Origin of the sequence: Candidatus Hinthialibacter antarcticus (genome assembly GCA_030765645.1) — a bacterium.
Classification (GTDB): domain Bacteria; phylum Hinthialibacterota; class Hinthialibacteria; order Hinthialibacterales; family Hinthialibacteraceae; genus Hinthialibacter; species Hinthialibacter antarcticus.
Map to the genome: position 1 here is coordinate 57,672 of JAVCCE010000039.1, position 55,503 is coordinate 113,174.

43 protein-coding genes (1 of these 43 cut by a window edge) are annotated in these 55,503 nt (G+C 49.7%); 14 read left to right on the plus strand and 29 right to left on the minus strand.

All coding sequences use genetic code 11. The annotated features are described in order from the left end of the window. Positions 1-918, plus strand: the 3' end of a protein-coding gene (locus P9L94_09570) for a sulfatase-like hydrolase/transferase (GenBank protein ID MDP8244316.1). Its footprint begins 993 nt before the window's first position; the window shows 918 of its 1,911 coding nt (coding positions 994-1,911); its start codon lies beyond the left edge, outside the window; its stop codon occupies positions 916-918. A gap of 49 nt (positions 919-967) precedes the next feature. Here the strand turns inward: P9L94_09570 and P9L94_09575 are convergent, their stop codons facing one another. Next, positions 968-1,345 (minus strand): nitrous oxide-stimulated promoter family protein, encoded by a 378-nt coding sequence (locus P9L94_09575; GenBank protein MDP8244317.1) that lies wholly within the window; start codon positions 1,343-1,345, stop codon positions 968-970. Between the two features lie 34 nt (positions 1,346-1,379). Continuing rightward, positions 1,380-2,501: a sugar phosphate nucleotidyltransferase gene (locus P9L94_09580; GenBank protein MDP8244318.1), complete on the minus strand. Its 1,122-nt coding sequence runs from the start codon at positions 2,499-2,501 to the stop codon at positions 1,380-1,382. Between the two features lie 91 nt (positions 2,502-2,592). Here P9L94_09580 and P9L94_09585 point away from each other — a divergent pair, with 91 nt between their 5' ends. Genes P9L94_09585 through P9L94_09600 form a run of 4 tightly spaced genes read left to right on the plus strand, consistent with a single transcriptional unit; the run spans position 2,593 to position 6,357 of the window. Beyond that, complete coding sequence (locus P9L94_09585) at positions 2,593-3,759, plus strand: Gfo/Idh/MocA family oxidoreductase (protein MDP8244319.1); 1,167 nt, start codon at positions 2,593-2,595, stop codon at positions 3,757-3,759. A gap of 49 nt (positions 3,760-3,808) precedes the next feature. Further along, complete coding sequence (locus P9L94_09590) at positions 3,809-4,387, plus strand: DUF2062 domain-containing protein (protein MDP8244320.1); 579 nt, start codon at positions 3,809-3,811, stop codon at positions 4,385-4,387. Between the two features lie 9 nt (positions 4,388-4,396). Continuing rightward, complete coding sequence (locus tag P9L94_09595; protein ID MDP8244321.1) at positions 4,397-5,578, plus strand: pyridoxal phosphate-dependent aminotransferase; 1,182 nt, start codon at positions 4,397-4,399, stop codon at positions 5,576-5,578. Then, positions 5,575-6,357, plus strand: a complete 783-nt coding sequence (locus P9L94_09600; GenBank protein ID MDP8244322.1) for a carbon-nitrogen family hydrolase — start codon at positions 5,575-5,577, stop codon at positions 6,355-6,357. Before P9L94_09595 ends, P9L94_09600 begins: the two co-directional genes overlap by 4 nt. A gap of 170 nt (positions 6,358-6,527) precedes the next feature. On the opposite strand, the gene P9L94_09605 is transcribed toward P9L94_09600, so the two are convergent. Continuing rightward, positions 6,528-7,709 (minus strand): cellulase family glycosylhydrolase, encoded by a 1,182-nt coding sequence (locus P9L94_09605; protein ID MDP8244323.1) that lies wholly within the window; start codon positions 7,707-7,709, stop codon positions 6,528-6,530. Positions 7,710-7,962: 253 nt separating this feature from the next. Between P9L94_09605 and P9L94_09610 the strand changes: the two genes are divergently transcribed. From P9L94_09610 to P9L94_09620, 3 genes are all read left to right on the plus strand, one after another. Beyond that, a complete protein-coding gene (locus P9L94_09610; GenBank protein ID MDP8244324.1) occupies positions 7,963-8,175 on the plus strand; it encodes a cold shock domain-containing protein in 213 nt (70 codons plus the stop codon). A 186-nt stretch (positions 8,176-8,361) separates the two neighbouring features. Beyond that, a complete protein-coding gene (locus P9L94_09615) occupies positions 8,362-9,681 on the plus strand; it encodes a DUF5690 family protein (GenBank protein MDP8244325.1) in 1,320 nt (439 codons plus the stop codon). Between the two features lie 140 nt (positions 9,682-9,821). After that, complete coding sequence (locus P9L94_09620; protein MDP8244326.1) at positions 9,822-10,277, plus strand: hypothetical protein; 456 nt, start codon at positions 9,822-9,824, stop codon at positions 10,275-10,277. 175 nt (positions 10,278-10,452) lie between these two features. Here P9L94_09620 and P9L94_09625 read toward each other — a convergent pair whose 3' ends face one another. From P9L94_09625 to P9L94_09680, 12 genes are all read right to left on the minus strand, one after another. Then, entirely contained in the window at positions 10,453-10,776 is a 324-nt protein-coding gene (locus P9L94_09625; protein ID MDP8244327.1) for a hypothetical protein, read from the minus strand. Between the two features lie 32 nt (positions 10,777-10,808). Beyond that, complete coding sequence (locus P9L94_09630) at positions 10,809-12,080, minus strand: metal ABC transporter permease (protein MDP8244328.1); 1,272 nt, start codon at positions 12,078-12,080, stop codon at positions 10,809-10,811. Positions 12,081-12,095: 15 nt separating this feature from the next. Further along, positions 12,096-13,379 carry an iron chelate uptake ABC transporter family permease subunit gene (locus P9L94_09635; protein ID MDP8244329.1) on the minus strand — a complete coding sequence of 428 codons (1,284 nt, stop codon included), beginning with the start codon at positions 13,377-13,379 and terminating at the stop codon, positions 12,096-12,098. Then, the gene (locus P9L94_09640) at positions 13,376-14,212 is read right to left on the minus strand and encodes a metal ABC transporter ATP-binding protein (protein MDP8244330.1); all 837 of its coding nucleotides are present in this window, start codon (positions 14,210-14,212) and stop codon (positions 13,376-13,378) included. Before P9L94_09640 ends, P9L94_09635 begins: the two co-directional genes overlap by 4 nt. Positions 14,213-14,229: 17 nt before the next feature. After that, positions 14,230-15,138, minus strand: coding sequence for a zinc ABC transporter substrate-binding protein (locus P9L94_09645; protein ID MDP8244331.1), 909 nt, complete (start codon positions 15,136-15,138; stop codon positions 14,230-14,232). Then, positions 15,135-15,812, minus strand: a complete 678-nt coding sequence (locus P9L94_09650) for a metal-dependent transcriptional regulator (GenBank protein MDP8244332.1) — start codon at positions 15,810-15,812, stop codon at positions 15,135-15,137. Before P9L94_09650 ends, P9L94_09645 begins: the two co-directional genes overlap by 4 nt. 1,239 nt (positions 15,813-17,051) lie before the next feature. Next, positions 17,052-18,473 carry a hypothetical protein gene (locus tag P9L94_09655; GenBank protein ID MDP8244333.1) on the minus strand — a complete coding sequence of 474 codons (1,422 nt, stop codon included), beginning with the start codon at positions 18,471-18,473 and terminating at the stop codon, positions 17,052-17,054. Positions 18,474-18,578: 105 nt separating this feature from the next. After that, a complete protein-coding gene (locus P9L94_09660; protein ID MDP8244334.1) occupies positions 18,579-19,091 on the minus strand; it encodes a ferritin in 513 nt (170 codons plus the stop codon). Positions 19,092-19,224: 133 nt separating this feature from the next. After that, positions 19,225-22,197: a malectin domain-containing carbohydrate-binding protein gene (locus P9L94_09665; GenBank protein ID MDP8244335.1), complete on the minus strand. Its 2,973-nt coding sequence runs from the start codon at positions 22,195-22,197 to the stop codon at positions 19,225-19,227. A gap of 22 nt (positions 22,198-22,219) precedes the next feature. Continuing rightward, entirely contained in the window at positions 22,220-23,752 is a 1,533-nt protein-coding gene (locus P9L94_09670; GenBank protein MDP8244336.1) for a glycoside hydrolase family 32 protein, read from the minus strand. A gap of 41 nt (positions 23,753-23,793) precedes the next feature. Beyond that, on the minus strand, positions 23,794-25,746 hold the full coding sequence (locus tag P9L94_09675) for a CotH kinase family protein (GenBank protein ID MDP8244337.1): 1,953 nt from the start codon (positions 25,744-25,746) through the stop codon (positions 23,794-23,796). A 1,324-nt stretch (positions 25,747-27,070) separates the two neighbouring features. Beyond that, positions 27,071-28,648, minus strand: coding sequence for a RuBisCO large subunit C-terminal-like domain-containing protein (locus P9L94_09680; protein MDP8244338.1), 1,578 nt, complete (start codon positions 28,646-28,648; stop codon positions 27,071-27,073). A 366-nt stretch (positions 28,649-29,014) separates the two neighbouring features. Here P9L94_09680 and P9L94_09685 point away from each other — a divergent pair, with 366 nt between their 5' ends. Then, on the plus strand, positions 29,015-30,169 hold the full coding sequence (locus P9L94_09685; protein ID MDP8244339.1) for a hypothetical protein: 1,155 nt from the start codon (positions 29,015-29,017) through the stop codon (positions 30,167-30,169). Between the two features lie 15 nt (positions 30,170-30,184). Here the strand turns inward: P9L94_09685 and P9L94_09690 are convergent, their stop codons facing one another. Next, positions 30,185-30,958, minus strand: a complete 774-nt coding sequence (locus P9L94_09690) for a DUF4198 domain-containing protein (GenBank protein ID MDP8244340.1) — start codon at positions 30,956-30,958, stop codon at positions 30,185-30,187. A 198-nt stretch (positions 30,959-31,156) separates the two neighbouring features. Here P9L94_09690 and P9L94_09695 point away from each other — a divergent pair, with 198 nt between their 5' ends. Continuing rightward, complete coding sequence (locus P9L94_09695) at positions 31,157-32,002, plus strand: formylglycine-generating enzyme family protein (GenBank protein MDP8244341.1); 846 nt, start codon at positions 31,157-31,159, stop codon at positions 32,000-32,002. Here P9L94_09695 and P9L94_09700 read toward each other — a convergent pair. The 3 genes from P9L94_09700 to P9L94_09710 are packed head-to-tail and all read right to left on the minus strand — an operon-like array spanning position 31,982 to position 34,021. Further along, on the minus strand, positions 31,982-32,725 hold the full coding sequence (locus P9L94_09700; protein ID MDP8244342.1) for an ATP-binding cassette domain-containing protein: 744 nt from the start codon (positions 32,723-32,725) through the stop codon (positions 31,982-31,984). The genes P9L94_09695 and P9L94_09700 overlap by 21 nt on opposite strands. After that, positions 32,722-33,486, minus strand: coding sequence for a cobalt ECF transporter T component CbiQ (gene cbiQ / locus P9L94_09705; protein MDP8244343.1), 765 nt, complete (start codon positions 33,484-33,486; stop codon positions 32,722-32,724). The genes P9L94_09700 and cbiQ overlap by 4 nt, the downstream gene beginning before the upstream one ends. Next, on the minus strand, positions 33,476-34,021 hold the full coding sequence (locus P9L94_09710; GenBank protein MDP8244344.1) for a hypothetical protein: 546 nt from the start codon (positions 34,019-34,021) through the stop codon (positions 33,476-33,478). The genes cbiQ and P9L94_09710 overlap by 11 nt, the downstream gene beginning before the upstream one ends. 722 nt (positions 34,022-34,743) lie before the next feature. Between P9L94_09710 and P9L94_09715 the strand changes: the two genes are divergently transcribed. From P9L94_09715 to rhaI, 4 genes are all read left to right on the plus strand, one after another. Then, positions 34,744-36,180: a nitronate monooxygenase gene (locus P9L94_09715; GenBank protein MDP8244345.1), complete on the plus strand. Its 1,437-nt coding sequence runs from the start codon at positions 34,744-34,746 to the stop codon at positions 36,178-36,180. A 141-nt stretch (positions 36,181-36,321) separates the two neighbouring features. Next, the gene (locus tag P9L94_09720; protein MDP8244346.1) at positions 36,322-37,737 is read left to right on the plus strand and encodes a hypothetical protein; all 1,416 of its coding nucleotides are present in this window, start codon (positions 36,322-36,324) and stop codon (positions 37,735-37,737) included. Beyond that, a complete protein-coding gene (locus tag P9L94_09725; GenBank protein MDP8244347.1) occupies positions 37,734-37,952 on the plus strand; it encodes a hypothetical protein in 219 nt (72 codons plus the stop codon). The genes P9L94_09720 and P9L94_09725 overlap by 4 nt, the downstream gene beginning before the upstream one ends. 5 nt (positions 37,953-37,957) lie before the next feature. Continuing rightward, complete coding sequence (rhaI, locus tag P9L94_09730; GenBank protein MDP8244348.1) at positions 37,958-39,172, plus strand: L-rhamnose isomerase; 1,215 nt, start codon at positions 37,958-37,960, stop codon at positions 39,170-39,172. Positions 39,173-39,226: 54 nt separating this feature from the next. Here the strand turns inward: rhaI and P9L94_09735 are convergent, their stop codons facing one another. The 10 genes from P9L94_09735 to P9L94_09780 form a co-directional block, all read right to left on the minus strand. Further along, on the minus strand, positions 39,227-42,625 hold the full coding sequence (locus P9L94_09735) for a PAS domain S-box protein (GenBank protein MDP8244349.1): 3,399 nt from the start codon (positions 42,623-42,625) through the stop codon (positions 39,227-39,229). Positions 42,626-42,841: 216 nt separating this feature from the next. Next, complete coding sequence (locus P9L94_09740) at positions 42,842-44,467, minus strand: hypothetical protein (protein ID MDP8244350.1); 1,626 nt, start codon at positions 44,465-44,467, stop codon at positions 42,842-42,844. 237 nt (positions 44,468-44,704) lie between these two features. Further along, positions 44,705-46,063, minus strand: coding sequence for a Gfo/Idh/MocA family oxidoreductase (locus P9L94_09745; protein ID MDP8244351.1), 1,359 nt, complete (start codon positions 46,061-46,063; stop codon positions 44,705-44,707). A gap of 36 nt (positions 46,064-46,099) precedes the next feature. After that, the gene (locus P9L94_09750) at positions 46,100-47,284 is read right to left on the minus strand and encodes a SpoIIE family protein phosphatase (GenBank protein MDP8244352.1); all 1,185 of its coding nucleotides are present in this window, start codon (positions 47,282-47,284) and stop codon (positions 46,100-46,102) included. A 9-nt stretch (positions 47,285-47,293) separates the two neighbouring features. Then, positions 47,294-48,319, minus strand: coding sequence for a chemotaxis response regulator protein-glutamate methylesterase (locus P9L94_09755; protein ID MDP8244353.1), 1,026 nt, complete (start codon positions 48,317-48,319; stop codon positions 47,294-47,296). After that, positions 48,319-50,562, minus strand: a complete 2,244-nt coding sequence (locus P9L94_09760) for a hybrid sensor histidine kinase/response regulator (protein ID MDP8244354.1) — start codon at positions 50,560-50,562, stop codon at positions 48,319-48,321. The genes P9L94_09755 and P9L94_09760 overlap by 1 nt, the downstream gene beginning before the upstream one ends. Further along, the gene (locus P9L94_09765) at positions 50,559-51,236 is read right to left on the minus strand and encodes a chemotaxis protein CheW (GenBank protein ID MDP8244355.1); all 678 of its coding nucleotides are present in this window, start codon (positions 51,234-51,236) and stop codon (positions 50,559-50,561) included. The genes P9L94_09760 and P9L94_09765 overlap by 4 nt, the downstream gene beginning before the upstream one ends. Then, entirely contained in the window at positions 51,233-52,474 is a 1,242-nt protein-coding gene (locus tag P9L94_09770) for a CheR family methyltransferase (protein ID MDP8244356.1), read from the minus strand. Before P9L94_09770 ends, P9L94_09765 begins: the two co-directional genes overlap by 4 nt. After that, the gene (locus P9L94_09775; GenBank protein ID MDP8244357.1) at positions 52,471-52,938 is read right to left on the minus strand and encodes a chemotaxis protein CheW; all 468 of its coding nucleotides are present in this window, start codon (positions 52,936-52,938) and stop codon (positions 52,471-52,473) included. The genes P9L94_09770 and P9L94_09775 overlap by 4 nt, the downstream gene beginning before the upstream one ends. Positions 52,939-52,942: 4 nt before the next feature. After that, entirely contained in the window at positions 52,943-55,273 is a 2,331-nt protein-coding gene (locus P9L94_09780) for a methyl-accepting chemotaxis protein (GenBank protein ID MDP8244358.1), read from the minus strand. Between the last annotated feature and the right edge of the window lie 230 nt (positions 55,274-55,503).

The window sequence follows — 55,503 nt, forward strand, 5'->3', positions numbered from 1 at the left end:
TTTCGTGGACGCATGGACGAACGCTATGACATGGTGCGTTGCGTTCGCGACCATCGCTACCTGTACATTCGCAACTACATGCCGCATAAAGTCTATGGACAGTATCTTGCGTATATGTTCCAGACGCCGACCACGCGAGTTTGGAAAAAAATGTACGACGATGGCAAACTTGAACCGCCTCAAACTTATTTTTGGGAAACCAAACCGTCTGAGGAACTCTATGATTTAGAAAATGATCCTGACGAAATTCACAATCTTGCCAATTCGCCCGCGCATCAGGAAATTAAAGAAAAACTACGCCAAGCCAACCGCGAGCACTTATTGAAAATACGCGATGTAGGCTTCTTGCCTGAAGGCGAAATCCACGAACGCAAAGGCTCTACGCCTTATGAAATGGCGCGGGATTCGTCCAAGTATCCAATCGAAAAAATTATGAAGGCCGCCGAACTCGCATCTTCAATTGAAAAGAATGAAGCGAAGAATGAAAGCCTTGCGAACCCAGAAGAATTTAAAGCAATCTTAAATAATCTTTCTGATACAGACAGCGCAGTACGCTACTGGGGCGCAATGGGCGTATTAATGAGAGGAAAAGCCGCCGTCGATCAAGCTAAAGCGAATTTGCAAAATGCGCTGCAAGATGAATCTCCCTATGTTTCGTCAATCGCTGCGGAAGCCCTCGGACGATACGGCAGCAACGACGATGTAAGCAAAGCGTTACCGGTGCTCGAAAAATGGGCGAACATCAAATCCCACAACGCCTTTGCCGCGATGATTGCATTGAACGCGATCATCGCGATCGGCGAAAAAGCCGACTCGCTTAAACCCGCATTAGCGAAAATGGAGCGGGTTGACCCATCCGTCCCCAAACGTACGCAGAGTTATGTTGGTCGGTTAATGCTGATGTTAGTCGGCGAATAATTATTGAAATATTTCTTCACGCGCCCTCAACTTCTTGGGGGCGTTTTTTTTAGATGGACGGAGAGAAAAAGTAAAAAATCAGCCAGTCGATGCGACCGCGTTTAATGAAGTACATCCCCGAAAAACGCATCACCTCTTTGATTTTTGCGCGGTATTCCGGCTTGTAACAATGAGTAGGACATTGCTTGCATTTTGGTTTGGGATCATAGGGGCAATGCTTCACGCGCGCACAGGCGTATTCAAATAAATCACGGCATTCATCGCAGAGTTCGCCTTTGCGAGGCGCATGTTTTTTATTGCAATAGACTTGGATAAATGCTTCTAGAACTTTGCGGTTTTTTTCATAGACTTTTTCATCAACAGGCCCTGTTCGTCGGCCCAGCGAGGCGGAGTCCAGCGGCTTTGAGAATATTCGATTTAAGATCATTTGATAGAAACGCTTATTACGAGAGAGCAAACAATTACAATTGAGTTGCGTTTTGTTCTTTCAATTTTGCAACCGCTTTTTTCACATCTTGCGCGCGGTCGTTTGGGCACACCAATACGGCGTCATGCGTCGTAACGACAATCGCGTCTTTCATGCCAACAACGCATACCGCCATTTTTTCTCCACCGGGTTCGTTAAAAGCAGTCACATTGTCGCAGTCAATTAAAATAGGATTTCCAACAGCGGTGTTGCGCCGTTCGTCGCGTCGCCGAATCCGGGACAATGCGTCCCATGAGCCGAGGTCGTCCCATCGAAAATCACCCAAAGTAACAAAGACGTTTTCTGCTTTTTCCATCAAGCCGTAGTCAATTGAAATATTCGGCAAGGCCTCAAATACGGCATTGAGTTTTTCGCTCGCGTCGCCGCTTCCCTCTTCTAAAATCAACGCCATCGACTCAATGCTAGTTGATAGTTCCGGCATATGAATTTGCAAACTATTCGTAAAAGTCGACAGGCGCCAGAAAAACATGCCGCTGTTCCAATAATAAAACCGCGAAGCCTGATAATGTTCTGCGTCTTCCAGGTTGGGTTTTTCGAGAAAGCGCGAGACGCGATAGATGGGGATGCCGTCTTCGTCGGTAATCGGTTTATTCAGTTCCGATATTTCAATATAGCCATATCCGGTTTCAGGCCGGGTGGGGTGCGTGCCAATGGTCAGCAATGCGTCTTCTTGTTCGGCGAAACGCAGCGCCGCTTTAATGGTATCGCAAAAGCGCTCTTCATCGCCGATCAAGTGGTCGGCGGTGGTCACCGACATCAACAGGTCGCCGTCTTCATTGGCGAACCGCGCTTTGGCATGGGCGGCGGCGAATGCCAGACAGCCAGACGTATTTCGACGCAACGGCTCGCCGATGATGTTTTCGGGCGGATGGTTCGGCAGCGCTTCACGGATCGGCCCGAGCAAATCCTGACTGGTCGCAATCAATACACGCTCCGGCGGCAACACTGGCGCCAGACGGTCGACCGCTTCTTGCAGCATAATTTTTTCATCGCTGGTTAAATGCAGCAATTGCTTGGGACGCATCTGACGGCTCACCGGCCAAAAACGCTCGCCCGAACCGCCTGCCATAATCACGCCAACTGTTTGAAGCGCCATACAAACAATCTCCTATAAATTCAACTTGATGATATCCTACATTCAACTGGCCTAGTTTCTATAGTGAGAACACTGATTTGGGGAGAGAACCATGCAAACTCGACGCAGATTTTTATCGACAGGCGTTTCAATGACAGCCGTTTCCACATTTTCGGTTCGATCTTCATCCGCTGCCAAAGATTACAAGGCGGCGGTCATAGGGCGCACCGGCGGCGGCGACTACGGGCATGGCTATGACAGAATTTTTAATGGACTTGATAACATCAGCGTCGTTGCGGTCGCAGACCATGACGAAAATGGCCGCATGAAAGCGGCTGAGCGCTCCGGCGCCAAACGGCAATACGCCGAATATCGAGAAATGTTAGAAAAAGAAAAACCGGACTTGGTCAGCATCGCCCCGCGCCAGCCCGATTGTCATAAAGATATGGCGATCACAGCGATTGAAAGTGGCGCCCATGTATTTATGGAGAAACCGATCACTGAAACCCTAGAAGACAGCGACGCCATCATTCGCGCCGCTGAAAAACATGGCGCAAAAATTTTCATCGCCCATAACCGACGTTACACCAAATTGTTTCGTCAAATTCAACAATTGATTAAAGACGGTTCAATTGGAACAGTGCTTGAAATGCGCGTGTATGGAAAACAAGACGCAAGAGCGGGCGGCGAAGACCTGATTGTTTTAGGCGTACATGATTTCGACTTAATGCGGCTCTATTTCGGCGACCCGCTCTGGTGTAACGCAACCGTTCAACAAGATGGGCGCGACATTACGATCAACGACGCCCGTTTGGGCCGCGAACCCTATTTAGTCGCAGGCGACACAATGTGCGCAACGTTTGCGTTTCCAAACAACATCTTTTGCCATTGGACTTCAGTCAAAACGGACGACCATTGGAACACCAATTTCTCGAAGCGTGAAAAATGGCGTTTTGACGTCAATGGAACCAAAGCCATCATCGCTTATCAATCAGGACTCGAGGCCGCCATTTGGAATTCACCCTTCCCCGCTCACACTGACGGCAGCGTTCAATGGAAAGACCTACCCGAACCAGAAAATTGGAGCCTGCCTGAACATGAGCAACACCCTATCAAAAATTTGATTCACGCGGTCGAAAACGACGTGCAACCGATTTGCAGCATGTATGACGGTCGCTGGGCAATCGAAATGGTTTCATCGGTTTATGAATCTCATTTTAAACAAGGCCGGGTCGCGTATCCACTCAAAAAACGAGGCCACCCATTACGTCAATCTTAACAAAAACTAAATATCGACATCCATTGGCATAATAACCGCTGAGGCTATTATGCTTGGACGCAGATGTTTAATTCGCACGGTCCTGCTTTTGATTGATTTGATAATGGTTTCGTTTATTCAGCGCCCGACGCGCTATTTTTATCTGAAGATCATTCGCCAGGAAGGCTCGCCCGACCAAATTTCCGCAGGCATGGCGCTTGGCGTTTTTATTGGTTTAATCACCCCGCCCGGCCCGCAAATGGTCCTTGCCGTCATCATCGCGACATTTGCTGGAGCGAACCGCATCTCCTCCGCGATTGGCGTCTGGATCACAAACCCGCTTACGATTCCATTCATCTATCCCGTCCAGGTTTGGCTCGGAAGTTTGGTTTCCGGCATCCCCCTGAATTTTACTGCGCCGACAACGATCCCCGAACTCTGGGAGTTGTTCACAGATAGCCAAAACCAATGGAACTTAATTGTCACTTTGATGATTGGCGCGTTTGTATCTGCGATTGTTACGTCGTTTGTTTCATACTTCGCAACGAAATTTGTTGTAAATTCTTATCGTCAAAAAAAACTCGCCCGGCAAGAGCGCATTCGCAAACGCCAAGAAGCCGCGCAAACGCAAAAATCCGCCGCTCAATAAGAGGCCAACGTGTTTCATCTTTCTCAGCGTATGGAGTCGGTTCAAGACCCAGTGATTCCCATCATTGGACGTTTGGTTCGTGAAACGCCCGGAACCATTAACTTCGGGCAAGGCGTTGCCCATTACCCGCCGCCGCCGCAAGCGCTAAGCGCTTATCAAACCTTCCTTGCAGACCCAGCGAACCATAAATATCACCCAGTCGACGGCGTCCCCATCTTGAAACAAAAACTCGTCGAAAAACTCCAACGGGAAAATGGAATCACGCTCAATCGTTCATCGGCTGAGGCGCGCTTATGCGTCACCGCAGGCGGGAACATGGCGTTTTTGAATGCAGTACTCGCGATCACAGACCCCGGCGACGAGATCATTATTTTGGCGCCGTTTTATTTCAATCACGAAATGGCGGTGCGAATCGCGGATTGCAAACCGGTCTTTGTTCCAACCGATGAAAACTATCAGCCTAATTTAAACGCGCTTCTCGACGCCGTCACCGAACGGACCAAAGCCGTCTTGACCGTCTCGCCAAACAACCCGACTGGCGCGGTCTATCCAGAAGCAACTCTGCGTACGATCAACAAAGTGTGTTTAGACCGAAGCCTGTATCACATCCATGATGAGGCGTACGAATACTTCACTTACAATGACGCAACCCATTTTTCACCGGGTTCGATCGACAACGCCAATCATCACACCGTTTCGTTATTTTCATTTTCAAAGAGTTATGGGTTCGCAGGCTGGCGCATCGGCTATATGACGTTTCCCGTCCGGCTTGAAACGGCCATCCATAAAATACAAGACACGAATCTAATCTGCCCGCCCATCGTATCGCAATACTCCGCAGCGGGCGCACTGGAAGCCGGCGGCGCATATTGCAAGCAGTTTCTCTCATCGTATAGCGAAGTACGTCATAAGGTTCTGGATGAATTGAATGAGATTGGCGACCTCTGCACAATTCCTCCTGCCGACGGCGCGTTTTATTTCTTCCTAAAGATCAACTCAAACTGTTCGCCGATGGAACTTGCGCGGCGTCTCATCCTCGAACATCAAGTTGCGTTGATGCCGGGCCATGCGTTTGGTATGGATCAAGGTTGTTATTTGCGGCTATCCTATGGTGCGCTTTCGTCCGAGCAAGCAATAGAAGGAACCGCTCGACTCAAACAAGGGCTTCGGGCAATCATCGGGAGCCAATGACCATGCAAGCCTTCGGCGTTCAACTCGATATGGAATGGGAAAATAAACCCGCCAACTTTGAACGAGTGCGCTCCCTTTTGGATGCGCAAGACGTTCCATCCAACAGCCTGATTGTCTTGCCGGAAATGTTCGCGACCGGCTTCAGCATGAACCTAACTGACATCCATGAGCCGGAAACGGGCCAGACGGCGGCGTTTTTACGCGAGATTGCTCAAGAAAAAAACTCGTACTGCGTAGGCGGGTGCGTCGGCATGGGCAACGACGCCAAAGGCCGCAATCAAGCGCTGTGCTTTGATCCGAGCGGCGCCGAGGTCGCGCGATATACGAAAATGCACCCATTCACCTTCGGCGGCGAGACCAAACATTACACGCCAGGGGATGAGATCAATTTATTTAAATGGGGTGAATTCACCGTCGCGCCGTTTATTTGTTATGACTTGCGTTTTCCTGAAATTTTTCGTCACGCAACGCGGATGGGCGCCAATGTTTTTCTTGTGATCGCTTGTTGGCCGCAAGCGCGTGAAGCGCATTGGATGTTGCTCTTACGCGCCCGCGCCATTGAAAACCAAGCATACATCATCGGCGTAAACCGCTTCGGCAGCGACCCGAAGTTGCAATACTCAGGCCGCAGCCAGATCATTGATCCAATGGGGAACATCCTCACGGACGGCAAGAACCATGAGACCATTATCAACGCAAAACTTGACTTTGAACAATTGACTCAATACCGAAACGATTTCCCTGTCCTACAAGATATGAGGATTGAGTACAAAAGATAAGCACTAACAAACGAAGCCGTGGGGGACGGCGCTGCAAGCGCCAGGGGGATCAGTTTTGTAAGGCGGGATGAATAAAATGAATCCCACCATCGGATTTCAAAAAGTTTTTATTGGTGGGTTTCGCTGCGCTCAACGCCACCCTACTTGAAACGCATTCTTGATTCGGCAAATCACTTCCCAGCCGCCGCGTTCAGTTGCATCGCTTTTGTTAATTCTTCATCCAAAATCAAGCGACCGTCTTCTTTATTGAAGAACCCAAACCCGCCGTCGAGTTCCCACTTGCACCAGCCGACTCCATGCTTTTCAAACGCATCAATCAAATCACGGTGCCAAGCCAATAAACTTTGGCGCGGCGCAAAATTACGATATGCGCCAAATTCATTACATGTGACGACAGCGTTATATTTCTTCGCCCATTGCGCGGCTATAGAAATTTCCTCATTGATCTTCTCTGCGTTCCATCGCTGTTTTCCATAATCAATCAGAGTGTCTTTTGATTTTTGATTGTCAACTAATTTCACTGCCTTTTCTAACAATTGAGGAGACGACGGATACGGAACTTCGCGCATCGGTCTGACATGCTCACTCGTCCAACTGGCGCCCTGGTGAGTCAATGGAAACGGCTCATAAAAATGAAAGTTGTACACAATGTTTGGGTCATCAAGCGGTTTGAGTTTAACAAACGTGTGCAGGTTCGACCAATGAGCGCAGGTCGCAAGAATTGTGTGTTGAGGAGCGTTCTTTCGAATCGCTGATACTAGGCGGTTTTGAATGGGAACCCAGTCTTCAGTATGACCAACAAACGTTGGCTCATTCATCGGCTCAATGAATACATAATCAGGATCAAACTGACTGAGGTGTTTTGCGAACGACGACCAAAAGTCGATAAAGGTTTTCACAAATTCAGGATCATGCTCAATCGGCCCTGAATAATTGCTGCTCTCGCCTTCGAGTTTAATGTGATGCAGATCAATGATGACGCCTAACTTGCGCTTGATGAAAACCTCAATTCCTTGATCCAGGAGTTTCAATGAACGCTGGTTGAGTTTGTCTGGCTCTTGGGCGTCATAAATTGTTTTCCATTGAATCGGGATGCGCACATGCTTAAAGCCGACAGCTTGGATTAAGTCGAGGTCTTGATGGCTTACGCGTTCTGTTAACGCGGGCGCAGGTTCCGGCCCCAGCCATAACCATCGAGGGATGTTGATTCCCTTTGATAGACGCTCCACCCGTTCCGGCGCGACTCCCTCGGCACTTTCAGCAGAGTAAGCGCTCATCAAATACAGAGCGAAGATTGTTGTAAGTATGAGTAAAAACGCAAAAAATTTCTGGACGGCGCTTAATTCATTCATGGTGCAATTCCCCCCGGAGGCGCGGATGAATGTCGTTAATCAACGGTTGTTCATTTCTACACTATCAAAAGGGTAGTCAATTTGCAATGAGAAATAAAAATGCTAGATATTACAAAGCATTCCCTTTATAATATCAGCGTTTTTCGCGAACTTCCTACCAAATTGTAGGATACATGGGGTTGGAATCCAATCGTCTGACCCGGGAAGTTTTGCGAGGGGGAAATTGATTTCAGCAACACAAGGAGATGGAGTAATGACGGCAACTGGTAGAGTCAAATGGTTTAATGAGCAAAAAGGCTATGGTTTCATTGAGCAAGAAGGGGGGCAAGATATCTTTGTCCACTACACGGGCATCAATGGAGATGGGTTCAAAAACCTCTACGAAGGCCAAATGGTTCAGTTTGAGGTTACCGAGGGCGAAAAAGGCCCCAAAGCGATTAATGTCGCCGGCGCGAACGGCGAATAGTTTAACAAGCAATCACCCTGAAACGCCCGCTCAATTCGCGGGCGTTTTTTATATCCATTTTTTTATTCTCCTCATAAAAAACATGCTTTAATACGTCTCTAACATTCCGTTCTTAAAGTGCGCTCTAACTGAATTTGCATCCGAACGATTTGTCTAAACATTCAATTATTTTAAGGTGACTTTTATATGAGCAAGCCCAAAGGGGCTGTAACGGCCTGGTTGGAACGGTCTCCGAATTTTGTCTTTGTCCTTTACGCCATCATTGCTTCATTCAGCGTTTATTTTTGCATGTACGCCTTACGCAAGCCCTGGTCAGCCGCAACCTTTGACAGCGCGGGTTGGGAAGCCTTCAAGTATTGGGCGGGCGTCAGCCAAATTCTTGGTTACGCGCTTTCAAAATTCGTCGGCATTAAAATTTGTTCTGAAATCAGCCACGCAAAACGGGCCATCTCCATCATTGGCTTTATCTTTATGGCCGAACTGGCTCTATTTCTATTTGCCGTTGTTCCTGGAAATTTTAAAATCGTCGCCATCTTTCTAAACGGCATCCCCTTGGGCATGATCTGGGGTCTGGTGGTCAGTTTTCTCGAAGGCCGCCGTACCTCCGAACTTTTGCTGGCCGGTTTAAGCTGCTCCTTTATCGTATCCAGCGGCATGGTAAAAGACTTTGGACGTTGGCTCATGATGACTTGGAGCGTCTCCGATTATTGGATGCCCTTCGTAACGGGCCTATTTTTTCTGGGGCCGCTGGTATTTTTTGTTTGGATGCTCAGCCAGCTGCCGGACCCAAACCCCATTGATGAAGATGAACGCACCCGTCGCGCTCCAATGAACGCGCAACAGCGAATTGAGTTTTTCAAATCATTTCTGCCTGGAATGGCGATGCTCTTAATCGCCTATTTCTTCTTGACCGCTTACCGCGACTACCGCGACACATTCGGCATCGAAGTCTTCATCACAATGGGATACGAAGATCAGTCCGGCTTGTTCACCCGGGCCGACCTGCCTGTCGCGTTCGGCGTCTTAGCGGCTTTAGGAGCGCTCAATTTCATCAAGAACAACAAATGGGGATTGATCGGCGCCTACTTCATCATGGCTGGCGGAACCGCGCTGCTCGGTGTTGGCACTCTATTATATGATATGAAAATTATTTCAGGCTTGACCTGGATGACCCTGACCGGGCTAGGGTCATACCTCGCGTACGTCCCCTACGGTTCGGTGTTATTCGACCGCACAATTGCCCACACCAAAATTGTCGGAACGTCCGTCTTTGCGATCTATGTTGCAGACGCCTGCGGATATACGGGCTCCATTGCGACTATGATCGCTGATTACTATGTTTTCCAAGAGATGAAACACTTCGAGTTCTTTCACGCCTTCACCTATTTTATGTGCATTTTAGGCACGGTTCTCTTACTCTGTAGTTGCGCCTATTTCATTCGACGCAGCGAAACCATCCGAAAAAGTGATCTAGTCATTCAAGACGCTTCCCTACCGAAAGCGTAATGTTATATTACGCTTGGTGAAATCTCTGCAAACTTTCACCTACTTTTTTGCTTAAATCATTTAACCTTCCGGGCCTTCTATCCGATAACTATGTTGTAGTTATTTTATTTTAGAGGGCGACGAAACAGGGAGGTTTCACCATGATGAATCCATTGGATGGACGATGGACAGTTGCAGACGTTTATGAACACACAGGCCTTAACTGCCACATGCTGGGCGATTTAGAAGACGCAAAAGTTATGCTCACTTCCGCAGTCGAACACGGCGAACAAGATAACGATGACGCCGAATTTTTGGTAAGTAAGTATCACAATCTTGCTGTCATCTACTTTGAACTCAATGACTTCAAGACGTCTGATGAGTATTTTCACAATGCGCTTCAATGCTTTGTGGACAACCCAAATATGGACCCGGAAAAACTGGCATTGCTGCTGAATAACTACTCACTTTTGATGGACCGACGCAAAGATTCGGTTCTTTCAGAAGCATTCAGCATCTGTGCGGAGTTCGTCAGTTCGACTTGGTTCGCTTCACAAGAAAACGAATCCTTCATCACCAGCAAGCCAGTCACTGTATCACTGATGAACGTAGCATAAATCAGAAACGAATCGTCTTTAAGCAAAGAGGGCGCACAGAATTACGGTGCGCCCTCTTTCTATAATTTCGGGGTTTATTGTGGTTCATCCGGTAAGTGAATATTTATATTGATGGATGGCCATGATTTTGATTACGAAAACGTATTTCGGCATTTCAAAAATTGCCAACCCAAACTTACTGTATGGAGGGTGGCTGCGGGATGTTCACGACGCGCTCCGGCGCAAAACTTTTTTCCTCAGCCAGCGGGTCAAACAACAAACAAGAACAGCGCGTCCCAATTAAATTAGGGAGGAATTCTTTAGAGAACACTTCGACGATATCATATTGGGCCCGCATAAAGGTCTGCTCTAACCACGAATACGCTCGGGCTTTGCTTGACCAGACAGGCACAGCGATATCACCGCCCGGTAAATCAAAATAAAGCGGGCTGACCTGAGCGGACTGATCGTCATGCTGACCGATAATAAAAAATGCTGACGGTAACTGGTCAATATTCATTGTTGAATATTGAGATTCTACCATGAAATTGCTTAACGCGGGATCGCTTTCCCATGCGGATCGACATTTGGATGTTCCATTTCACGGTCCAGTTTTTCCGTCATATCCGGTGTAATGTGGTGCTCAACCCGGTCGGCGGGATCATGGGTGTGGTCTGCGGCGTACCCAATGCCTTCCAGGAACGATTCATACAAGCGGTGCCGTTTGATGAGTTCTAACGCTTCATGATTGCCGTTTTTTGTAAGAGAAAATTTCAAATTCATTTCTTCCAATAAGCCTTTACGCACCAAACGGCGCGCAGTTTTTTCGGCATCCGGCAACAGCCACTGCTGTGCTTCGCTAATATCCATTACTGAAAACGGCGTAACCAATCCGGTTTCGACCTGCCGCCCCACCCAAAGCAATACGTCTTCTTCCGCCACGCGGTTTGATAATCGTCGTCTCGATAGCCATCGGGTAAAGACTCCGTGGGTTGGCGAGAAAAACAAAGCCAGCGCAAATAATAATCCCGCCACGGAGCCCATGGCCCCGGCGATTGAACTATCGAGCCAAACGGCAGTAAAGTAGCCAAGAAATGACGTCAAGGCTCCAGCGATAATCGAATAGAGAAGCATAATAGACAAGCGGTCAGTCAATAAATACGCCGTCGCTGCAGGCGCGATCAACATGGCGACCACCAGGATCACGCCAACGCTTTCAAATGCGCCAACCGTCGTCACAGCTACCAGCGTCATCAGAACATAGTGCATCAATGTTATGGGGATTCCGACGGCGGCCGCCATCGCAGGGTCGAACGCGCACAGTTTAAACTCTTTATAAAACAAGCCAATGACAATTAGATTGAGCAACAACAAGCCGCCGTTGACCCACACCGCGCGCGGCCCCAAATAAACGCTGCCCCACATCAATACGTCCAAAGGCGTCAGCGCGATTTCACCCTCTAATACGCAATCCGTGTCTAAGTGGACGCCCTCGCCAAACGACGAGACGCCAATGACGCCCAATGCAAACAGCGCAGTAAACGTAACGCCCAACGCGGCGTCGTGTTGTACGCCCCCGTTGTTAAGCGTTTGAATGATGAATGTGGTCAAAATGCCTATCAGCGCAGCGCCAAGAAACATCCAAACAATCGACATCGAATTGCTCAGAAGAAACGCTAGCACAATTCCTGGAAGAATCGCGTGGCTGATGGCGTCGCCTAGCATCGCCATGCGGCGCAGGATTAAAAAGCAGCCCAGCATTCCGCAGGCGGCGGCGGCAAAGGCGCCAGTCAGTATGATCCAAAAACCACTATAGATATCCATTGTCCTAATCCTTCGTTACGCCGTCGCAATCGGGTGCGCGGTAGGCGGCTGCTTCAAATTTAATTTGTGTGAATCCAGCAAGCGCTCGAGTTCTTTTACCGTTTCAGGCGTCAAGAAGTGCTCAATAAAATCAGCGTCCCGGTCGACGTGGTCTGCGTCAAATTCTTCTTCGTACATCAAGTACATTTCCCACAAGCGGTGGTTGCGCGTCACTTGGTAGGCCTGTTCCTGACCATCTTTGGTCAAACGAAAAGCGCCGCTTTGCTCTTCGACAAACTGATTGCTTTTTAATCCACGCAAATTCCGTAGCGCTTGCGCATGAGACTGCGAACGCATAGATGCGATATCTTCTAGCGGCGCCCAATCATCCCAGCCATTTTTTCGCTCCGACCATTCATATAACGAGCGTAGCGCGTTCTCTCGCGCAACCCGGCTGCGTAGGCTCCAGGTCCGTAGTCCTTTAGCAAGCAGCCCGCGCGCTGGAGCAAACAGCAGTGAAAGAATAAACATCAGCGTCGCCGACAATACGATCCAGGGGCCGGTCGGCATACGCGGCGCCAGAGCGCTGAGATACACACCTAGTGCGCCTGAAAGCCCGCCAAACAGCGCCGAAAGCAGCGTCATGCGGTTGAGGCGGTCCGTCCAATAGCGGGCGGCGGCGGCGGGGGTAATCAACATCGCCACCATTAACACAACACCCACGGCCTGCAAGCCAATCACAACTACCAAGACGATCAGGATGTTTAACAAGGCATCCAGCCAGGTAGACGAATATCCCAAACTATCAGCGAAGCCCACATCGAAGCACAACAGTTTCATTTCTTTGTAGAGCAGCAATGAAAAAACAATGACGACAATGGCGCAAGACGCCATGATGTAAACATCGCGCCCGATCATTGATGCGGCTTGTCCAAATATAAATGTTTTTAACCCGGCTTTGTTACCGCCGCTGGAATTTAAAATATAGGTCAATAGCACAATGCCGACGGCGAAAAACACCGACAGGACCAAGCCCAACGCAGCGTCTTCTTTGATGCGTGAATGCCTCGTAATAAACTGGATGCAAAAAGCGCCGAGCATCCCCGCCGCCAACGCGCCTAGCATAAACGCAGGGATCGAGCGCTCTCCCACAATCAAGTATGCAACGCACACGCCCGGCAGCGCGGAGTGCGCCAACGCATCACCGAGCAGACTGCGTTTGCGCAGCATGGCGAAACTGCTCAAGATGCCGCTGCAAATTCCTAACAATACGCAGCCCGCCAACACCCATTGCGCATTTATATCTGTGAGGAAATTCATTTCGGTTCCACCCCATGAGGTTGATTGATTGAGACGGCGTCGGCCAGTTCAGAAATAATGTTTAAGCGCCCGCCGTACGTCTTACGTAAATTGTCTTCGGTGAAGACGTCTTCGGTCGGCCCAATGGTAATCAGCCGCATGTTAATCATCAGCACCCAGTCGAAATAATCGTTCACCGTCTGCAAATCATGGTGGACAACAAACACGGTTTTGCCTTGCGACTTCAACGCTTTCAGCAAGGTAATGATCGCCTTCTCGGTCGCGACGTCGACGCCGGCAAACGGTTCATCCATAAAATAAACGGTCGAGTTTTGCGCCAGTGCGCGCGCCAAAAACACGCGCTGCTGTTGTCCGCCCGAGAGCTGGCTAATCTGCCGGTTGGCGAAATCCGCCATGCCGACTTGCTTCAAACAACCCATCGCATATTCGCGATCTCGCTTGGCCGGACGACGAAACCAACCCAAACGCCCGTAGACGCCCATCAAGACCACGTCCAACACATCGGTGGGGAAATCCCAATCGACCGACTCGCGTTGCGGAACATAGCCAATCTTTTGCCGCTGCTTGCTGATCGGTTCGCCGTAGCATTTCACCCAGCCTGACGCGGGCGGGACCAACCCCATCGCGGATTTCAACAGCGTTGACTTGCCTGCCCCATTCGGGCCGACGATGCCAATCAAAACGCCCTCAGGCACAACAAAGTCGATGTCCCACAACACCGGCTTGCGGTGATAGGCGACCGTGAGATCGTGCACCTCTAATGGAGGCGGGTTTGGAATATTGTATGAAAATTCAGAAGCGCTTTTCTGCGTCGTATCTAAAGCCGTATTCATTCGTTTCTCTCCAAAAATTACTTTAACGAGTTGGCCATTGTGTTGACGTTGTGCCGAATCATGCCAACGTAAGTTCCTTCGTCCGTCCCGGCGGCTCCCATTGCGTCTGAGAACAACTCCCCGCCGATAACGACCTCGTGCCCTTTGCCTCTGCACCCCGCAACCAAGGCTTCGATGGATTTCGCCGGGACGCTTGATTCAACGAATACCGCCTTCACGTTGCGCTCGACAATTATATCAATAAGCCGTTGCAAATCTTGCAGTCCAAATTCGCTGACGGTGCTGATGCCTTGCAGCCCCATCACTTCGATATCATACGCGTCGCCAAAATATCCAAACGCATCGTGAGCGGTAATCAACACCCGCTGCTCTCTTGGAATGGTTGCGATCTGCGCTTTGACCCAAGCGTGAAGATCAGCCAATTTCTTTTGATAAACGTCGCCGTTGGCGCGATAGATCGCTTCGCCTTCGGGATCGACCTTCACAAGCGCGTCAACAATCGTCGGCACGGCGTCAGCCCACATATTCACGCTCATCCAAATGTGCGGATCGTGGTGGCCTTCAAATTCTTTCGGCGAACGCAGCAATCCGGGGTCCATCGAATCGCCGAACGCGATCACGGGTTTTGGGCCGTCCTGCATTTTCTCGAATATCTCCGTCATGCGGCCTTCGAGCATGAGTCCGTTGTAAAACACAACACTGGCGCGCGAGAGCAACCCCAAGTCAGCGGGCGAGGCTTTATAAAGGTGAGGGTCAACGCCTTCGCCCATCATGTTGACCACTTCAATGCGGTCGCCCGCCACATTACGAACAACATCGGCAACCTGAGCGATGGTGCAGACGGCTTTGATCCGGCCGTCATCCACTGGCCCGCCGCAGGAACAAACTGAAATAATGGTTACTAAAATCAATAAACGCTGAATCACGATTGACTGCTCCTTTGTTTCTTTTTCGACGCGACAAACACATTGGACGCCAACTCACGCCCGATAGCGCACTCATCGCCGTTAATTTTTAAATGGATGGACCCGCCGTAAGGCTCTTCTCGAAGCATTTTCACCTTCGCGCCCGGAACCAGCCCCACTTCGTCCATATACTGCAACATCTCCGCATCGGAATCCGTCACCCGCTCGACTTGGCTGACGTCGCCAGGCTGCATGGCCTTGATCGGCAAAGTAGGATGATCGGGCAAACTGCCATCTTTGCCCGGGATCGGGTCGCCGTGCGGGTCATGCGTCGGGTGGCCTAGATACTCGTCGATTTTTTCCTCGAACACCTCAGAGATGACGTGCTCCAGACGCTCGGCTTCTTCATGCACCTGGTCCCAGCGGTACCCCAAGGCTTTCAATAAATACAATTCAATCAAGCGGTGATGACGAAGAATTTCCAAGGCGATTTTGCGGCCTTCGCTCGTTAAACTCAGCCCATTGGGCCGTGAATAATTCACCAGTTTCAATGAACGAAGACGTTTCACCATCTTAGTTACGGCAGCAGGCGAAACCGAAAAATGTTCCGCGAGCATGGATGGCGTCACAGGCGACCCATCCAAACCTAACGCGTAAACCGTCTTTAAATAATCTTCACCGTTGGTTCCAAGCATAAGAGCCACCAAGTTAACTAAAGTATAATTTTATATTAACCTAGGTTAAATACGATGTCAAGTTTTATTTTGTGAATTGCACATGAATAACCCCGCCGCAAGCAGCGGGGTATCAAATAAAGTATTTTGAAGCCCTCTCAAAAACAATTGAGTCCGAAAAAGGATTTCGGCCGTTCAAAAATTGACAAACCAATTCTGGCATGGGTGCAACTCTGGGGGCGCCTGTGCAAAAGGGCATGAAAGCCCGCACCGAAGTAAGCAGAGATGTACCCATGCCTTTCGCAACGAAAGTGCAAACTGTTTTGAGTATGAAATGGGATTTCGGCAGTTCAAAGATCGACAAACCAATTCTGGCATGGGTGCAACTCTGGGAGCGCCTGTGCATAAGGGCCTGAAAGCCCGCACCGAAGCAAGCAGAGATGTACCCATGCCTTTCACAACGAAAGTGAAAATTATTTTGAGATGGCTTCAAGTATTTCTTGCGCCTCAACGGGCGGGGAATGAAACCCGAATTAGATTAAACTGCTTAATAGGGGATTGGAATAATTAAACAAGCAAGAACAAAGGAAGCAGCACAATAAAATTTCATTACATTAAATCCACAATAAAACAAAAATCTTTAACTTCTACATAAAACTTTCACTTGTTTTCTCCCTGAAAAATTCTGAATCTGTACGTTTTTGGGATTCCAAATCTCTAAAACCGGACGGAATATATTACCCTAGATGGAACCTTCGATAATAAAAACTCATTAATATACTCATTACATGGAACTTACGAAAGATCGTCTTAATTGGCACAAATAATGCTTATTACAGGGGCAAGATAAAATCAAACGAAAGGAGGTCAATATGGTACGCAATGATCGTCTCAAACCGAAACCCGTCCCAAATGGTTCGAGATCGAAGCAACATTTGGGACAAAGCGAGCAAAATCAACGTTTAGAACAATTTAAGCGTTATTTGGAAAATCGTGGATGCCCTGTTCGTCTCGCTCCAAAAGACGAAAACGAAGTTCGCTGGATTGGATAATGGAAGGACAAGCATGATGACAAATAAACTTGCCCAACACACTCCCCCCTTCGCTTCGCCGCAACCATTCGGCGTTAACGCTGTCACCGAAATACGTTCGATTACCCTCACGACTTAATCGATTAACTCCAAGCAGTAAAAAATCCGCTCTACATTGAGACTAAAACTCAGTAGAGCGGATTCATTATATATACCCATATTTTAATGATTAGCGATTGATGTTATCACGCATGCGTTGTTTGTAGCCTTCAACACCGGTTTGAATATAGGTCTCTTCGTCTTTTACGCGGCGCTCTCCTGAAATGGGATCAAGATGAAGAGACTGCAATCGCCCTTTCACTGCGGTCATGTCCATCAAGACGCGCATTAAGGCAAATGCGTCGTAGGTTTCCCGTTTGGGAAATTCGAGAATCACCGACGGGACGCCCTTATCGACAAAGTCTTCATAAGTGCCGCGCATAGAAGCAATCTGCGCTTGTTGCAGCGTCTTGCCGCGAAATACGCTGAGGCTGCCTTGCAGCGGCGCCGTTTCAGGAATCGCGAGGTCTTCGCCAAATAACTTGGGCATCAAAAATAAAACGACTTTATCGTGCGGCCCGTTGATAACGCCGTTGAGTAACGAGTGGTTCCCGGTTGGGCCGGTGGTCGCAATGACGTTCAAGCCTTCGCCGCGCTCCTGGACGGATTCTTCATACAATTGTACAAACCAGTCGCCTAATTTGGCGTTATCAAAATAGGGGTAAAACACCATGCTGGTCTTCTTACATCCCCATTCAGCGAGATGCAAAAATTCCGCCAGACGAAAGGCCGGGTTCTTTTCAATCGGCGCCGTTAAAAAAGTCTGGTGAGCGGCGCCGTAGCCTTTCATCGCTTGGTTGAGGCGCTCAAGCGGGTCGCCATTCGCGCTAACCGCGAGGAACAACAATCCAACCGGCGAAGCAAACGAGAAACGCCCGCCCACGCCGTCAGGCACAGGCAGCAGCGCCATAAACTTGCCCTTGCCGCTTGATTGCATTTGGAACAGCAAACTCTTGTCATTCAATCCGGTGGTTGCGACGGTTCGGCTCATCCAGTCATCGCCCAGCGCATCAGCGAGCATCATGCCCGCCAGCGCGGTTTCCGCCGTCGTGCCGCTCTTGCTAACGATGTTAACGACCGTCTTATCGAGCAACCCGCGCTCTTTCAATACGTCTAATAAGCCCTTCAAGCGAAGCGGATCAAAAGTATCACCCGTAAAGTACACTTCCGGGGCGCCCTGAATTTTTCCGGCATTTACCATGTCATTATGATACGGGTGGTTCAAAAAATCATGCAACGTACGCGAGCCTAAGTCAGAACCGCCGATGCCGACCGTGATAAAGACTTTGGCTTTGCTTCGCACCTGGTTCGCAATGTCAGCGATGGTCTCCATCGAAGCATAGTCTGCATGGCCGGACGGCGTCTTATGACACCAAGTCCAGGCGCGCAAACGCTGAATCAATGATTCATAGCCTTCTTCATCTTCTTGTTGGAAGCCCTGCTGAATTGCAGTTAGATTTTGATTGAGTCCTTCGCACCAGGCGGCGGGAACCGATTGGTTCAGCAAACCGGCGCCGGACGCATCGACGGGAAACATATCGCGGATTGGCATGATGTCTTCACCTTTTCGTGGAAAATGAACGAGCCATAGAATAGCAAGCGGCGTCTTCTCTGTTGAGAGACGCCGCTTGGGGATTTATTAGATAAAAACGCACTCTTACGCTGGCGGCGTAATAGACGTCGCTTGACGGGAAGCCAGTTCACGGTCGAGATGATACAACCCGACTTTGTCGCTTTCAACAAATTCTAACTGGTCAACAATGCCTTTTGAGGTGGCTTCTTCTTCAATCTGTTCATTCACAAACCACTGCAAGAAATTATTGGTGGGGTGGTCGCTTTCTTTCATCGCCAGATCGACCAACTTACCAATGCAACTGGTAATATATTTTTCATGTTCATAGGCAGACTTAAATGCGTCCAGCGGAGATTTCCATTTTGCCTGCGGCTCTTTAATGGCGCCTAAAACAACGCGACCGTCGCGATCATTTACGTATTTATAAAAACGCATGACGTGCGCCAGTTCTTCCTGGAATTGCGCTTCCATCCAGTTAGCAAACCCCGGTAAATTGACGGATTCAAAATAGGAAGCCATCGACAGATAAATGTAGGAAGAATACATTTCTTCGTTAATCTGATTATTGAGCGCGTCGAACATTTTCTTACTTGTCATCGGGTGCGTCTCCTTTGCTCTCGTTGTACATTAGAAAAATTCATTTCGATGTTTGCATTGTACCATGCCGGGCCGTAAGTCGGAACGCTCTTATTCATCAGAAAATGATTTCCCGACTGTTTTCTACAAAAAACTACATTTTTGTAACCACTGCGGTCCAACCCCGTTTTGGAGCGCTTGCCGGCGACGCAACGCTCCCGCCGGACGCATGGACGGCTTCAACATAATATTCAAATCCACCTTCCGGCAAATCCGTGAATGGAACATCAATATGAAATACCCGATTCGAAAGAGACCGGGCCTTGCGCTCTAACCATTCACTATCGCCAATGGCTCGCATTTTTAATTGGATAATCTCAGGTTGTTCCTCGCCAAGATGAATCACTCTCAGCTGAAGCGGCTCTCCCTGGCGGTATAGCGAACGAGGCGTCAAGACGATCAGGCGCTCCGGGCCAGGGTAATCTTTTCTCAGCAGGGCGGCGGCAGGTAATTCTTCACCGAGCATAGAGGATAGTTCTCTTGCCGGGGCGTCTAACAACGCTGGAAAATTTTGCTGTTCCCAATTGGCAATCATCCCCATCCCGCCCGTGGTGCAAACCGTGTTTACCAAAAATTGGTAGGCGGATTCTATCTGCCTGATAATTTCCATCCGAAGCGGCAATACATGCGCCTTGGCGTATTCAGCCTGTTTGGAAACGGATTCCCGGTTCGCTTCCTGCATCTTTAAATTGTACTGATGCCATAGGCATTGGATATGAGCAATGGTTTTTTGAAAATGAAATTGGTTTGACCAATACTCAAACCGCTCCAGCGATAGAGGCCCCTGAACATCGCCGCGCAAATTTTCAAATGCCTGAACATAGGCATATTCCGTTTGGCGAACATCCCAGGGCGTCGAATCCGGTTTCAGGCTGCCCGGCCCCCGCACCCAAGTTGTGGTAATGGGCAATTCACCATCGAGCGAAGAAAACAGATCCGCCGCTTTCTCTCCCGCTTGTGCGCCAAATTGAGAATACGCCCAATCCTGATAAAAATCACCGACGGGCTGGTCGCGGTAGACGGACAGTTCGAGCGGCAGGTCAGCAGTGAAATCCAAATAGTCTCCACCGCCGCAATTCACGCGGCGGCCCATGCCCCGCCCTTCAATTTCTAACGCGGCGATCCGCGGCGCACCTTTGACAGGACTGAAATGAATCGAGAGGGTTTCATTGGCGACTCGTGCGCTAAACGATTCAACATGCGCCGTATACCGTCCAGCCCGCTTAAATGGATCAAAACCTTTCAGCACTGTTGCGCCTTGCACCACGACATCGAACACGCGTTGATTGGCCCGGGTCGCTTCCGTCTCGCAAAAATGCAACGTAACAGTATAAACGCCATTCGGCGCACTCATCTGATATTGCAAAGGCCCTTCAATTTGTGAGGTATACAGATCAGGAGTGTTGGTCTTGTTAATAGGACGCTTGGGAATCTGAACATAGTTTGCGCCCTTCAGGCTCTCGTTGCGGTTTCGGGTAATTTGCTCCTGTTTCCAGTCCTGGTTCCAGGCCGCTTTCGCCAGCGCCTGTACATTGGGATCCAGAACCCGGGTGCGCCAATGAATGCCGAGAATTCCATCGCATCCATAGTCGCGCGCATCAACCGCATCCGCCCGCATACGCCCCGCCCATAATTGAGGCATTAACAGGTTCGGGTCATCCTCTAACCAGGGAATCGCCCAAAGCGAGCGGTCTTCTATTCGCTTGAAGGCCGGGTCAACTGGTTCTTTGCCCACCTGACGGTTAATGCAACTCATGGAAAACGATTTGGGCAGAAAGCGGTCAAACAATGCGCGATCTTGCACCGGACCCAACACCCACCCGCAAGTGGCGAATTGAAACGGCGCTTCTACTGCTTCGGCGGCCCGCATGGCGGCGGTCAGGTCGTCTTTTGTATGTTGAATCTGTTCTGGTGAATTTCCCTGCCAGGTCCAACGCTCCGGCGTCCAGAACCAGTAATAGTCAATTGGCGCGGTCAGCATTAAGCGTTTGAACATGCCTTCATATAATGCTTGCGCCGTCTGGATGCTATCGAAGTCGCGACCTTGCCGCCGGAGTCTTTCTTTTAAACGCACAGGTAGCGTCAATGGCGTTTCGGCGCCAATGCAGGTTTGGATTCCAAGGCTGCGCGCAAATGAAAACGCATCGCCCAGCAACGCCCCCGCATCGTTAAACAGCGCATTAGAGTCTTCAAGGCTGGCGGGCTGGGGCGAGCGTCCCTCCATCACATCTCCGCCGAAATCATCCCGTTCAAACATGGTGGATGCGCCAAATGAATAGGCGCTGGTTTTTTTGGGTTGATATCCCCAATTGCCGCGCGCGGTGTTGTACCACGATGATGGATAACTGAACGCAACGGTTCCGTCTTCATTCAAATCGTCCTTGAGGCCAATCCAGACGGACGGTTCTGCGTTGGGATATGCCTTGGGATCAATGGGAAATTCTTCAGGGTAGCAATGCAGCGCAAAAAAATTCATGCCTAACTTCGGCAATTGGGCGAGGATGGATTTATACTCCCCGGCGTTCCACCAATCAGGCCCCTCAGGAAAATCATGAAACGGCTGGACGCCGCGAATGCGGAATAACGGAGACGCCTGAACATGTATTTCAGGCAGTTCAGCCTTCATGGTTTCATCGGGAATGATGTCGCCGTGAAGACCAAAGCGGATACCCAAACTTTCAGCGAAACGATAGGCGCCATACAAAACGCCGCTATCCCCTCCGCCTACAATGCACACCGATTTTGTCCCATCCCGAAGAAACGTCTGGATGTGATAGCCGCTATCTTGCAGGTTCGCAATCTGCTGCTGGAAGTCTGCTTCCGGGTATTGGTTCCACTGGTTTGATTTTTTAGCCGCGACCGCGACGACTTGCGTTTCGCTGCCCGCATCGAGTCGAATATCAAACCGTATGCCTGTACGAACGTACAAATACCGCTGAATCTCTTTCGCCGCTAATTGCTCAATCGAAGACGCGTCAGGCGGCGTTACGATTACAATTTGTGAATAGCTCGACCCCAAAATGATCAATATAAAACAGAAAATCAAACCTAGATGCTTAGTCATCATGTTGTCCCCTATTGTTTTTAAGCTACATACCCGATTGCATCTCCCAAACCGATAACAAATTCACTTTTGCCGAACCGCCCTGAACGCTGATTGACATGCCTTGCGCATCGTATTTAGTCGGATAGACCCGCGTAGCAAGATAAGTATTCTGGTTTGCAAATAATTCGACGACGGAGCGGTCGAGAAAGAGGTTCAATAAAAGATGTTCATTATCGCCTAAATCAATCTTCGTCTCATGCAGATGTTTTCCAACCCCGTCTTGCAGACTCGATTGTGAGCGGTCAAAGCCCAGCGTCTTCGTTTTTACGTCATAAACAAGATGGGTTTGCTCTGCCCCGTCAGGTGTTTGATAAAAACTCAATGTGATTTTTTCCGCATCGCCCGGCTCAATATCCAACCAGATTTCCAGCGCATTGCCCGAAACATCAGCCAGCAGGTTTCCACTATTGGGCGTCAGCGTTTTCATCGCCCAGTTTTTCTGGTTACGGCGCAACGCTTTTACTTCACCAACAGGAGCGATGTTCAATTTGCCATTTGCGTTCAGCGTTAGTTCTTGAGGAAGCGACATCGCCCCCGCCCAACCAGCGGCGTCATGCAACTCGCCCCTGCGGTCTTCGCGAATCCAACCAAACAACAAACGGCGCCCTTGTTCATCCACAAACGTCTGCGGCGCATAACTGCTGCCATAATCAAACACTTGAAATGAATCGGGCGTAAACTTTCGCCCGTCAAAGTCGCCGACGAAATAACTCACTTTATGTCCAGGAATTGGCGAGACCATTAAAATGTGCTTATCGCCTAATGGGAAAAACGACGGGCATTCCCAGATTCGGCCTGATTCTTCGGGATCGCCGGTGAGGATGGGGTTGAGATATTCCCACTCGACCAGATCGCGCGAGCGGTACAACAGCGCTTTGCCTGCGCCGCCAATTTCGCCGGAACCGATGACGTTGTACCACCAATCGCCGTCTTTCCACACGCAGGGATCGCGAAAATCTTTGGTTTCAAAATCAGACGGAGGAAGCGGGATCAACGGGTTATCAGGGTGTTTCTTAAAGGTTTCTAGTCCATCATGGCTAACCGCAATCCCCTGCGACTGGGGCCGGTAGTTATTCACGCTGTCATGTTCGAGTACGCCCGTATAAACAAACGTCGGCAGGCCGTCGTCATTGACCACCGCACAACCCGAAAAGCAACCGCCTTCATCGAATGTACCCGGCGTCGGCGGCAGCGCAATGGGTCGATCCGCCCAGTGGACTAAGTCAAGGCTAGTTGCGTGTCCCCAGTGCATGTTGCCCCAGACGGCGTCCCACGGATTATGTTGATAAAAGAGGTGATAAACGCCTTTGTATTGGATCAGCCCGTTGGGGTCGTTCATCCAGTTTTGCGGTGGCGTAAAATGAAAACGAGGCCGATGCGCGTCATTCGAATCAAGACGTGCACGGGCCTCGGTTAATTCTTGTAAAGACGGTAGGTCAGGCTTTTCAGCCGCCTGAATCGTACAGGCAAATACGGCGACAATAATTCCTAAAACGAAACTCGATTTCTTGACCATAGCGCATAGCCTCCAGGCACAACATGAGATGCGCTATCAAGTTAATCCATCAACGCCCAATCATCAACAGAGACAGGCAATACGCCATCAAGAAAATCAAGACGGCGTTCGGTAAATTCCATGATGGTGTCATACGATTCTACGATCTGAGAGCGGCGAAGATTGTCTTTCGAACCGGTGTATTGCTCTTCAAGCGCAAGGTCCGTCAACAGCAGTTGCTCATATTGATCGCAGAGTTCCTGAACGCGCTCCGTTGAAAAGCGCCGTGTCATCTCGCGCCGCACGCGGCGTTTGTATTCTTCATGAAAAGGCTCATGGCGATGGAACGGCCCTGAAATATAGCCTTCCGGTCGTCCATTCCGGGGAGAGAATCCATTCAAGGGAAAATCAACCGGCATCTCGACGAACATCGGAACGCCAGGTTCGGTATAGCCAAACGTCTTATCGCAATCCCAGGGGATGCACTCCCATTTGTTAGCGGGCGCAGGCGCATGATACAAGAACATGTTGTTGAAGAAGCCGTCCCAATTGCTCATTAAGCAGCCTGCGACGGAATAATTCATCACGTTTTCAACATCAAGAAACTTACGTAAGCCTTCTTCTCTCTGCACAGCGCCGGAAACGCGAATGGCTTGATTGAGTTCGTTCAGGTCGGATTGGTCTTCATCAAGGTTGGTTTGTTTTTGAATTCCATTGGGGACATTGTAAGCGACCTTATAGATGTTGGCGTCGCGGTTGCGGTCATTGAGTTCAAGAAAATTTTCATTCGGCTGCTGAATGAGCAAGATTTGTTCATGGCGTTCAAATTGAATGGCCCGATACCACTCCGCCCCGGGAACCATCAAACCGAAACTCTCAAAAATTTTGTAACTGACTTGCTCCACGTGCGGGGTTTGCGGCCCCGAGGTCGTCCCGGCGGGAGGGCTTTCGGGCAGGATATTCAATGTCCGGTTGCCTTCAAATTCCTGCCCTTTTAGAAATTTGATCTTTTTGCCATTGCGCGAATCATAAACGCTTGCGCCGTCATACACCTGCGGCGGACCGTCTAAAGGCTTGAATACGCCGCCGCCAAATTGATCGCCTTGCGACTCCGGCAAATCCATCAGGATGCTGTAATAAACCCAAAACAGCGGGAGCAAGGTTTCGATTTCATTGTCATACACAAAATAGGATTCATACGGACGCGCAGCAGAGCGGTGCGGCCAATAGACCGTGCCGCCCGTGTTGGTCTTCATTTCAAATTTATACCGAACCAGTCGCTGCGAATCTTGAGGAGGAACCCTTACAGAATAGGTCGCAACATCGCCGTTGACCGATTGCCTCTCCATCGCGTAGGTGGAAGCAGCGCTGCCGCCGGAACGACGCGTATTAAAGGTTTGCAGATAGAGTTTCACGCTTGAAATGATTGATGCGCCGTCGAATTCCGAGGTAATCGTCACAAAATCATTCGAGGTTGGATGCTGCGGCGAATGGCTTGTTTGGTTGAGGTATAAATCCGGCGACTCGCCGAAGACCGAATTCTGCGCGCCCGGCGTTCCACTCGAGCTGAGAGACGTACGCCAATTTTTATAATCGTCTGACGGCAATTCGGGCGAAATTTTCTCTAGTGAGGAACCATAGCCGTCCGGGCCAATCGGCCACGGCGCGGCGTCGCTATATTTGAATTCATCGACGATTTCTCCGTTCGCATCTCTTAATAGAATGCGTTCGCCGCTATCAGCGAGTTTACCGATATACGGCCCCGCCAATGCGCTCACGTTGCGAAACGCTGAATGGTTGGGGTCTCGCGCTAGAACAAAATAGTTATTTGCAGGAATAATAGCCCGACGCGGAAATTCATACAAAATGCCTTCCGTAAAAACATAACCGTCTAACCGGATGCTTCTACTTGTTGGGTTATAGAGTTCGATAAACTCTTGCAGCCCGTCTTCTGGCGGGTTGTAGTGAATTTCGTTAATGTAAATCTGCGCCTGGGTAACGATGGCGGTAATCATGAAAAAAGAACAGCTCAATAAAAAATGGCAAAATCGCATTCTGAATTAATCCCTTACACTTAATTATGATCAATAAAATAGAACGATATCAACAACTACACAATATCACAAAGCCGACCAAGCCTCAGGTTGATTGTCAAGAATTCTTCAATTCATTGATATTCACCAGACTAGCCAGTCGTCCTTATGATGATTTATCATTATAGAAGAAACAACTGCTTGAGGGGAGATATCCATGAACGCCAGAGACGCCGCCACCATCGCCTGCCGGGTTTTGGCTGCTTATATCGTTGTTGAATCACTCAATGTACATACACGCGTTTTTTTTATATACAACGCAAATTCAAACCTACAACCTCAATATTACCAGCTATTGCTGATTCCCGTTTTTCTGTTGATCGCTATTTATCTGTGGCGGGAAGGCGGAAATCGAATTTCGAGATCACTTGCGAAGCCTGATGACGAGATCAACTCTGTATTGAACGCTCAGCAATGGGTTTGTTTATTTTTGAGTTTAATTGGTATCTATTTTCTAATCAGCTCAATCTCACGAATATCATACATCGTTTTTCTGATCGCATCTCAATTCGGGACTTCATCCCAATTTATGAGTTCAAACCAATGGCAGATAGGAGAACTTTTATCGTTTTCTGGTGGGCTATTTCAACCGTTTTATGGTCTGATTCTTCTCATTTGCGCTTGGCCCTTGTCCAAGGGATTAATTTACATGCAGTCATTCAAATTTCCCAACCAAAAGAGCTCTGCTGCACTCACAACCCAGTCGCTTGCATTGAGCCTATTGGGGATTTGGCTTCTGGGAAAATTGCTGCCTCAAATTTCCCAATATAGTTCTTTTATTTTCATGTCGCCTCAACCCAACCAATCTGCTTTTACAATATTGTCATTGGGCGCTTGGGTTCAACTGTGTTTCGCCATCGCATTGATCGTTGGTGCGCGGGGGATCGTTGGAATGCTCTATGCACTGCGCGTTTGGGGCAACCCGTTCGCGAAAGAGCGCGAGAATTAGCAACGAGCGTACTATCTGATACGACCGAAGCGTGGGGAGGGCGAGTCTCCCGACGAGCCGCGAAGAATCAAAGCGCTTTCTTTTAACCTCGGCTCATCAGGTCTTAAAGCAAGTTCTACGGTTGGAGGGTGGCAAGGGCAAGGCCGAATGAAATGAGGGCAGCCCTTGATTGCCAACGTATTGATTTATTGATAACGATTTAATGTTCCATAGATTGCTTCAAGGGCTGACGTCGCCAGCCAGCCTTCGTCTGGCTCCGCTCCGCCTTGCCCTTGCCACCCCGCCACCAGGTTTTATCTACGGTTGCACGGGCCTGTCGCGCTCGTGGTCGACGATACAGAAGAAACCAAACGGCTCATCCGCTGTGTTGCATAACTGATGCACCTGCATCGGCTCAATGTAGGCGACGTCCATATTGTTGAGAACCATTTCTTTGTCTTGTAATTTCAAGACGCCGCTGCCGCGCACGCAGATGACTGTATGTGTGTGATTGTGCTTCTCCATACTGCTGAATCCACCGGGCGCGATTTCAAAATAGCGCAGGTCGAACGCCGTCTTCTCGCCGCTCTTACCAATCAACTCACAGCGCGACACATTCTTGAAAGGCAATTCCGACGAGGAATCTTTATACGCTTCCGACTCCCTGCCCTGCCACTGAAATCCTTCTGCAAATTTTAACAACGTCTTGACATTCGCCTTCGACGCCGAGGGTAATTCACAAGCCGAAGCAAAACCTGCGTCGGGTTCTTCCAGGCGCTCATCGAAGTTCTTGCGCACTTCATCCATAAAGGCCTTGGTGCTCTGGGTCAAATCGTCGGAATGGCTAATCAAGGCGCCGCCGATGAGGAACAAGGTCTCTTCGCCGTATTCATGCCCCATCGTAGCGATGTTATCGAATTTCATGCCGCCAGCAGGCGATGGAAACGCGCTTTTGATAGGCCCCATCGGTTCGCGCAGACGGTCGCAGATATCGTGGCAATCCTGTTGAGAGAACGAAAAGCGCCCGCCGTAATTGGGAAAAATCGAAACGTCCGCGCCCAGTAAACGAAACAGCGTTCCAAGAAAGACGCCGTGCGCGATGCCGTGGCGGTCGTCGAAGAAATGCGTCCCCGTAAAACTGGGATGCGCCAGATAACAAAGCGGATAGTTCTCGACCAGATAGCGAAACGTATCAAGCCCAATCGTGAAGGGGCAAATCAAAATTGAAAAAATGCCTTCTTGACTGAGGAAGGTCATCATGCCGTCGAGTTCTTCGACGGGCGCCATTACGTTTGGGCAATACAGCGTCGGGCGACCGGTTTGTTTTTCCGCATCCAAGGTGGCCTGGTGGCAAAGGCTGACGCGGCGCTTAAAGTCTTCAAGCGAACTCTCATGCAAATTGTGGTCGTCTTTAATCATGTCGCCGCCGCCCAGCGCGAAGGCGCGGGTCATGTCTGCGAAAGTTTCCGGCGACGAGCCATAAGGCTTCAACGCTGTCGATAACAAGGGGCGTCCATACACGCCCAAGCGCTTGCGGATACCTTCGATGCCGTGGTTCGGGCCTTTGACCCGGTCTAAAAATGCTTGTGGAAATTCGATATGGTTAATGCGAATATTTTTTTTGAGTGAGATGTTTCCATAAATCAGGTTCAAAAACTGCGGCCACTGATAGCCCGTATGGTCAATGGGATATTCAATGATGGAATCAAACGCGCCATCACAACCTTCGGCAGGTTTAGTAGAACGAACCTTCCCAACCACCTGTTCACGCAATTCTTCTGGAACCAGCTGCTCTGGAACCTCGACCGTTTGTTCATAGGCAATGTCTTTACTGATTTGATCGACTTCAGCCGCATCACAAGTTAAACGGTAGTGTACTTTCAGGCCATCAGACATTCTTTTTATCCCCTTGTTGACAATTGACTGGAGAGCATAGCACCAGCAAATCCGGCTCAATAGTGATATTGCTCATTGAATTTCCAAGCATTCGTTTCTTGACTGGTTTTGTGCAATTTTACGTTACAGCGAAATCCTATATTTTGCGGATATCTCATTTTTTTTGTTACAATCCACAAAAGCATTACACAAAAGCGGGATGCCATGCTATAATCAACATATCTAGTCAAGTAAATTGTTTACTGTAATACCATAATACTACCGGGAAATTGCTATATCATTGGACAGACTGCGTTTTATTTAGATTGGAAGCCTAAGAAAACGCCCCAAAATGAGTAGCCTCCTGGAACATGAATTTAGGAAGCTATGCCTGAGATTCAAGCCCATGAATCGTTGTACGATCACGCCGTCTGCAAATTATTAGACCGCGTCAGCGTAACGCGCACGTCGTTTGAAGAAATGACGGGCACGACCCATCCATGGGAAATAATGAATGGTTCGCTAAATCATGTCCAGAACCAATTTCTCCAAATCGAAAATGATCTAAGCGCCAACCACAAAGACGGTTCGCTCACCTGCGTTAAAACGGCGGAGGGCGCGTTTTGGTTAAACAAGTCCGGCGTTGATACGCTGATGGATGAACTCAACCACACCATCGTCAATGTGACCCAAAAAGGCCCCTCGCCTTTATGGAGCTATACGTCAATTGAACTCTTCACACAAAACCTCGAAAACCTCAAACGCTTAATCATCGCCACCAGCCACGACCGGGTCGAGATCAAGCGCCTCCAGACTCTTTTAAATGGAAACGGCGACAATATTCTGGCGGAGTTAAATAAAGCCAATGCCGCGATGGACGAGTTGCTAACCAAAGTGAAAAACCATGCGCCGCATGTTTCAATCGCGAGCCTTCCTGACGTCGTTTTATTTGAGCGGGCGAAAATTACCTTTGACTTGCTTCAAAAACACGTCAAAACAGAGCAACAACTTGGCTATGACCGCGTGACGCTCAAGCGGGTGTATGATATGTTGGAAGCGCGCTGTGGTTCACGCGTCAAAAATTTCCGCCAACGCATTCAGTCCTTCATGCTGATGTTTCGTGAAGAATTGCGCCAAAGCGAAATACTTCAGCTAATGCTATCTGGGCGCTGGGGCATTTGTCTGGCGACGCTGGATTCTTCGCCGGATTCATTGAATGGACTCACTCGCGTGGTCCGCAAAGAGATCGACTGGTTTACAACCTTTGTATCATCGCGTGAACAAGAGCAAGGCCCAACACCGACCGGAGTCAATGCAGTCGCGATGGCTGAAAAAGCCACAGATTACTTCGAGAACGGTCAGCCGAGCGAAGAAGATTTGGCAGGCCAAGCGCTAACCGATGAAGAAATTCAGAACCTTCTCGCCAGCGATCAGCCAAAAGACAAAAAAGAGATTGAACTGGCCGAGTCAAAAAACACCGAAAAAAAACCAAAAAAAAACAGCCACCGCATGGCGTTTACCTCACGTGGCGGCCGCCGTTAGACACTTTCGGTTCCGTTACTTCATGCTTTCATCCACATAGATGTACATCGCCGCCAACCCGTTTAATGGATAGGATTTTCCGTCTAGAACATGGCGGCCGATTCCATCAACCGCACAGGCAACCACCCACCAGCCCGATTCTGGCAGCGTAATATGAAAGACGCCATTCGGGTCGGTCACCACCACGCGAGTAATGAATGGGTCAGGCGGCAATGCGTCTAGATCAGGCTCTTCGGTCAGATAATGCTCGACCTCAATTTCCGCATCAGCAATTGGCTTATCGCTCATCATTACCCGTCCGGTAAACACGCTTCCCGCCTCTAAACCATAAGGCCGTGTTAATGGAACAATTTCTAACGGTTGTCCGGTGCGTTGGCGCCAACCATCTTGCCGTTCGGTATGCAACGTAATTTTTACGAAGTCCTGGTAGGCGGCGTTATTGCGAGAGACATACGGCTCTGAATCAATGGCGATCAAATAATCGCCAGGTTCGGTGGGTTTGAATTGCCAGACGAGACGCTTAATCTTTTCACCGCGAATTTCTACTGATTCAATCTCCAATGTTTTTGTAATATCAACTTTCGCGTTAGTCGGCGTAATCGCCAAAATTCGCGAAACCGCTTCCGTATCAACCCACTCGCGCTCGTATGGATGCCCATACACATAAAAGAAGTTGACTGTTTGGTTGGCTCTCGCCCAGGGGGTATCGTGTAGCAAAATCGGGAAATGCGCCCAGCCCGAAACCGACACCGCGCCCATAAGAATGATGGAAATCAATATACGCTGCATGTTGCGTCTCCTTTTGTCGATGCTGTATATTCATACTTTTATCAAATTCGTATTACGATTCAAGGGCAAGAAGGCGCAGCAAGAAATATTTCTGTCCCGTTGAACTGAAACCGGGTTTGCGACTACACTTAGTTTCAGAAATCACCTGTAATATAATGCGTGATTAGCAGCAGTTACCTTTTGACAAAGGACGCAAATATGAATTCCATTTACCGCGCCATTTGGGTTTTGGGGGCGCTTTTAATCTTGACTTCGGCGCCGCTTGCGCAACAAACAATTACGGTCGAAATTCCCGGCCTGGCCGATGGCGCCATCCAACTGGAATTGGTGCGCATCCCCGCAGGGACGTTCATCATGGGAACGTCATTAGACGCCAAAGAACGCTGGCCGGAAGAATTTCCGCCCCACCAGGTCACAATTTCAAAAGATTTTTATCTCGGCAAATACGAAGTGACGCAGGCGCAATGGCGCGCCGTGCATGGCGGGACGCCCTCTCGCTATGACTACCCTCTTGATGAGAACCACCCCGTCGAATCAATTTCGATCCGTAACATTGAAGAATTCTTTGAAGACCTCGTTGACGACGGCATCGGACAATTTCGTCTGCCGACCGAAGCCGAGTGGGAATACGCCTGCCGCGCTGGAACGACCACACCGTATTTCTGGGGGGACACCAGCAAGCCCATCAGCTCGTACGCCTGGTATTATTCCAACGCGGGCGGACGCCATCATCCCGTCGGACAAAAATTGCCCAACCCTTGGGGACTGTATGATATGACGGGCAACGCATTCGAGTTTTGCGCGGACTACTGGCGCGAGGGCTTTGAACGCGAGCCTCAAGTCGACCCGTTCGTTGAGCGCGATACCCGCTACCGCGTCATCAAAGGCGGCGGTTACAAAAACAACGCCCACCGTACGCGCCCTGCATGGCGCTATTTAACAGAAGAGACCCGGCGTAATTTTAATTTTGGATTTCGCGTTGCGATGGATATTGAAAATGTTCCTGTGACGCAAACGCGCGTATCAGACTGGTCGATTCACTAAGAAGCCGGGCGTTTCAAGCCCGTGTTTTTCCATCAAGGTTCGGTCCATTAAAATCTCTTCCGTCGGGCCGGAGGCTTGTACGGTTCCTTCGTCAAGCAGAACCACGCGCTCACACGTTTCACAAATCAAGTCGAGATTGTGGCTGGAGATGATCCGGGTCACGGGCAGCGCGTTGAGAATTTTAACCAACTCGCGGCGCCCGCGCGGATCGAGATCGCTTGATGGCTCGTCAAGCAATAAGACCTCAGGCTGCATGGCGAGGATGCCCGCTATCGCGACGCGCCGTTTTTCTCCACCCGATAAATGAAATGGAAGCCTCGGCTTAAACGACTCATCCAACCCGACCTGTTTCATGGCGCCATCAACGCGCGCTTGGGTCTCCTCGATGGATAAGCCCAAATTCAGTGGCCCGAACGCAATGTCATCTTCAACGCTAGCGTGAAACACCTGGTCGTCGGTCTGTTGAAATACGATGCCTAATTTCCTATGCACCTGCTTGCGCCCCTCCGGCGTATTCAAATTGCACCTCGCCACGGAAACGCTTCCATCAAAACGGTCGATCACACCTGCAAGAACATGAAAGAGAGTCGTCTTCCCGGCTCCATTGGGGCCGATCAATCCGACCCGCTGTCCATGTTTAATGTGCAGATTTACGCCTTGCAGCGCCCGGCGTCCGTCGGGATAGCAATATTGCAAATCTGAAATCTCAATCAAACAACTCAATTCAACACTCCAAGCATAAAATCACCATATAGGATCACCGCAACTGACGCGAGACAGACGACCAGTTTGATTCCATCCATCGGCTGTGCGGCAAATGAATGCAAGCGCTGCAAGCGCCCATCATACCCGCGACATTTCATGGCGCGATGGACGCGCTCAGTGCGTTCGAGACTTCGCACCAGCGTCATGCCGATAACGTTCGCCCAGGTTTGATACACGCGTATGGAAGCGCGGTTCTGAAACGCGCGCACTGACAGCGCACAACGAATGCGTAAAAACTCCATCCACAATGTGTGGATATACCGAAACGTCAACATGGTAATCTGTACCAACGACTTTGGACAATACAGCGCTTCAATGGCGTGCAGCAAGTGGTTCATCGGGGTGGTGTAGATCAATGCAATTGAAAACGAAACGATGGCCGTCGCCCGCAGGTACAACAGCCCGGCAAGTTCCAACCCTTCGCGCGTCATGGCGTATCCTGACAACAACGGTTCTCCCGGCGTCGTAAACGGTAATACAACAAAACAGGGGAGCAAAAAAATATGGACTGCGCCCAAGCGGGTGAGCAATATCCGCAACGGCAACCCCGCCGCCGCGAGCGTCAATAAGGAAATGACAAACGCGATACAGGCGCCGGTAAGCGTATGAACGGATGCGCTTACGCCCGCAATCAAGACAAACGCGACAAATTTCCAGCGCGCGTCCCAACGATGCAGCGTAGAATCGAGTTGAGCGCAATGTTCGATATCAAGATTCAAAATGGTCTAACCGTTTTTCAATCGCGCGAAGGCGTTGATCCGCCCGATAAGCAAACCAGGCGGCCATCAGGCTCGTGATAAAAATAAACCCAATGATTATTTTCACAGGCTGTCCCAATTGATTTTGAGCCGTGCTGCCCGCATAAGTTGAATTGGCTGCGGAGTGAACATGCGCCGCGTCTCCATTTTCAAGACTGGCTTCCTGTGATGAAGCGCGCAATGCGGTCAGATCATCTTGCGTTACTTGCAGCTCATTTTGATGACCGCGCCCGGCAAACACTCGGATATTAAACGGACTTTGCTGGGGCAGCGCCGCGCGGTATATCCCTTGTTCATCCATCTTGTCCTGATGAATGACCTCACCGTCTTCTGACAACAAGGTCACTTCGGCGCCTGCGGTGGGTTCGTCTCTTCCCATCCAGGCTTCAATCACCAGTTCGTTTCCATCCAGCGAATAAGCGATATCCAACCGATGGCAATAGGCGGGAGAGACCATACAAGTGATAAAGATAGCTGCGATAAGAACCTGCTTCAATTGACTTCACCTGATTTAAAATTTATTTCCATTTCATTGTATTACGAATTTGGAAATGGTGTGAAGAGTCGTGGAACCGGCTACGCATCCGGTCATATCGCATGCCGCAAAAAAAACCATTAGAAACAGGCGATTATTCTCATTCACCCGAATGGAAATCCCCAAAAAAAAATGTTGACATTGGATTAAAAAGGGGGTAGCTTCTTATACAGATGAGACAGAGCGGTTGGTTCCGCGTGAACTCAGCCAAGGTCTCAACCGGGAGGGCGACTGGTATCGCCCCAAGAGGCAAGGCCGATTGTGAAACGGTGGGCCTCAGCACATACCCCATCACGAATTGATGGGACATAAGAAAGGTTAGGCGTTAATGATTGGAGAAACGCCGCCGGACGTGTAACGAAGGGGCCATCCGTCCAAATCAGGTGGCTCCTTCCTCTGTGAGAACTGAATGTGCGCCCTCTAACAAATTCAAAACCACCCAATCTTTCCGTTCCCAAATTCAATATTTCATTTAGTATTGTAACTGGAAACAAACAATTCAAGATCGGCGCCCCATTCCACCAACGCAATTTCGTCCCTATAATATCAGCCATCAGATCAGCAGGTGCAAATGCCGCGAATGAATTAACCAATCATTCAAATCGCCCCGCTGTGAGCCCAACAACACGAACCTTCATACGGCGGCAAACACTGCTTTACCCTATGTGAGGATTTTTTTGTTTATGAAACTGCCAACGATTATTCAAGGGGGCATGGGCGTCGGCGTCTCCAACTGGAACCTTGCTAAGACTGTTTCGAAGATGGGACAGCTTGGCGTTGTGTCAGGAACGGCGCTTGATTCGGTCTTTGCCCGCCGCTTGCAACATGGCGACCCGGGTGGACATATCAAACGGGCGCTCGATCATTTTCCCGTTTCAGAAATTGCCCAGCGGGTCTACGACAAATATTTTATCCCTTGCGGCAAAGCGATCGATCAGGCGTTCAAACGCATTCCCATGCAATCGTTAACGCCCAACCGGCTTCTGCAAGAAATCACCATCTGCGCCAATTTTGTCGAAGTCTTCCTCGCCAAAGAAGGCCACGACGGAAAAGTCGGCATTAACTACCTAGAAAAAATCCAGATGCCCAACCTCGCCTCCATTTATGGAGCAATGCTTGCGGGCGTTGATTATATATTGATGGGAGCGGGCATCCCGCGTGAGATTCCCGGCGTCTTGGATAAATACGTCAACCATGAAGCGGCGGAACTCAAAGTGAAGATCGACAATTCAGACGAATCGGTCTGTATGCGTTTTGATCCACAAGCCATTGTCGGAAAACTATCCGAGTCTCTCCATCGGCCTAATTTTCTCGCCATCATCTCATCTGCGACGCTCGCGATCACATTAGCCAAAAAATCCACCGGCAAAGTCAACGGCTTTGTGGTTGAAGGCTACGATGCGGGCGGACACAATGCGCCCCCGCGCGGGCAGTTGAAGATTGATGATAACGGCGAACCGATTTATGGCGAGAAAGATGAAATTGATCTGCAAAAAATTGGCAACCTTGGTTTGCCTTTCTGGCTGGCAGGGTCGTATGGCTCGCCAGAGCGTATTCAAGAAGCCTTAGATGACGGCGCTGCCGGAGTCCAACTCGGAACGCCGTTCGCCTTCTGCCGCGAGTCTGGTATCGAAGAACATGTAAGACAACAAGTGGTTGAAAAAATTCTCAATGATGAAGTGGACGTTTTAACCGACGCCAAAGCCTCACCGACAGGGTTCCCGTTTAAAGTCGTACAAACCGAAGGCACCCTCTCAAATAACGAATTGTATCAACAACGCCCACGCATCTGCGACCTCGGCTATTTGCGGACGCCCTTTAAAAGCGAAGCGGGCGAAATCGGCTATCGCTGCCCCTCCGAACCCGTTGAAGATTATGTTCGCAAAGAAGGCGACCCCGAAGCGACCAAGGGGCGTAAGTGCCTCTGTAACGGGCTGTTCGCCAACATCGGGCAAAGCCAAGTGCAGCGCACAGGCTATGTAGAAAAGCCCTTGCTCACATCAGGCAAAGATTTATCTGTCATCAAACAGTTCATCAAAGACGGCGAAACTTCCTATTCAGCCGTTGATGTGATTCGCGCTCTATGCCCGCAACCTCAACTAGAGCCCGCTATCGCATAAGTTTCCACACCAAACTGACTATTTTTGAAATGAATTGACCAAGGCGAAACCTTTTATAGGCTTCGCCTTGATCCTTGTATGGGATTTTTTATACAATCCTCCTAGAGAATTGTTTTTGTTATTATTCGGGAGGAAAAAAGAATGGCCGATAACGGCGCATTAGAATCTATGTCAACACGGCTCGATCAGCTGTATGAATTCGACCGTGAACCTGTTACAGAAGACCAACTGCACGGCGGCGGACGTTTTGCTGCGGTGTTCTCAGGGGAACACGTCGCCGGAACGGAATTCGTTATCGGCGCATTTTTTGTTCTACACGGCGTCAACGCATTTGATCTGCTAGTTGGCTTACTCATCGGCAACCTGCTTGCGGTTTTATCCTGGACGCTGGTTTGCGCTCCAATCGCAACTCAAGTTCGCCTCACGCTGTATTGGTACTTACGCAAAATTGCTGGCCCTGGCGTGATGGTGATATACAACCTCGCCAATGCGATCCTCTTTTGCATCCTGGCGGGCGCCATGATTTCCGTCGCGGCGACTGCAGTCGGCATTCCATTTAACATTGAGATGCCAAGCCTGACGGATGTCTATCCGAACAGCGTCGGCTGGGTGCTGGTTGTGCTCGGCGTTGGCTCAGTGGTTGGACTTGTCGCGGTGATGGGTTTCAAACGCGTAAGCCAGTTTTCCAGCATCTGCGTCCCTTGGATGTTCATGGTCTTCATTGCTGGCGCCATCGCGGTGCTTCCCCAACTGGGCGAGGTCAACAGCATCGGCGACTTCTGGCATATCGCCAAAACTAAAATCTGGACGGGAACGCCCGTTGAAGGCCAGGAACAACTGGGGATGATGCACATCATCTTCTTCGCCTGGTTTTGCAATCTAGCCATGCACATCGGCCTCTCAGACATGGCCATGTTCCGGTATGCGAAAAACTGGAAGTATGGTTTTTACTCTGGCCTGGGAATGTATCTCGGCCATTACCTGGCCTGGATCTGCTCCGGCATTATGGTCGCCGCTTATGGCCATGAGATTGCCCCGGGCTTAATGGCGTATTCAGCCTGCGGTATGGCTGGCGCCATCGCGGTTGTTATCGCAGGTTGGACTACGGCAAACCCGACGATCTACCGCTCCGGTCTCGCGCTGCAAATCGTCACGCCAAACTGGCCGCGCTGGGTGACAACCGTCATCGCATTTGTAATTGCGACCGTGTTGGCTTGCTTCCCCGCGTTCGTTATGAACCTTCTCGACTTTGTCGCCATTTACGGAATCATCCTGATGCCCATCGGCGCCGTCGTCTTTGCCGAACACTGGCTCTTCCCCATGCTTGGCCTGAAACAATACTGGGCGGAAGAACGCGGCGTTCTAATCAACTGGCCTGCGTTGCTGACCTGGATCGCCGTCCTGTTGACATGCTGGTACCCGATGGGTTGGATCGGTTTGCACCTGTTCTTCCGTTGGCTGCCGGGTTACATAATGGCGTTGGTTCTTTATATCGTATTATGCATGATCTGGGGCGTAGGCCGCAGCGCGCAACCCGCGCAAGGAGGAACAGCATGAGGACCCTTTGTGGAATTCTGGCGTGTATCGCCATTTTAATTTGTATTATCAGTCCGATCCGCGTCTTTCTGGGATCGCCGACCGGAGATTATGAGCAAGACTTTGCGACATTCAAAACCATCTTCAATTGGGCGACCTTATTGTGGTTTCTCAGCGCTCCCTATTGGATGGCGCCGGACCTGTTTTCTTCAAAATTAAACAATGAGGATAAATAATCAACATGACTGCTTTCCCCGAACGATTACAGCAACTGATTGAAGCGTCTGGACTCGGCCTCGACATCATTAGCGATAAATTGCAATCGCAAGCGATTGAAACGCCCTCATGGGGCTACGCTGATTCAGGCACCCGCTTCGGCGTCTTCAAACAGCCCGCCGCAGCGAAAACGCTAGAGCATAAATTGCAAGACGCAGCCGCCGTCCATCAATACACTGGCATCGCTCCGTCCGTCGCATTGCATATCCCTTGGGACATCGTGGACAATTGGAATGATCTGAGCAAGCAAGCAGCCGCGTTGGGCATCCGCATCGGCGCAATCAATTCCAACACGTTTCAAGACCAGGAATACAAACTGGGCAGCATCACCCATGAGGACGCAAGCGTCCGGCGCAAAGCGGTCGACCACATGTTGGACTGCGTTAGCATTATGCGCGACACCGGGTCGGATATCCTGAGCCTATGGTTTGCCGATGGGACGAACTACCCCGGTCAGGGCAGTTTCCGCCGCCGCAAGCAATGGATGATCGAAAGTTTGCAGGAAGTTTACAACGCAATGGACTCAAACATGCGCTGCTTGGTTGAATATAAATTGTTCGAGCCGGGCTTCTATCATACCGATCTATCAGACTGGGGCGTATCGCACCTCGTCTGTCAGCATCTCGGCGAACGCGCGCAAGTCCTGGTTGATTTGGGGCACCATGCGCACGGCGTCAACATCGAACACATCGTCGCGCTGCTCATTAGCGAAGGCAAACTGGGCGGCTTCCATTTCAATAATCGTAAATGCGCTGATGATGACCTGACCGTCGGTTCGATTAACCCTTACGAACTGTTCCTTATATACAATGAATTGGTCGATGCGGAGCTCGACCCAACAATCAATACAAACGTCGCCTACATGATTGACCAAAGCCATAACTTAAAACCCAAAGTTGAGGCGATGATTCAATCGGTCGTGAATTGCCAGAAGGCCTATGCGAAAGCGCTTTTGGTTGACCGCGCCGCATTACGCCGCGCACAACAAGAAGGCGACATTGTTACGGCGGAACAACTGTTAACTGATGCGTACGAAGCCGACGTCGAACCGCTTCTGCAAAATGTTCGATGTAAAATGAATGTTGATCCGAACCCCATTCCAGCATTTCGTCAGAGTGGGTATCAGAAAAAAGCCGAACAAGAACGGGCTAAGCTGACAGCAGCGGCAACGCTGGGGTAAGTATCAGTACGATAAAGCGAGAACGCCGTCTTGCATTGCGAGACGGCGTTTTTTTTATGACGGAGATTTATCGAGAATGTCTCTCACTTTTTTCAACAAGACATCAGGCGTAAACGGTTTCTGCAAGAAGTTCAAACCCGTATCCAAGACGCCATGTTGAACAATTGAATTCTCGGTGTAGCCGGAAATATATAATACTTTGATATCGGAATAGATCAGTTGCACTCGACGAGCGAGTTCCCGGCCGCTCATTCCCGGCATCACCACGTCGGTCACCAAAAGATGGACCGCGCCTAGGTGTTGTTGCATTTTTTCTAGCGCGTCATTGCCCTGGCTAGCGATAATAACGGAATAACGAGATCCTTCGAAAGTAGCCAGAATCATATCACGAACAATTTCATCATCCTCAACAACGATGATGGTTTCGTCTCCATCCCGGGTTTCTCTTGGTACTTGTTTGGTCACAAGCGGCGCGGCTTCTCCTTCAGCCCGGGGCAAATAAATTTTGACTGTGGTTCCCTGCCCCACTTCACTGTAGACCCAAATATTGCCTCCGCTTTGTTTTACGATTCCGTAGACAGTGGATAAGCCCAGCCCCGTTCCTTTTCCTTTATCCTTGGTCGTATAAAACGGTTCAAATATGTTCTGTAATGTGTTCGAATCCATCCCGCATCCGGTATCGCTTACAGCAAGCAAAACATGAGGGCCAGGATTTGCGCTTTGATGGTGCGTTACATACTCGTGCGTAAAATCAACATTCTGCGTTTCTAACGTGAGTGAGCCGCCTTTAGGCATCGCGTCACGAGAATTAATCGCAAGGTTAACGATCACTTGCTGCAATTGCCCCGGGTCTGCGACAATAGGCGCGAGACTGTCTGCCGGAACGGTAACGAGCTCGATGTCCTCCCCGATCAAGCGCTGCAGCATTGCGTCCATATCAATAATCAATTCATTGAGATTTAACAAAATCGGCTGCAAGACTTGCTTGCGGCTAAACGCCAACAACTGCCTGGTCAATAGTTCTGCGCGGTCGCCAGCTTTTTTGATCTCTGATATTTGATGTCGGACCGGTTCATTCTCATCTAAATCTCTAAGCGCAAGATCGCTATACCCCAAGATAGCAACCAGCAAGTTATTAAAGTCGTGGGCGATTCCACCCGCCAAACGGCCAATGGCTTCAATTCGTTGTGATTGCCGTAATTGCTCTTCTAATTTTTCATTCTCATTTTTTGCGGTCACTTCGTCCGTCACATCTGCCACGATGTAAATCGCGAGTTGTTGAGTCCATAAAATCAGACAAGAAAAATTCACGAATTTCTCTTGCCCATCATTCGTCGTTATTTTCAATCCATCCCAATTCAGCCGTTCAGAACCGCTATTCTTGATATCCGATGTAATACGCTGGCGAATCTCCGCGCGATAGTCCGGGTTAGGAAACACGCATTCATAGAAGGATTCGCGATCCCGAAGCGTTTCTTCAGGCCAACCAAAAATTTGCATGTATTCATGGTTAAGATAGACCGCGACGTCAGTTTGAACATCGACAACAAACACACCAATCGGCAGCTGGTTCAAAACCGATTCAATGAATTCATTGCGTTTCGCCAATTCGCCTTCGTAGCGCTTTCGTTCTGTAATCTCCAAGTGAGTGCCGCTGGCGCGAAGAGGGCGCCCGTATCCGTCAGACTCAACGACCTGCCCGCGGTCAAGCACCCAACGCCATTCTCCATTTTTTGAGCACAAACGATATTCAGCCTGATACGAACTGAACAATCCCCGGAGATGGGCCGCCCATGCGCGCAATACGCGGCGACGATCATCGGGATGAACCAAGCGGCGCCAGGTTCGGATTGAAGATGGAAGTTCACTGGCCGAATACCCCATTAAATTCGCCCAGCGTTCGTTGATATAAATCAAGCCTGTTTTAAAGTTGTAATCCCATATTCCAAGGTTCGCCCCATGCAACGCCAGTTCGAGCCTCTCTTGGCTTTTTTGCAGGGCAAGTTCCGCTATTTTTCGCTGGGTGATATCTCGCCCAACCGACTGGTATTCCATGACCTGACCCTGGTTATCAAAAATTGCATAGTCGGTCCAACTCACCCAACTCATGCTGCCATCAGGACAAAATGCACGGTGCTCGTCTATTTTTGACGGTTCAGCGGGAGTTAAAGTTTGAATTTTATTGATCACATCTGCCCGGTCGGACTCAGGAATAAATTTTAAAAAATTAAACCCAAGCAATTCTTTGCGGCTGCGGTCAAAATAACGGCAATAAGCGTCATTTGCATACACAATCGTGTAATCAGGTTTCCATCGAACAATAAATTCTGCTTGATCTTCAACAATTGACCAATAACGCGCCTCGCTTTCGCGCAAGGCTTTTTCCGCTTGCTTCCGTTCAGTGATATCTTGTAATATGCCAGTCGAACCGATGATATTATCTTGTGCATCACGAACCTGAACGGCAGCATTCGCCAACCAACGCTCTTCTCCGTTTTTGGTTAAAATACGAAAATCGGCCCGCCAGCTGCGGCCATCTTGGTTACGGGCGCACTCCACCGCTTCATCGAGCGACATCCCCGCCAACGGGCCGAGTAAAATGACTTCTTTGACTCGCGACTGCCATAAGGAGGGCGTAAACTCATCTGGATAGTATCCAGTCAATCCGGTGATTTGCTCGCCCACAAAATCGTAACGATTGGTCAAATAATTCATATAATACGGAACCGAATCGCCCAATTCGATCGCATCACGATAATATAACTCTTGCTGGGTGGCTTCTTTCTGATCAAAATCGCTTGGCGTGACCTCATAGCCAATGCCCCATTCATGCCATTCAGAAACAGAAACCGATTCGGTCAAGCGTCGCCAGACGATGGTGCGTTGAAGTCCTGATTTGCTAACCAGTTCCCATTTTGAAAGATTGATTAAAGCCTGGCTGTCTTGGATACGGCTGCGTTGTTCTTCACTGAGGTGTTTGTATAAATCAGTGCACCCGCCGGAAAGTTCATCTTTTGAAAAACCTGTGATTCGCTGACATTCAGACGACCAGGCAATGATTTTTCCACTGGAATCGAATGCAACCAGCATAACGGGCAATTGAAGCAATCGTTTTGCAAGTAAACTGCTTTCTGAGTGTATTTCGTTGTTTAATTTGAGCAGGCGGTTTGCGTATTGGTTCGCATTTCTTTTTTCATGGAAATAAAGTAACAGCAAGACGAGCGAAGAAGCGGCAAAAAACAAGATCGTAAAAAACCAAGCCGCCCGCTGCGCAAAAGACGGGCCATCGACTGTTTGAGAGAGATTAGATTCAGCAACAAGAACAACGCTTGGAATAAAAGCGCTCGTTTCAATAGTCGTTTGAATCAAATGGTGCGGTAGAAGTTCATCAAATAAACAACTCTGCGCAAACGTCGATACACAAATTACGATTGCTAAAAATCCGTTAACCATTGAGACGAACCTAACGCTGAATTATTTATTCAATACAACCAAGCAATGCAGAAGTTCGATATTAATATAGAACAAAATAAAATCATTAGATATGGTCAAGTCCCCGCATAGATTTACATAGAATTTCAACAATGAAGACGTTATGAAACATCGACAATGAAATATTTTTTTAATCGTGTCGTCTAAAAGATTGTCCGATTTTAGTTAAACCCCGTATTAAGATGTAGATTCTTCTTGCGATTCATTTTCTTCTTCTTCTTCATTATCCCCAACCGATGAACCGGTGCGCAGCAGCGGGTTATCTTCAATCGAAAGCAGGATCGTAGAAAAGAAATCTTTACGGCTGTTTTTCGCCTTGTCGCTATCACCTTCAAAATCGACGGAATCATTTGGATTGCAAAGGATACGCAGATAGCGCCGAAAGACGCCCTTATCGAGATGCGCCGATTCGGCGACGGTGAGTTCATCAACGCCCATGTCGATCAGATATCCATACGTTTCGCCGTTTTCGTCATCAATATCCCGTTCAAATAAGCTAAATTCCTTCTGCTTTTCGATCATTTCAGGGATGTAGTCGCGACGGTAATGGATATCCGTATTGCGGTCAGATTGACGCTCAAGCTCGCTTCGGCCTTTCATTTGCTCCCAATATTGTCTCGCGGCCTTCACGTCGTCGCCTTTGACGAGCAAGTGGCTCGGCGGCATGTATCCACGCCCCATGATTGATGAAACGGCGCTAAATAATTCGACGAGATGGGCTAGATAGTTTTGGCAGACATAATGGCGCGCCTGAGCATGAGTCCCATAAAAAATGACGCGCTTAGGAAACTGGTTTAACACAATGCGGAGTGATTCGTACCCGGAATTGATTTTCGCCAAAACTCGGGAACGAAACACCGGTGAAATTTCGTTGCGCAATAAAAATTCACGGATTTTACGGTGGTCTGTCCGGTTGAACGCAATTCCATCGGCAAACTGCCAGCCATAAAAATACGATACCAGTATCTCAATTTTTTGCGCATCATACTGAAGCCCGTTCTTATAGACTTCATTCTCTAATTTGGCGATGAACTCAGAGGCGCCCTGCAAGTCTTCCATCGCTTCTTGAAGGATCGTGTTCAAGGCTCGACTTTTTAATGCCTGAAGAGATTTTTTCACCTCTCCGCTGCCTGAAGGCGAATATTTTTTAAATTCATCCCGGCAGGCGAATACCCAATGCCGCCAGCCTTCAAGACCTTGTAGAGTATATAATGTTTCGTTCTGTTCATTTTTTACCGGGAAGCCTCCAGAGCCAGACGCCAGAATGGTCTTACCAACATTTGTCATCAATTGGCGAAAGCGAAAGGTTCCATATTGGCCAAGCGTGTTGCCTGGATTAATTCGGACGCCAAAGTCGCTCATCACTTTGCGCGCTTGACTCTCAGACGTGTTAGCGATTTCCGACAACATCTTCTTGATGATGATGGTCGCACAATTCGCCATGCGTCCACGTCGGTCTATAATATTTTGGATCTGCTTTCGAATGCCGTTTTCGTCAACTTTTTCGCCTGTGGCGTGTCGATTGCATAAATCTTCAAAGAAGCGCAGATCGTCTGAATTAAGCCAAACCCCCTGACGCTCAAATGCCTGTTTAACAATCCTCTCTCCCCAGACGCGGTCATTGGCGCTTTTTCTCCAACCCCACTTATAAAAAGGAGATTCTTGTTCTTTTGACCAACTCTTGGCCAGGCCTAAGTCGACCAAAATTGCTTGAGAAAAATTTTTCTTCCCAAGCGACCGGGTTAGAAGAAAAAAGACGGCAGCAACCAGAAAAAGCCCACAGGCGGACGCAATAAGAACCAAAATGTGTTTACCTCACCTGATATAAATCCAATAGAAATCAACCACGCGGCGTATTTCAACGAACGGCATAAATATGCAGCATTTTTTTCGCTGAATGCTTGATTCGCCCGCGCATTCTATAATGTATTCTCCCTCATAATCTCTAGAAGAAAAGAGCAAAAAACCGGTTACGGAAAAATTCCCACAACCGGCTCAAAAATTCATTCGAAAGCCTCGAATGTTTTACGTAAGAAACGCCTAGCCTAATGACCAGGGTTTGCGGTATTCATAATGCAGTAAGTCGTTTGCCTCAGGGTTGTTAGGAATCGATTCGGTTTTTGCGTCCCAGTCGATTCGCGATTTTGTGGCCCAGGCGATATTGGCTAAGTGCGAAAACGTCGTTGAGCGATGACCGATCTCAATATCACAATTACACACATCCCGGCTCTTGATACAATCGACGAAATTGCGGATATGCTGTTCCGTCAAGTCGCCGTCCGTTGCTTTGACTTGTTCCTTTTTCGCCGTATCCGGGTCTTCTTGAAACTGCCCCGGGGTTGAGGGATTAATGATATAACTCGATTCATTGGCGTAGAAATTTCCCTGCGTCCCGCGCAATTCAATTTCTCCATACTCCAGCGCAGAGCCTCCGCTGGCTTCATATTGACCAAACACCATCAACATCCCAGAAGGCAATTCGTGAATGACTTCGAGCGTATCGGGCACGGTACGGTCATCTTTGATGGCAAAACGGCCGCCGTGCGCGGAAATGGAAATGGGCGCTTGTTCATCGACCATCCAGCGGATTGCGTCAAAATAATGCACACCCCAATTCGCGACTTGGGATGAATAAGACTGCCACCAACGAAACTTATACAACGACATGTTGTCTTGATACGGACGTTCTGGGCGCGGCCCTAACCATAGGTCCCAATCCATCCCTTTCGGTGGATTCGAGGGCTTTTGAGCGCCGATGCCGTTCGGGTACATATTGCTAATCCGGTAGGAGCGCGCAACGGTGACTTTTCCAATATCGCCGCGCTGCACCCGCTGGTGGGCTGCGTCATATAATTTTGATGACCGCCGGTGCAACCCCACTTGCGCAACCCGGTTATAGCGACGGGCGGCTTCCACCATTTTGCGGCCTTCAACGACGGTAACCGATAAGGGTTTCTCGACATAAACGTCTTTGCCGGATTGACAGGCTTGAATCATTTGGATCGCGTGCCAATGGTCAGGAGACGCGATAACGACGGCGTCTATATCCTTTTGGTCTAACACCCGCCGAAAGTCAGCGTAGCGCACAGGTTCGGGATCAAAGGTCTCTCCCAACATCGGGATGCGGCCTCCGAGATCATCAATCAAGGCGTCATCAATCAATTCGCGTTTGCGGAGACGGTAAGGTTCAAACACATCGCACAAGGCCGCGATTTCAACGTCCGGCTGCTTCATAAATCCGTGCAGCAACTGAGTGCCTCGGTTACCAACGCCGATGAATCCGACGCGGACTTTATCATTTGCGCCTAAGGCGCGTTGCACCGCCGGAGCGGACAAGGCCAGCGAAGCGGCTGTGGTTTTCATAAACGAACGGCGGTTTTTATTGTTTTGCGTTTCCATCTGATTTCTCCTATTGCCGAAGCGCATACCGGATGCTCATTCATCCGCGAACATAAACTCTACCATAGAATAATCATCATCGAAATAATCGAGACCTCGCAGCGATTGAATTGTGTTCTGGATCGCATCCAGGCATGACTCATCACTGGTGATCGACTCTTGGGTAATCTCAACGAAATCTGAAAAACTCATCATTGAGCCATTCGGTTTAAAGACTTCATACACCCCATCGCTAAATAATAACAAGCGCGCGCCGGGCTGAATGGTGCGTCGCTTGGTTTCAAACTGCGCGCGCGCCAACGCCCCGATAATCACGCCCGTCGAATCGAGACGGTCGGGCGGCTCTTGATTGGGCTGATACAACAATGCCGGCGGATGGCCTCCACTGGCATAGACCAACTCGTGATTCGCGCGGTTCAAGACGCCATACCACATGGTAAAAATCAACCCGTTCTGCTGGTCCATCGGGAAGGTAAGGTTCAGCGCATTGAGCACTTCGCCGGGATTGTGAAAGTCCACATTGGGCAAAGTTGCGGAACGCAATGCGTTCATAATGGAAACCGACAACAACGCTGCGCCGACTCCATGCCCAACCACGTCCAGCAAATAAAGCGCAAAGTGGTCATCATCTAACCAATGATAGCCAAACGCATCGCCGCCCAATTGCGTGGACGGAATAAACCTCCAATGCGTTTGGATCATCCCTTCGGTGAGAGGAGGAGGCAGCAGCGATTTGACATAGTCAGCAGCGTCTGAGAGTTCTTCCTCTAACTTTTGGTAGGCCTCATTGCGTTGCAGCATGTGAACGTATGCGTTTGAATGCGAGCGAATGCGGGCGATCAATTCGATTTTATCGGGCAATTTTACCAAGTAATCATTGGCGCCGAAACCAAAGGCCTCGGCTTTGATTTTGGGTTCTTCTTTGGTCGACAATACAATCACTGGCACATCGCGCGTCGCAGCGTTCGCCCGGTAATATTTCAACAAGGTCAACCCGTCGATTTCCGGCATGACCAAATCTTGTAAGATGACCGTCGGCGATATTGTCTCCGCCGTTGGAATCGCCTGAGACGGGTCGGAGCAATAGTGAAATTGAATTTCCGCATCGCCTTCCAACATACGCCGCACCGCCTCACCCACCATTGGCTGGTCATCAACCAAAAGCACAGTAACGGGGCGCTCAGCAATCAATGCGGAATGACGTTCTTCGGTTTGAGTCATAAAAGCACCTTAGGCAAATGATATTCTCAATTGATTGACCAAAGATGAAGCGATCTGGTCGAGAGGCAATTCTTCGACGGCGGCGCCCAACGCAACCGCCGCTTTAGGCATTCCATAGACAACGCAGGTCGCTTCGTCCTGCGCGATGGTATGCCACCCCGCCTGACGCAACGCCAGCAAGCCCGCCGCCCCATCTTTTCCCATTCCAGAAAGCAACACCGCCGCGCCGGGAGCATCCCAACGCTGCGCCGCGCTCGTGAACAACACATCAATCGAAGGGCGGTAGGGCGTTTCGGTCGGCTCCACTTGAAATACGAGACGATGGTCGTGGCTAATCACCAAATGCTCTTCTGAACCGGCAAGATAGATACGCCGGGGTTCGATCCAATCGCCCTCTTTCGCCGTTTTGACGGAGAGAGACGTTTGATCGTCGAGCCATTTGGCTAAGCCTTCGCTAAATTGAGAATCCACATGTTGGACGATCAAGATCGCGGCGTTAAAATCTTCCGGCAAATGAGAAATGACCTGAGCAATCGCCTTTGGCCCACCAGTAGACGCACCAATCAGAACCAGGCGAGGCGCGTCAGGCGACAACGAAAATTGATCTGGATGTTGTTCGATGTTTGTTTTTGTTGGCGCGCCTTTGATGAATTTCCGAATACGTTCCAGTTTGTCAAAAAATTCCTGGCTGCCGATAGAACCGCCGTCCGCCCCGATCACCGGCGTCGCGACCGCATCAAGAGCTCCATTACCCAAAGCCTCAAAGACCTTTGACACATGGCTATCAACGGAGCCAGTGACAACAATAATCGCGCAAGGCGATTCACGCATAATTTGACGCGTCGCCTGGGCGCCGTCCATCACCGGCATGACCAAATCCATCAAAAGGATATCGGGTTTATCTTCTTTCGTACGCTGGACCGCCTCTTTGCCATCGTTGGCGATCCAAGCCACGTCATAATCGGGTTTTGATTGCAACAACCGCCGCAACGCTTCAACAGCAATCGTAGAATCATTCACAATACCAATGCGCATCAATCGGCCTCACCTATCAGATCATCTACCGCTTGCAAGAGCGTTTCATCATGAAAACTGCTCTTGGTTAGATAATAATCCGCGCCGGCTTCCATCCCCTGGCGACGGTCTTGTTCTCTATCTTTGTATGAAACAATCATCACAGGCATCGACCGTAAGCGCTCGTCCTGTTTGATTCGCTGCACAAGTTCAAATCCATTGAGCCGGGGCATGTCAACGTCTGTCACCACCAAATCAAACTCACCACGCCGCAGCGCGTTCCAACCGTCGATGCCGTCGACGGCGGTCTCAACGTCATAGCCGTGATTCAACAGTAGCTGACGTTCGACTTCGCGCACTGTTAACGAGTCATCTACAACCAAGACCCGTTTTTTAATTTGCGCAAGCGTTGTTTGTTGGTTCTGATCAAATTTCTTCAAGCGGCCGCCGCTCAAAATATCGTCGATGGTTCGCAGTAAGTCATCAACATCAAGAATGAGCGCTGGCGTCCCATCATCCAACAACGTCGCCGCGCTAATGTCCGCGACTTTGCCCAATCGCGGGTCTAATGTGCGAACCACCAGACGGCGTACTTCAAGAATGCGGTCGACCACCAAGCCATACGAGCGAAAACGGTCGCTGAGCAAGACCACCGGCCATTCGTTTTCTTCTCCGCTGGCATCATCTAACTCAAGCGCCTGCCTCGCTGAAACCAAACCGATATGGCGCTCGTTTACCGTCACGAAAGGTTGGTCTTCGATTCGCTCGATTCTCTCGCGTTCGACATGCAACACGCGGTCAATGCGCGCAACCGGAAACGCATACGGCTCGCCAGCAATCTCGACCAGCAGCGCCCGAACAATCGACAAGGTCAGCGGAAGTTGTAATTCAAAGCGCATTCCTTTGCCCGGCGTTGAAAAAGCGCGCACCAATCCGCCAACTTCACGAATCGCATTGTGGACGACATCCAAACCAAAGCCGCGCCCGGAGATTTCAGTCACCGTGTCTGAGGTCGAAAATCCAGGCAGAAACAAAAATTCCATCAATTCCGCTTCCGTCAGTTTCTCGACCATCTCTTCGGGCGCAAGGCCTTTTTTGATGACTTTTCGACGGATGGAATCGTAACCGATTCCCCGCCCATCGTCTTCAATCTGCACAATCAAAAATCCAGAACGGTGCGTCGCGGAAATATGAATCACGCCTGTTTCCGGCTTACCAGCGGAAGCCCGTTCTGGCGGCGTTTCGATGCCGTGGTCAATCGCGTTTCGAATCAAATGGTTCAACGGCGATTCCATTTTCTCTAAGATGTCGCGATCAACCTGCGTCTGATGCCCGTCAATTTTGAATTTAACTTTTTTGCCTAAACTTTGGGCGATGTCGCGCACCATTCGGGGAAACGGGCGAACCCCATCGGTGAACGGCCTCAACTTACTGGCAACGACGCTGCGATACAGGTTATTTGAAGTCCGCACGGTACGGCGCGCGTGGAGTTCAAAGTCATTGTATAAATTTGTAACCGCGTTGCGGCATTCGTTTAATTGTTCATCAATCTCTTGCAACGGATACGCATAGGGTGCGCCGCTTGGGTTTGAATCGGCAAAAATTTTTAATCGCTCAACTGTGGTAGAAACCTCCGTCTGCGCATGACGAAGTTTTAACAATGAGTCAGAAAATGGCCGGAGCCAACGGGTCTCGACTAAGGTTTCTCCGGCCAACCCTAACAACCGGGATAGATGTTGTTCGGATACGCGAACGAAGCGGTCTTTATCACGCGCGCTCTCGTTTTCGGTCAGCGGCTCAATCTTATTCTCATCGGCGCCGTCTTCGTTTGTTTGAGACGGTTGCGGAGGCGCGGTTGCGAAAGAGGGGTCGCGTAACTTCTGAATATGTTCATCAATCTCGCCGGTGTGGTTACTCTTCCATTGCTCAAAATCGCCCGCCGTCGCCTTGGCGATTTGCGCCAGTTGGTCGACGCAGTTGAGCAATAAATCGCAAGCGCCGCGTCCAAGCATGGTTTCATTTTCAATTGCCGCGCTGAATAATTCTTCCATGGCGTGCGCCAGGGCTTCAGCCAGTTCTACCTGCACGATGCGGGCCGCGCCTTTGACGGAATGGGCGGCGCGCATTAGTGAGCGCAAGAGGTCAGGATCATCAGCGCCGCTCTCAATTTTCAACAAGCCGTCGCTCAACGCAGAGGCGTGGGTTTCCACCTCTTGGCGAAACAAGTCGATCATAGAAAATTGGCTCAGGTCGTCCGCGTTCAATAGACGCTCCTTTTCAGCGCTTCGAATAACCGGGCTTCATCCAAGACGCCAACATGCTCGCCATCAAATTTGATCAGGCCTTGCGTATACGGCTTAGACGATTTGGACACAGTCGAGGGAGGCGCTTGGATCAAACTTGCAGCGTAACGATGAACGCCAAGGATTTCATTCGCCGGAAACGCCCATCGTTCGTTGTTGTGAACGATCACGGCAATGCGAGAATACACCGACCGTCCCACTTGAAAACCGTCTTCGCTTCCCTGGTCGATTTCAAGCAATTTCGCAAGCGAAATGCAGAGATGTAAATCGCCCGAAAGATTGACCAGCCCCATCACAACTGGGCTGCGCATGTGAGGAATTTTATGGCGCGGCTGCATATCATACACTTGATGAAATGCTTGTGTGCTCAGCGCGAGTTTCTCGTGGCCCAAACGGAAAATTACAACTGAACTGGGCTTTTGAATGGATGGGTTTTTCTCAAACTCGATCAGCCGGCTGGCGGCCTCAATATAATCGTCGGGTTGTTCGCGATCAAACAAACTTCGGCCTGCTTTTGCGTACACCGGACAATTGTGGCAATGGTCGTATTCCACCAAATCAGGGCAACTACGGTCGCCCAATACGCCGATCCGCCCCCAACAATCAATCACGCCCATTTGCGGCTCCCGGTTCATTGCGGCACCATCGTTTTATTCTGTGGTTCACCGTTGCTATAAACGCGCTGCAATCGGCGGCGAAAGCGGTCTGCGCTCATACGGTCTCCGCTCTGGTCGAGCAACAAAGCCATCTGCGCCAACGCGCCCGCATGACCGGGTTGCAAGAACAACGCTTTTTGATAAGAGTCCTCCGCCGCGCGCGTTTGATCTGACGCCTGCTGAATCAAACCGTATAAATAAAATGCGTCTGCATCCGGCTTTTGCGTATCAATATAATTTTCCACAATGGATTGCGCTTCCCGTAAACAGCCCTGATCCGCGAGTTGACGCGCATCATTCAACGATGGGATTGGGGACGCATTTTTATTGATAGGACGTACGCGCGGCGTTTGCGTTCCATTCACGTCAATGGGCTTTATGCGCGGCTTTATTTTGAATGCTGGCGGCTTGGAAGCGAGAGGTTCGGCGACCGGACGCATCTCCTCCCGGCGGCGATACACAAACGCCTGCGGTTCGCGAAGCGACTCAAATTGGTTGGAGATGGATTGCAGCGCTTCAACCGCGCCGACAAATAATAAGCCATTGGGCGCCAACATGCGATCAAGCGTTTGCACAACCCGCTTTCGAGAAGGCGCATCCAGATAGATTAACACGTTGCGGCAAAAGATAATGTCATAGAGAGGCTTGTTTTGCCCAAACGAAGGATCAAGCAAGTTTCCCCATTCAAAATTGACGAGAGAGCGATAGGCCGCGCGTAATTGCTGCCCGCCGTTTGTGGGTTCAAAATAGGATTCTTGATTGGGAACCGTCTGGCGAAACGAATGGGGACGATAGAAAGCCGTTTGCGCTCTTTGCAAAGCGCGCAAACTGACGTCATAGCCGTCAATGTGAAAGTCACGCGGCTGATAGCCGACTTCCAACAACGCGATTGCAACCGAATAGGGTTCCTCCCCCTGCGAACAGGGAGCGCTGGCGATTCTCAGCACAGCATTTCGAGGTCGTTTTCGCGCCCAGGATTGTAAATAGCGAAACGGCCCTTGATCGCGGAAAAACCATGTTTCAGGGACCACGATCTCCTCAATCAAACGCTGGCGTTCATCTTCAGATGAATGAAGCAACGCCAGATAATCGCCTTCGTTCTTGACCCGGCGTTCGTCGCAGCGCCGCTGAATGGCGCGGGCAATCAAGTCGGCCCCCACCGAATCAGGGTCAAGCCCTATCTCTTCCGCCAACCAGGCTTCAATGCGTTTCATCATAAAACTTCGTTTTCTTGGATGTCCCGAAACAACGAGTTTCGCACGGATTCAGGCAACAGAAGAAAGGGATCAATCCGTTGGACCATCTCACCATCGTGATGGTGAATTTCTTTCAGATACGGTGCGTCCGATGTCGAGACGCCTGCCGATTGCGCTTCGTTTTCGGGCAAATCGACTGCATCGGAGGCGCACTCAACAATCAGCCCCAACGGTTGGGGCTCTCCATCTTTTGCGGCATTGACAATCAGAATTCTCGTACTAAACAGCGATTGAGACGCCACCCCTTCCAATGCGCGTCGCATGTCAACCGCTGGCGCCACTAGGCCCCGATAGTTGAATACGCCCGCCACGCCTGGAGGCGCCTTAGGAAGGGAGCGGAATTTCACCAACGGGATCACTTCAATAACGTCCCGCGCCGCGAGCGCGTACCGGTTGGCGCCGATGGAAAATAACAGCATCAACATAGGCCTATGAATCCAATACGCGAAATCGCGAAAATTCCTTTTGCAAGCGTTGGGCCGCTTCATTGAGCTGCGTGGTTGCATTATTAAACTCACGCAACGAATTCGCGGTCTGCTCAGCGCCCTCGCTGAGTTGCACCATCGCCTGCGTGATTTGCAGCGCGCCCTGCGATTGTAAGTTCATGCCTTCGGTCACGCTTTGGAACTGCGGCGCTATCGCCTCTTGGTTCTGAATAATCTCGCTGAGTTGTTCGCCATTGACGCGAATGTCTTCAACCGCCTTTTCGACCTCTTTTGAAAACCGGTCCATTTCCATCACGCCCGTTGATACGGCGGATAGCATTTCACGCACCATTTTTTCGATATCCAAGGTCGCAACGGCAGTTTGATCGGCCAAGCGGCGAATTTCACGGGCGACGACCGAAAAGCCTTGTCCATATTCGCCCGCCTTTTCGGCTTCGATGGCGGCGTTTAACGATAGCAGGTTGGTTTGATCGGCGACTTTGGTGATGGTGGTAATAATGCTGTTAATGTTGTTTGCTTTATCATTGATGGCGCCGAGCTTCGACGAGAACGATGACGTTGATTCAACCAAACGGTGCATGGTGCCGTCAATTTCATCCAACCCATAACGTCCGGTTTGCACCAGTTCTAAATTTTTGCCGCCGAGTTCCGCTACGTCTTCCATGGTACTCAGCAATTCACGCGAGGTCGCAGAAATTTCCTTTGCGGTCGCAACAACTTGGTTTGTCGACGAGGCCTGTTCCGCAACGGTCGATTCAAGTTGGCGGGCGGACGCAGCGATTTGCGTTGTTGACGACGTCACTTGAATTCCGACCCGTTGCACTTGTTTGACCATTTGCGAAAGATTGTCCATCAGCGTATTGAAACTACACGCCAACAATCCCATTTCACCCGTACATTTCTCGGGGATGCGGCGCGTCAAATCTGCTTCACCGCTGGCGAGGTCTTCTAATTCACGCGAGACCAGTTTGATGGAATGCGAGATCGAACGAATGATGGGGGCGCCAAACAAGAATACGATCAACAAGACGATTCCAAAGTTGACTAAAATGCCACGCCCAATTTTGTTCGCCAATTGAAAGGCTTCATTACGCCCCATAATCGCGACAATCGACCAATCAAGACCTTGGATGTACAACGGCGCATACGCAGCGAGCAAATCTTCCCGCAGACCGCTGCGATACTCTCCTTCCCCGGTTGTGCCGGAAGCAGCCGCGCGTTCAAATTCTTCATCTAACATTTGCAGCAAGATGGTGGTGTCGGTCTGGTCGACCATCTCCAGCGTTGCGTCGTCCATTCCGCCTCGTTTTAATTTTTTTAAGTAAGCTTCTTTATTCTCGCTGAGTTGGCGGTCGTCATTGCGCAATGTCCGGTCTGACGCGACCAACAACAGCTGGCCGGTTTTCCCAAGGCCAATTTCTTCCCATTGCCCCATCACGGTTACCATGTTGTTGATTTCCCAGATTGAAAGTTGAAACACGGCAACGCCCACCAGTTGGTCTTCGTTATAAATGGGCGACGCGACAAATGCGGCGGGAATATTATGTGACGGCTCAAAATGTTCAAAATCAACCACCACAACGCCTTCGGGTTCTTGCGCCAATTTAGCTTGTTGAAATGCGCGGGCCAGATTGGTTTCTCTATACGGTCCGGTTTCAAGATTGGTCGCGAAGTCAAACTCTTTCGCCACCGAATACACAATGGAACCGTCAGGCTCAATCAACAATAAATCATGGAAGCCAAACCGATTTGAATAATTCCGCAATAAGGGATGGAAGCGCTCGTGATGATGGCTATAGAGAGAGTCGTCGTCAGCGCGATCTAACGCTTGTTTTTCCCCTTCGGGCTTTGGATTTTCCGTAATATAAAGGCACTGTAAAATTCGCGAAGCCGGAGACGGTGGATACCAACGCGCCGCCGAACCTTCTGGAGCGCCAGGGGTCGACGCGGCTTGTTGCTGATAAAAATTTTTTAAATTCGTTTCATACGTTTCCCGGTTTTCATCAAACGCCGATGGCGGCGACGCGCCCAGAAATTCATACCCTTGCGTGAACGCCATCATCGCTTCGACCGTCATCAGGTCTTCGGATATAGTGATAATTTGGTCTTCGATCCGCGAAAAATAATTTTCAATCTGATGTTTTTTGGTTTCGCGAATTGACTTGAGTTGGTTGTGCGCCGCCTCTTCCAGATAACCAATGGAACGAAAATAGGTCATCGTTCCCATGAGCGCGATGGGCGTGATTCCAATCAACAAAAGAAGAAAAAAAAGTTTGGCCCGGATGGTGGTTCTGTCCCAATGCATATCAGCCATTCGCTTGTCTCCGCATGTTCCCTTATTAGTCGTAAAGCGATTCAAATAGTATAGCGGTCTTTCATCCGCAAGACGATTCTGCGCGGAGTGAAATATATATTTCAGGTTCTTCCGGTATTTGGGTACTTTATCACAAATTGAATTGCGTTTTTTGACGCTTTTTCGTGAATTCCTGATCTTTCGCTGTATCAGGAATGGTACAACTCTGCTCGCTTCAGTGCGGGCTTTCA

Bases quoted from the DNA above. Each gene is read 5' to 3' on its own strand.
- P9L94_09575 (MDP8244317.1), bottom strand. From the start codon at position 1,345: ATGATCTTAAATCGAATATTCTCAAAGCCGCTGGACTCCGCCTCGCTG.
- P9L94_09580 (MDP8244318.1), bottom strand. From the start codon at position 2,501: ATGGCGCTTCAAACAGTTGGCGTGATTATGGCAGGCGGTTCGGGCGAG.
- P9L94_09585 (MDP8244319.1), top strand. From the start codon at position 2,593: ATGCAAACTCGACGCAGATTTTTATCGACAGGCGTTTCAATGACAGCC.
- P9L94_09590 (MDP8244320.1), top strand. From the start codon at position 3,809: ATGCTTGGACGCAGATGTTTAATTCGCACGGTCCTGCTTTTGATTGAT.
- P9L94_09600 (MDP8244322.1), top strand. From the start codon at position 5,575: ATGACCATGCAAGCCTTCGGCGTTCAACTCGATATGGAATGGGAAAAT.
- P9L94_09605 (MDP8244323.1), bottom strand. From the start codon at position 7,709: ATGAATGAATTAAGCGCCGTCCAGAAATTTTTTGCGTTTTTACTCATA.
- P9L94_09610 (MDP8244324.1), top strand. From the start codon at position 7,963: ATGACGGCAACTGGTAGAGTCAAATGGTTTAATGAGCAAAAAGGCTAT.
- P9L94_09615 (MDP8244325.1), top strand. From the start codon at position 8,362: ATGAGCAAGCCCAAAGGGGCTGTAACGGCCTGGTTGGAACGGTCTCCG.
- P9L94_09620 (MDP8244326.1), top strand. From the start codon at position 9,822: ATGATGAATCCATTGGATGGACGATGGACAGTTGCAGACGTTTATGAA.
- P9L94_09625 (MDP8244327.1), bottom strand. From the start codon at position 10,776: ATGAATATTGACCAGTTACCGTCAGCATTTTTTATTATCGGTCAGCAT.
- P9L94_09630 (MDP8244328.1), bottom strand. From the start codon at position 12,080: ATGGATATCTATAGTGGTTTTTGGATCATACTGACTGGCGCCTTTGCC.
- P9L94_09635 (MDP8244329.1), bottom strand. From the start codon at position 13,379: ATGAATTTCCTCACAGATATAAATGCGCAATGGGTGTTGGCGGGCTGC.
- P9L94_09640 (MDP8244330.1), bottom strand. From the start codon at position 14,212: ATGAATACGGCTTTAGATACGACGCAGAAAAGCGCTTCTGAATTTTCA.
- P9L94_09650 (MDP8244332.1), bottom strand. From the start codon at position 15,812: ATGCTTGGAACCAACGGTGAAGATTATTTAAAGACGGTTTACGCGTTA.
- P9L94_09655 (MDP8244333.1), bottom strand. From the start codon at position 18,473: ATGCCAATCCGCGATATGTTTCCCGTCGATGCGTCCGGCGCCGGTTTG.
- P9L94_09660 (MDP8244334.1), bottom strand. From the start codon at position 19,091: ATGACAAGTAAGAAAATGTTCGACGCGCTCAATAATCAGATTAACGAA.
- P9L94_09665 (MDP8244335.1), bottom strand. From the start codon at position 22,197: ATGATGACTAAGCATCTAGGTTTGATTTTCTGTTTTATATTGATCATT.
- P9L94_09670 (MDP8244336.1), bottom strand. From the start codon at position 23,752: ATGGTCAAGAAATCGAGTTTCGTTTTAGGAATTATTGTCGCCGTATTT.
- P9L94_09675 (MDP8244337.1), bottom strand. From the start codon at position 25,746: ATGATTACCGCCATCGTTACCCAGGCGCAGATTTACATTAACGAAATT.
- P9L94_09680 (MDP8244338.1), bottom strand. From the start codon at position 28,648: ATGTCTGATGGCCTGAAAGTACACTACCGTTTAACTTGTGATGCGGCT.
- P9L94_09685 (MDP8244339.1), top strand. From the start codon at position 29,015: ATGCCTGAGATTCAAGCCCATGAATCGTTGTACGATCACGCCGTCTGC.
- P9L94_09690 (MDP8244340.1), bottom strand. From the start codon at position 30,958: ATGCAGCGTATATTGATTTCCATCATTCTTATGGGCGCGGTGTCGGTT.
- P9L94_09695 (MDP8244341.1), top strand. From the start codon at position 31,157: ATGAATTCCATTTACCGCGCCATTTGGGTTTTGGGGGCGCTTTTAATC.
- P9L94_09715 (MDP8244345.1), top strand. From the start codon at position 34,744: ATGAAACTGCCAACGATTATTCAAGGGGGCATGGGCGTCGGCGTCTCC.
- P9L94_09720 (MDP8244346.1), top strand. From the start codon at position 36,322: ATGGCCGATAACGGCGCATTAGAATCTATGTCAACACGGCTCGATCAG.
- P9L94_09725 (MDP8244347.1), top strand. From the start codon at position 37,734: ATGAGGACCCTTTGTGGAATTCTGGCGTGTATCGCCATTTTAATTTGT.
- rhaI (MDP8244348.1), top strand. From the start codon at position 37,958: ATGACTGCTTTCCCCGAACGATTACAGCAACTGATTGAAGCGTCTGGA.
- P9L94_09735 (MDP8244349.1), bottom strand. From the start codon at position 42,625: ATGGTTAACGGATTTTTAGCAATCGTAATTTGTGTATCGACGTTTGCG.
- P9L94_09745 (MDP8244351.1), bottom strand. From the start codon at position 46,063: ATGGAAACGCAAAACAATAAAAACCGCCGTTCGTTTATGAAAACCACA.
- P9L94_09750 (MDP8244352.1), bottom strand. From the start codon at position 47,284: ATGACTCAAACCGAAGAACGTCATTCCGCATTGATTGCTGAGCGCCCC.
- P9L94_09755 (MDP8244353.1), bottom strand. From the start codon at position 48,319: ATGCGCATTGGTATTGTGAATGATTCTACGATTGCTGTTGAAGCGTTG.
- P9L94_09765 (MDP8244355.1), bottom strand. From the start codon at position 51,236: ATGAACCGGGAGCCGCAAATGGGCGTGATTGATTGTTGGGGGCGGATC.
- P9L94_09770 (MDP8244356.1), bottom strand. From the start codon at position 52,474: ATGATGAAACGCATTGAAGCCTGGTTGGCGGAAGAGATAGGGCTTGAC.
- P9L94_09775 (MDP8244357.1), bottom strand. From the start codon at position 52,938: ATGTTGATGCTGTTATTTTCCATCGGCGCCAACCGGTACGCGCTCGCG.
- P9L94_09780 (MDP8244358.1), bottom strand. From the start codon at position 55,273: ATGGCTGATATGCATTGGGACAGAACCACCATCCGGGCCAAACTTTTT.